General features: G+C 61.1%; 63 protein-coding genes (1 of these 63 only partly in view). 45 read left to right on the top strand and 18 right to left on the bottom strand.

The features are described from left to right. On the top strand, positions 1 to 1,218 hold the 3' portion of the coding sequence (hemN, locus tag J9885_RS14500; RefSeq protein WP_210549870.1) for an oxygen-independent coproporphyrinogen III oxidase. It extends 156 nt beyond the left edge of the window; 1,218 of the gene's 1,374 nt are visible here — the last part of the coding sequence; its start codon lies off the left edge, out of view; the stop codon is at positions 1,216 to 1,218. Between the two features lie 68 nt (positions 1,219 to 1,286). On the opposite strand, the gene add is transcribed toward hemN, so the two are convergent. The 5 genes from add to glnA form a co-directional block, all read right to left on the bottom strand. Beyond that, positions 1,287 to 2,288: an adenosine deaminase gene (gene add, locus J9885_RS14495; RefSeq protein WP_210549869.1), complete on the bottom strand. Its 1,002-nt coding sequence runs from the start codon at positions 2,286 to 2,288 to the stop codon at positions 1,287 to 1,289. Positions 2,289 to 2,429: 141 nt separating this feature from the next. Beyond that, entirely contained in the window at positions 2,430 to 3,848 is a 1,419-nt protein-coding gene (glnG, locus tag J9885_RS14490) for a nitrogen regulation protein NR(I) (protein WP_043763397.1), read from the bottom strand. 9 nt (positions 3,849 to 3,857) lie between these two features. Then, positions 3,858 to 4,913 carry a nitrogen regulation protein NR(II) gene (gene glnL / locus J9885_RS14485; RefSeq protein WP_043763393.1) on the bottom strand — a complete coding sequence of 352 codons (1,056 nt, stop codon included), beginning with the start codon at positions 4,911 to 4,913 and terminating at the stop codon, positions 3,858 to 3,860. An 86-nt stretch (positions 4,914 to 4,999) separates the two neighbouring features. Then, a complete protein-coding gene (locus tag J9885_RS14480; RefSeq protein ID WP_210549868.1) occupies positions 5,000 to 5,569 on the bottom strand; it encodes a DUF4124 domain-containing protein in 570 nt (189 codons plus the stop codon). Positions 5,570 to 5,758: 189 nt separating this feature from the next. Then, the gene (gene glnA, locus J9885_RS14475; protein WP_043763389.1) at positions 5,759 to 7,168 is read right to left on the bottom strand and encodes a glutamate--ammonia ligase; all 1,410 of its coding nucleotides are present in this window, start codon (positions 7,166 to 7,168) and stop codon (positions 5,759 to 5,761) included. Positions 7,169 to 7,518: 350 nt separating this feature from the next. Between glnA and typA the strand changes: the two genes are divergently transcribed. The 3 genes from typA to dtd all read left to right on the top strand — a co-directional run bounded on the left by typA (position 7,519) and on the right by dtd (position 10,943). After that, positions 7,519 to 9,330, top strand: coding sequence for a translational GTPase TypA (gene typA / locus J9885_RS14470; RefSeq protein ID WP_043763388.1), 1,812 nt, complete (start codon positions 7,519 to 7,521; stop codon positions 9,328 to 9,330). A gap of 173 nt (positions 9,331 to 9,503) precedes the next feature. After that, positions 9,504 to 10,376, top strand: a complete 873-nt coding sequence (locus J9885_RS14465) for a virulence factor BrkB family protein (RefSeq protein WP_210549902.1) — start codon at positions 9,504 to 9,506, stop codon at positions 10,374 to 10,376. Between the two features lie 129 nt (positions 10,377 to 10,505). Beyond that, positions 10,506 to 10,943, top strand: coding sequence for a D-aminoacyl-tRNA deacylase (gene dtd / locus J9885_RS14460; RefSeq protein ID WP_043763382.1), 438 nt, complete (start codon positions 10,506 to 10,508; stop codon positions 10,941 to 10,943). A gap of 27 nt (positions 10,944 to 10,970) precedes the next feature. Here dtd and J9885_RS14455 read toward each other — a convergent pair whose 3' ends face one another. After that, positions 10,971 to 11,627: a methyltransferase domain-containing protein gene (locus tag J9885_RS14455; RefSeq protein ID WP_246876966.1), complete on the bottom strand. Its 657-nt coding sequence runs from the start codon at positions 11,625 to 11,627 to the stop codon at positions 10,971 to 10,973. A gap of 173 nt (positions 11,628 to 11,800) precedes the next feature. On the opposite strand from J9885_RS14455, the gene J9885_RS14450 reads away from it, so the two are divergent. Continuing rightward, positions 11,801 to 12,709: a bifunctional GNAT family N-acetyltransferase/hotdog fold thioesterase gene (locus J9885_RS14450; RefSeq protein WP_043763380.1), complete on the top strand. Its 909-nt coding sequence runs from the start codon at positions 11,801 to 11,803 to the stop codon at positions 12,707 to 12,709. Between the two features lie 56 nt (positions 12,710 to 12,765). Here J9885_RS14450 and J9885_RS14445 read toward each other — a convergent pair whose 3' ends face one another. The 4 genes from J9885_RS14445 to J9885_RS14430 all read right to left on the bottom strand — a co-directional run bounded on the left by J9885_RS14445 (position 12,766) and on the right by J9885_RS14430 (position 20,086). Continuing rightward, a complete protein-coding gene (locus tag J9885_RS14445; RefSeq protein WP_210549866.1) occupies positions 12,766 to 14,844 on the bottom strand; it encodes an AsmA-like C-terminal region-containing protein in 2,079 nt (692 codons plus the stop codon). A gap of 58 nt (positions 14,845 to 14,902) precedes the next feature. Continuing rightward, complete coding sequence (gene recG, locus J9885_RS14440; protein WP_210549865.1) at positions 14,903 to 16,972, bottom strand: ATP-dependent DNA helicase RecG; 2,070 nt, start codon at positions 16,970 to 16,972, stop codon at positions 14,903 to 14,905. A 250-nt stretch (positions 16,973 to 17,222) separates the two neighbouring features. Next, a complete protein-coding gene (pssA, locus tag J9885_RS14435; RefSeq protein WP_043763376.1) occupies positions 17,223 to 18,572 on the bottom strand; it encodes a CDP-diacylglycerol--serine O-phosphatidyltransferase in 1,350 nt (449 codons plus the stop codon). A gap of 152 nt (positions 18,573 to 18,724) precedes the next feature. After that, positions 18,725 to 20,086, bottom strand: a complete 1,362-nt coding sequence (locus J9885_RS14430) for a GntP family permease (protein WP_231557827.1) — start codon at positions 20,084 to 20,086, stop codon at positions 18,725 to 18,727. A gap of 165 nt (positions 20,087 to 20,251) precedes the next feature. Here J9885_RS14430 and J9885_RS14425 point away from each other — a divergent pair, with 165 nt between their 5' ends. From J9885_RS14425 to J9885_RS14415, 3 genes are read left to right on the top strand one after another with little or no spacing between them, the layout of a single operon-like run. After that, the gene (locus J9885_RS14425) at positions 20,252 to 20,761 is read left to right on the top strand and encodes a gluconokinase (RefSeq protein WP_043763373.1); all 510 of its coding nucleotides are present in this window, start codon (positions 20,252 to 20,254) and stop codon (positions 20,759 to 20,761) included. A gap of 60 nt (positions 20,762 to 20,821) precedes the next feature. Then, on the top strand, positions 20,822 to 22,618 hold the full coding sequence (gene edd, locus J9885_RS14420) for a phosphogluconate dehydratase (RefSeq protein ID WP_210549864.1): 1,797 nt from the start codon (positions 20,822 to 20,824) through the stop codon (positions 22,616 to 22,618). Positions 22,619 to 22,627: 9 nt separating this feature from the next. Beyond that, a complete protein-coding gene (locus tag J9885_RS14415) occupies positions 22,628 to 23,269 on the top strand; it encodes a bifunctional 4-hydroxy-2-oxoglutarate aldolase/2-dehydro-3-deoxy-phosphogluconate aldolase (protein ID WP_043763368.1) in 642 nt (213 codons plus the stop codon). Positions 23,270 to 23,338: 69 nt separating this feature from the next. Here J9885_RS14415 and J9885_RS14410 read toward each other — a convergent pair whose 3' ends face one another. Next, on the bottom strand, positions 23,339 to 24,346 hold the full coding sequence (locus tag J9885_RS14410; RefSeq protein ID WP_043763365.1) for a substrate-binding domain-containing protein: 1,008 nt from the start codon (positions 24,344 to 24,346) through the stop codon (positions 23,339 to 23,341). Positions 24,347 to 24,431: 85 nt separating this feature from the next. Here J9885_RS14410 and J9885_RS14405 point away from each other — a divergent pair, with 85 nt between their 5' ends. Continuing rightward, complete coding sequence (locus J9885_RS14405) at positions 24,432 to 25,082, top strand: Qnr family pentapeptide repeat protein (protein ID WP_210549863.1); 651 nt, start codon at positions 24,432 to 24,434, stop codon at positions 25,080 to 25,082. Between the two features lie 113 nt (positions 25,083 to 25,195). Here J9885_RS14405 and J9885_RS14400 read toward each other — a convergent pair whose 3' ends face one another. Both J9885_RS14400 and gpmM read right to left on the bottom strand, forming a co-directional pair. After that, a complete protein-coding gene (locus tag J9885_RS14400; RefSeq protein WP_210549862.1) occupies positions 25,196 to 26,590 on the bottom strand; it encodes a peptidoglycan DD-metalloendopeptidase family protein in 1,395 nt (464 codons plus the stop codon). 8 nt (positions 26,591 to 26,598) lie between these two features. Continuing rightward, on the bottom strand, positions 26,599 to 28,128 hold the full coding sequence (gene gpmM / locus J9885_RS14395; protein WP_210549861.1) for a 2,3-bisphosphoglycerate-independent phosphoglycerate mutase: 1,530 nt from the start codon (positions 28,126 to 28,128) through the stop codon (positions 26,599 to 26,601). Positions 28,129 to 28,476: 348 nt separating this feature from the next. Between gpmM and J9885_RS14390 the strand changes: the two genes are divergently transcribed. The 3 genes from J9885_RS14390 to gpsA are packed head-to-tail and all read left to right on the top strand — an operon-like array spanning position 28,477 to position 30,433. Next, positions 28,477 to 28,908 (top strand): rhodanese-like domain-containing protein, encoded by a 432-nt coding sequence (locus J9885_RS14390; protein ID WP_042078414.1) that lies wholly within the window; start codon positions 28,477 to 28,479, stop codon positions 28,906 to 28,908. 47 nt (positions 28,909 to 28,955) lie between these two features. Further along, the gene (gene secB, locus J9885_RS14385; RefSeq protein WP_010672547.1) at positions 28,956 to 29,426 is read left to right on the top strand and encodes a protein-export chaperone SecB; all 471 of its coding nucleotides are present in this window, start codon (positions 28,956 to 28,958) and stop codon (positions 29,424 to 29,426) included. A 2-nt stretch (positions 29,427 to 29,428) separates the two neighbouring features. After that, entirely contained in the window at positions 29,429 to 30,433 is a 1,005-nt protein-coding gene (gene gpsA / locus J9885_RS14380) for an NAD(P)H-dependent glycerol-3-phosphate dehydrogenase (RefSeq protein ID WP_210549860.1), read from the top strand. Between the two features lie 83 nt (positions 30,434 to 30,516). Here gpsA and nfuA read toward each other — a convergent pair whose 3' ends face one another. Together nfuA and J9885_RS14370 are read right to left on the bottom strand one after the other, a co-directional pair. Next, positions 30,517 to 31,095 carry a Fe-S biogenesis protein NfuA gene (gene nfuA / locus J9885_RS14375; RefSeq protein WP_010672549.1) on the bottom strand — a complete coding sequence of 193 codons (579 nt, stop codon included), beginning with the start codon at positions 31,093 to 31,095 and terminating at the stop codon, positions 30,517 to 30,519. A gap of 148 nt (positions 31,096 to 31,243) precedes the next feature. Continuing rightward, positions 31,244 to 31,972 carry a ComF family protein gene (locus tag J9885_RS14370; protein WP_210549859.1) on the bottom strand — a complete coding sequence of 243 codons (729 nt, stop codon included), beginning with the start codon at positions 31,970 to 31,972 and terminating at the stop codon, positions 31,244 to 31,246. Between the two features lie 38 nt (positions 31,973 to 32,010). On the opposite strand from J9885_RS14370, the gene bioH reads away from it, so the two are divergent. From bioH to J9885_RS14355, 3 genes are all read left to right on the top strand, one after another. After that, entirely contained in the window at positions 32,011 to 32,775 is a 765-nt protein-coding gene (gene bioH / locus J9885_RS14365; protein ID WP_210549858.1) for a pimeloyl-ACP methyl ester esterase BioH, read from the top strand. 72 nt (positions 32,776 to 32,847) lie between these two features. Next, positions 32,848 to 33,081, top strand: a complete 234-nt coding sequence (locus tag J9885_RS14360; RefSeq protein ID WP_210549857.1) for a flagellar biosynthesis protein FlgE — start codon at positions 32,848 to 32,850, stop codon at positions 33,079 to 33,081. A 1-nt stretch (position 33,082) separates the two neighbouring features. Continuing rightward, entirely contained in the window at positions 33,083 to 33,850 is a 768-nt protein-coding gene (locus J9885_RS14355; protein WP_210549856.1) for a putative metalloprotease CJM1_0395 family protein, read from the top strand. A 69-nt stretch (positions 33,851 to 33,919) separates the two neighbouring features. Here J9885_RS14355 and J9885_RS14350 read toward each other — a convergent pair whose 3' ends face one another. Together J9885_RS14350 and greB are read right to left on the bottom strand one after the other, a co-directional pair. Further along, entirely contained in the window at positions 33,920 to 36,226 is a 2,307-nt protein-coding gene (locus J9885_RS14350; protein WP_210549855.1) for a Tex family protein, read from the bottom strand. Between the two features lie 276 nt (positions 36,227 to 36,502). Continuing rightward, complete coding sequence (gene greB, locus J9885_RS14345; protein WP_210549854.1) at positions 36,503 to 36,976, bottom strand: transcription elongation factor GreB; 474 nt, start codon at positions 36,974 to 36,976, stop codon at positions 36,503 to 36,505. A 215-nt stretch (positions 36,977 to 37,191) separates the two neighbouring features. Between greB and ompR the strand changes: the two genes are divergently transcribed. Then, complete coding sequence (gene ompR, locus J9885_RS14340; protein WP_210549853.1) at positions 37,192 to 37,911, top strand: two-component system response regulator OmpR; 720 nt, start codon at positions 37,192 to 37,194, stop codon at positions 37,909 to 37,911. Beyond that, positions 37,908 to 39,218: a two-component system sensor histidine kinase EnvZ gene (envZ, locus tag J9885_RS14335; RefSeq protein WP_210549852.1), complete on the top strand. Its 1,311-nt coding sequence runs from the start codon at positions 37,908 to 37,910 to the stop codon at positions 39,216 to 39,218. Before ompR ends, envZ begins: the two co-directional genes overlap by 4 nt. A gap of 34 nt (positions 39,219 to 39,252) precedes the next feature. Here envZ and J9885_RS14330 read toward each other — a convergent pair whose 3' ends face one another. Then, positions 39,253 to 40,167, bottom strand: coding sequence for a DMT family transporter (locus tag J9885_RS14330; protein ID WP_210549851.1), 915 nt, complete (start codon positions 40,165 to 40,167; stop codon positions 39,253 to 39,255). Positions 40,168 to 40,524: 357 nt separating this feature from the next. Here J9885_RS14330 and rpsJ point away from each other — a divergent pair, with 357 nt between their 5' ends. The 28 genes from rpsJ to rplQ all read left to right on the top strand — a co-directional run bounded on the left by rpsJ (position 40,525) and on the right by rplQ (position 54,148). Continuing rightward, entirely contained in the window at positions 40,525 to 40,836 is a 312-nt protein-coding gene (gene rpsJ, locus J9885_RS14325) for a 30S ribosomal protein S10 (RefSeq protein WP_005307944.1), read from the top strand. A 22-nt stretch (positions 40,837 to 40,858) separates the two neighbouring features. Then, entirely contained in the window at positions 40,859 to 41,491 is a 633-nt protein-coding gene (gene rplC, locus J9885_RS14320; protein ID WP_005307947.1) for a 50S ribosomal protein L3, read from the top strand. Positions 41,492 to 41,508: 17 nt separating this feature from the next. Then, positions 41,509 to 42,114 carry a 50S ribosomal protein L4 gene (gene rplD, locus J9885_RS14315; protein WP_025325386.1) on the top strand — a complete coding sequence of 202 codons (606 nt, stop codon included), beginning with the start codon at positions 41,509 to 41,511 and terminating at the stop codon, positions 42,112 to 42,114. Next, a complete protein-coding gene (rplW, locus tag J9885_RS14310) occupies positions 42,114 to 42,413 on the top strand; it encodes a 50S ribosomal protein L23 (protein ID WP_342690021.1) in 300 nt (99 codons plus the stop codon). The genes rplD and rplW overlap by 1 nt, the downstream gene beginning before the upstream one ends. Positions 42,414 to 42,428: 15 nt before the next feature. Further along, positions 42,429 to 43,250, top strand: coding sequence for a 50S ribosomal protein L2 (rplB, locus tag J9885_RS14305; protein ID WP_010672560.1), 822 nt, complete (start codon positions 42,429 to 42,431; stop codon positions 43,248 to 43,250). Positions 43,251 to 43,272: 22 nt separating this feature from the next. After that, entirely contained in the window at positions 43,273 to 43,551 is a 279-nt protein-coding gene (gene rpsS / locus J9885_RS14300) for a 30S ribosomal protein S19 (RefSeq protein WP_005307960.1), read from the top strand. A 10-nt stretch (positions 43,552 to 43,561) separates the two neighbouring features. Next, positions 43,562 to 43,906, top strand: a complete 345-nt coding sequence (rplV, locus tag J9885_RS14295) for a 50S ribosomal protein L22 (protein ID WP_010672561.1) — start codon at positions 43,562 to 43,564, stop codon at positions 43,904 to 43,906. Positions 43,907 to 43,909: 3 nt separating this feature from the next. Beyond that, the gene (gene rpsC / locus J9885_RS14290; protein WP_005331168.1) at positions 43,910 to 44,623 is read left to right on the top strand and encodes a 30S ribosomal protein S3; all 714 of its coding nucleotides are present in this window, start codon (positions 43,910 to 43,912) and stop codon (positions 44,621 to 44,623) included. Positions 44,624 to 44,636: 13 nt separating this feature from the next. Then, positions 44,637 to 45,050 carry a 50S ribosomal protein L16 gene (gene rplP / locus J9885_RS14285; RefSeq protein WP_010672562.1) on the top strand — a complete coding sequence of 138 codons (414 nt, stop codon included), beginning with the start codon at positions 44,637 to 44,639 and terminating at the stop codon, positions 45,048 to 45,050. Further along, positions 45,050 to 45,241, top strand: coding sequence for a 50S ribosomal protein L29 (rpmC, locus tag J9885_RS14280; RefSeq protein ID WP_005307965.1), 192 nt, complete (start codon positions 45,050 to 45,052; stop codon positions 45,239 to 45,241). Before rplP ends, rpmC begins: the two co-directional genes overlap by 1 nt. Then, complete coding sequence (gene rpsQ / locus J9885_RS14275) at positions 45,241 to 45,489, top strand: 30S ribosomal protein S17 (RefSeq protein WP_005307966.1); 249 nt, start codon at positions 45,241 to 45,243, stop codon at positions 45,487 to 45,489. Before rpmC ends, rpsQ begins: the two co-directional genes overlap by 1 nt. Before the next feature lie 148 nt (positions 45,490 to 45,637). Then, positions 45,638 to 46,006, top strand: coding sequence for a 50S ribosomal protein L14 (gene rplN, locus J9885_RS14270; RefSeq protein ID WP_005307975.1), 369 nt, complete (start codon positions 45,638 to 45,640; stop codon positions 46,004 to 46,006). 11 nt (positions 46,007 to 46,017) lie between these two features. Continuing rightward, a complete protein-coding gene (rplX, locus tag J9885_RS14265; RefSeq protein WP_005307977.1) occupies positions 46,018 to 46,335 on the top strand; it encodes a 50S ribosomal protein L24 in 318 nt (105 codons plus the stop codon). A gap of 13 nt (positions 46,336 to 46,348) precedes the next feature. Further along, complete coding sequence (rplE, locus tag J9885_RS14260) at positions 46,349 to 46,888, top strand: 50S ribosomal protein L5 (RefSeq protein WP_005307978.1); 540 nt, start codon at positions 46,349 to 46,351, stop codon at positions 46,886 to 46,888. A gap of 10 nt (positions 46,889 to 46,898) precedes the next feature. Further along, positions 46,899 to 47,204 (top strand): 30S ribosomal protein S14, encoded by a 306-nt coding sequence (rpsN, locus tag J9885_RS14255; RefSeq protein WP_005331161.1) that lies wholly within the window; start codon positions 46,899 to 46,901, stop codon positions 47,202 to 47,204. A 19-nt stretch (positions 47,205 to 47,223) separates the two neighbouring features. Then, entirely contained in the window at positions 47,224 to 47,616 is a 393-nt protein-coding gene (gene rpsH, locus J9885_RS14250) for a 30S ribosomal protein S8 (RefSeq protein ID WP_033115584.1), read from the top strand. Positions 47,617 to 47,629: 13 nt separating this feature from the next. Continuing rightward, positions 47,630 to 48,163, top strand: a complete 534-nt coding sequence (gene rplF / locus J9885_RS14245) for a 50S ribosomal protein L6 (protein ID WP_010672565.1) — start codon at positions 47,630 to 47,632, stop codon at positions 48,161 to 48,163. A 9-nt stretch (positions 48,164 to 48,172) separates the two neighbouring features. Continuing rightward, positions 48,173 to 48,526, top strand: coding sequence for a 50S ribosomal protein L18 (gene rplR, locus J9885_RS14240; RefSeq protein ID WP_010672566.1), 354 nt, complete (start codon positions 48,173 to 48,175; stop codon positions 48,524 to 48,526). A 14-nt stretch (positions 48,527 to 48,540) separates the two neighbouring features. Next, positions 48,541 to 49,041, top strand: a complete 501-nt coding sequence (gene rpsE, locus J9885_RS14235; protein WP_043763317.1) for a 30S ribosomal protein S5 — start codon at positions 48,541 to 48,543, stop codon at positions 49,039 to 49,041. Positions 49,042 to 49,047: 6 nt separating this feature from the next. Next, complete coding sequence (gene rpmD / locus J9885_RS14230) at positions 49,048 to 49,227, top strand: 50S ribosomal protein L30 (RefSeq protein WP_005307985.1); 180 nt, start codon at positions 49,048 to 49,050, stop codon at positions 49,225 to 49,227. Between the two features lie 2 nt (positions 49,228 to 49,229). After that, positions 49,230 to 49,667, top strand: coding sequence for a 50S ribosomal protein L15 (gene rplO / locus J9885_RS14225; RefSeq protein ID WP_005307987.1), 438 nt, complete (start codon positions 49,230 to 49,232; stop codon positions 49,665 to 49,667). A gap of 8 nt (positions 49,668 to 49,675) precedes the next feature. Further along, positions 49,676 to 51,004 carry a preprotein translocase subunit SecY gene (gene secY / locus J9885_RS14220; protein WP_042652867.1) on the top strand — a complete coding sequence of 443 codons (1,329 nt, stop codon included), beginning with the start codon at positions 49,676 to 49,678 and terminating at the stop codon, positions 51,002 to 51,004. Between the two features lie 27 nt (positions 51,005 to 51,031). Further along, a complete protein-coding gene (gene rpmJ, locus J9885_RS14215) occupies positions 51,032 to 51,145 on the top strand; it encodes a 50S ribosomal protein L36 (protein ID WP_005319705.1) in 114 nt (37 codons plus the stop codon). Positions 51,146 to 51,284: 139 nt separating this feature from the next. Next, on the top strand, positions 51,285 to 51,641 hold the full coding sequence (gene rpsM, locus J9885_RS14210) for a 30S ribosomal protein S13 (RefSeq protein ID WP_005307991.1): 357 nt from the start codon (positions 51,285 to 51,287) through the stop codon (positions 51,639 to 51,641). 14 nt (positions 51,642 to 51,655) lie between these two features. Then, complete coding sequence (gene rpsK / locus J9885_RS14205) at positions 51,656 to 52,045, top strand: 30S ribosomal protein S11 (RefSeq protein WP_005319702.1); 390 nt, start codon at positions 51,656 to 51,658, stop codon at positions 52,043 to 52,045. A gap of 40 nt (positions 52,046 to 52,085) precedes the next feature. After that, the gene (gene rpsD / locus J9885_RS14200; RefSeq protein WP_010672568.1) at positions 52,086 to 52,706 is read left to right on the top strand and encodes a 30S ribosomal protein S4; all 621 of its coding nucleotides are present in this window, start codon (positions 52,086 to 52,088) and stop codon (positions 52,704 to 52,706) included. 25 nt (positions 52,707 to 52,731) lie between these two features. Further along, positions 52,732 to 53,721 (top strand): DNA-directed RNA polymerase subunit alpha, encoded by a 990-nt coding sequence (gene rpoA / locus J9885_RS14195; RefSeq protein WP_005307997.1) that lies wholly within the window; start codon positions 52,732 to 52,734, stop codon positions 53,719 to 53,721. Between the two features lie 43 nt (positions 53,722 to 53,764). Next, positions 53,765 to 54,148, top strand: coding sequence for a 50S ribosomal protein L17 (gene rplQ, locus J9885_RS14190; protein ID WP_005307999.1), 384 nt, complete (start codon positions 53,765 to 53,767; stop codon positions 54,146 to 54,148). The last annotated feature ends 50 nt before the right edge of the window (positions 54,149 to 54,198 follow it).

The following is a 54,198-nucleotide window of genomic DNA, read 5'->3' as shown; positions in this document are numbered from 1 at the left end:
CTGTCGCTCTACGTGCACATCCCCTTCTGCCACAAGCTTTGCTACTACTGCGGCTGCAACAAGGTGATCACCCGTCATCAGCACAAGGCCGATCACTATCTCGATTACCTCGAGCGTGAAATCAAGGCCCAGGCTCCCCTGTTCAAGGAGCGTCTGGTGACCCAGTTGCACTGGGGTGGCGGCACGCCCACCTACCTGAACGAACCCCAGACCCGTCGCCTCATGGCCATGCTCCGGGAGCATTTCCACTTCGCTGAGGAGGGGGAGATCAGCATAGAGGTGGATCCGCGCGAGATTGAGCTCTCCATGCTGGATGTGCTGCGTGAGCTTGGCTTCAACCGCATCAGCCTGGGCGTGCAGGATTTCAACAAAGAGGTGCAGGTTGCGGTCAACCGCGAGCAGGACAACGACTTCATCCGCGCCATGCTGGTGAGGGCCCGCGAACTGGGGTTCCGCTCCACCAACCTCGACCTCATCTACGGCTTGCCGCACCAGAACCGGGAGAGCTTCCACCACACCCTGGAAGAAGTGCTCAAGACGGATCCGGCGCGCCTCTCCATCTTCAACTACGCTCACCTGCCGAGCCGCTTCGCCGCCCAGCACAAGCTGAAGGAGGCGGACATGCCGGCCCCCCGGGAGAAGCTGGCCATGTTGCAGGACACCATCGCCTTCCTGACCGGTCGCGGTTATCAGTTCATCGGCATGGATCACTTCGCCAAGCCCGATGACGAACTGGCCGTGGCCCAGCGCGAGGGCAAGCTGCACCGCAACTTCCAGGGCTATACCACCCAGGGAGACTGCGATCTGCTGGGGCTGGGGGTCTCCTCCATCAGCATGATCGGCGACGCCTATTCCCAGAACCATAAAGAGCTCAAGGCTTACTACGCCCAGGTGGAGGCGCTCGGCCACGCCCAGTGGAAGGGGTGCTCCCTCAATCGGGATGACCTGATCCGCCGCGAGGTGATCAAGCGCCTCATCTGCGACTTCTCCCTGAACTTTGCCGCCGTCGAGCAGGCCCACGACCTGGTGTTCAAGGAGTACTTTGCCGAGGATCTCAAGCTGCTGCAGACCTTCATCGACGACGGTCTGGTGCGCATGACGGACGAGGGGCTGGAGGTGGTTTCCACCGGCCAGCTGCTGATCCGCAACATCTGCATGTGCTTCGACGTCTACCTGCGCAGCAAGGCGCGCCAGCAGCAGTTCTCCCGGGTGATCTAAGCCGGTCGCTGCCGTTGGAAAATAAAAAAACCGCCTCTCGGCGGTTTTTTTATTGGGCTTGTTCCTGCTCAGCGCTGAGCCGCGCGGGCACGCAGTTCGGCCTTCTCGGTCTCGCTCAGGAAGGCCAGAGTGAGGCCGTTTTGCTGGGCGGTGCGGATTTCGCCTGCCGTCATGCCGGCGGCCGGTGCGGCCACTTCATACTCGTGGGGCAGGTCGATCCCCTCCACTGCGGGATCGTCGGTGTTGAGACAGGCCAGTACACCGGCGGCCAGGAACTGGCGGATAGGATGCTCGGCCAGGCTCGCCACCGTGGTGGTCTGCAGGTTGGAGGTGAGGCAGGACTCGATGCCGATGCGGTGCTCCGCCAGGTAGGCCATCAGGGCCGGATCCTGAATCGCCTTGACGCCGTGTCCGATGCGTTCGGCTCCGAGATCGCGGATGGCCTGCCACATGCTTGCGGGGCCCGCTGCTTCACCGGCGTGTACGGTCACGCGCATGCCCGCATCCCGCACCCGGCGGAAGTGGTCGGTAAAGAGTTCACCCGGGAAGCCCAGCTCGTCGCCGGCAAGATCGATGGCGACCAGCTTGTCGCGATGGGCCAGGCAGGCCTCCAGCTCGGCCCGGCACTGTTCGGTGCCGAAGGTGCGGCTCATGATGCCGATCAGGTTGGTCTTGACGCCGAAGTCACGGCTGCCGGCGGCCACACCGTCGATGACGGCCTCGACCACGCCCTGCGGGTGCAGCTTGTGGGCCATCGCCATGTAGGCCGGGCTGAAGCGCAGTTCGGCATAGTCGATACCGGCGCGGAGCAGATCTTCCACGTTCTCGTAGGCAACCCGGCGACAGGCGTCATAGTCGGCCAGCACGGCCACGCCCCAGTCCAGTTTCTTCAGGAAGGCCACCAGGCTCGGCTCGTTCTCGACGATCTGCACGTGGGGGCGCAGGGCTTCCAGTTCATCGGCCGGCAGTCGGATGTTGTGCTGACGTCCCAGCTCGAGAATGGTCTGCGGGCGGATGTTGCCATCCAGATGGCGATGCAGGTCGGTCAGGGGGAGGGATCTGTCAATCATGGGGCACCTTCTGCGAGTCGGGTTGGAAAGCCTGTCATTCTAGGCGGGGCGCTCGAAAAAGATACCCCGTTTTAAGGCAAACGGGGTCGGATTGATCAGGCTTTCCCTCAAGGCGTGATGGGAATCGTTTTTCCCGTAGACTCAGGGAATGTCGAGCTCCTTGAGCTTGCGGGTCAGGGTATTGCGGCCCCAGCCGAGCAGGCGGGCAGCCTCCTGCTTGTGACCATGGGTGTGGTCCAGCGCCGTTTCCAGCATGATCCGTTCGAACTGGGGCATGGCATCCGCCAGGATGTCGGTCTCCCCCAGTGCCAGCTTGGCGGCCACCCAGTCTTGCAGCTGCTGCTGCCAGCCGCCGGGCAGTGCGGGCTGGCCGGGCTCTGCCGTGGTGGTGATAGGGGTCAGCAGCTCGGTGGGCAGGTCGCTCACCAGCACCTCCTGACCCGAGGCCATTACGGTGAGCCAGCGACAGACGTTCTCCAGCTGGCGCACGTTGCCCGGCCAGGGCAGGCGGCTGATGTAGGTCTGGGTATCCGGGTGCAGGCTCTTGGCCTCCACGTTGAGCTCCTTGGCGGCCCGGAGCAGGAAGTGGCGGGCCAGCTGGGGGATATCCTCCCGCCGCTCCTTGAGGGCCGGGATGTGAATGCGGATGACGTTGAGGCGATGGAACAGATCCTCGCGAAACTCGCCATCCGAGACCCGTTTCTCCAGATTCTGGTGGGTAGCGGCGATGATCCGCACGTCCACCTGCACCGGTTGATGGCCGCCGACCCGGTAAAACTGGCCGTCCGCCAGCACCCGCAGCAGCCGGGTCTGCACATCCAGCGGCATGTCGCCTATCTCATCGAGAAACAGAGTGCCACCGTCGGCCTGTTCGAAGCGGCCGTGGCGGATGTTGTTGGCACCGGTGAAGGCCCCCTTCTCGTGGCCGAATAGCTCGGATTCGATAAGATCCTTCGGGATGGCCGCCATGTTGAGGGCGATGAAGTTCTTGTGGGCGCGGGGGCTGTGCTTGTGCAGCGCGTGGGCGACTAGCTCCTTGCCGGTGCCGCTCTGGCCGTTGATGAGGACCGAGATGCTGGAGCGCGACAACCGGCCTATGGCGCGGAACACCTCCTGCATGGCGGGGGCCTCACCGATAATCTCGGGCGTGGTGGTAGCCTCCTGCTGGCGCGCCTTGCGCTTGGTGCGCTGCTCCTTGAGGTGATTCTCTGCACGGCGCACCAGGGTGACTGCCTCGTCGATGTCGAACGGTTTGGGCAGGTATTCGAAGGCGCCGCGCTGGTAGGCGTTGACTGCGGAGTCGAGGTCCGAGTGCGCCGTCATGATGATGATGGGCAGGTCGGCCTGGCGGCGATGGATCTGTTCCAGCAGGCTCAGGCCGTCGATGCCCGGCATGCGGATGTCCGAGAGGATCACGTCCGGCGAGCGCATCTCCAGGGAGCTCAGCAGGGCTTCGCCGTCGGCAAAGCTCTCGCATTCGAAGCCTTCGCTGCCAAGGGTGCGCTCCAGGACCCACCGGATGGAGCTGTCGTCATCGACGATCCACACTTTTGCTGTCATGAGGTTCCCTTACTTGCGAAGTGGTAGGTAGATGGTGAATTCGGTGTGGCCGGGCCAGCTGATGCAATCGATGCGCCCCTTGTGCTGATCGATCAGATTCTGGGCGATGGAGAGGCCGAGGCCGGTGCCCCCCTCCTTGCCGGTGATCATGGGGTAGAAGAGGGTGTCGCGAATGGCGTCGGGAATGCCGGGCCCGTTGTCGATGATCTTGATCTCCGCCGCGAGACGATAGCGTTGGCCGTGGATGGTGATCTGGAAAGCGGTACGGGTCTTGATGCGGATGAGTCCGGCCTGATCCCCGAGGGCCTCGGCGGCGTTGCGCACAATGTTGAGAAACGCCTGCTGCAGCTGATCCGATTCCATCTCGAATTCGGGAATGCTGGGGTCGTAATCTCGCTCGATGCGGATCTGGGGGGGCAGTTCCAGATCCACCAGGCGGCGCACCTGCTCCAGTACGGAGTGGACGTTGTGCACCTTGTGCTGGCCGGGGCGCTGGGGGCCGAGCAACCGGTCGACCAGCACCCGCAGACGATCGGCCTGCTCGATGATGATGCCGGTGTATTCCCTCAGAGCCGGGTCGGGCAGCTCCTTTTGCAACAGCTGGGCCGCACCGCGCAGGCCGCCGAGGGGATTCTTGATCTCGTGAGCCAGGCCGCGTACCAGCTCCTTGGCCGCCTGCTGCTGGGCATGTTGCTGCAGCTCCTGGCTGATCTTCTTCTGCTGATCGATCTTGCGCAGCTCCACCACCATCAACCGCTGCTCGTGATCGGCCATGGGGCTGACGCTGATCTCCACGAGTCTGGGCTCCCCTTCCACCACCAGGGTCACCTCGCTGTCGGTGAAGCCCTGCCCCGAAATGAGGCACTGCTTGAAGCGTTGCAGGTCGAGGGAGATGTGTTCCAGCAGATGGGGCAGCTCGATGCCGATGAGCCGTCGCTCGCTGAGGGAAAGCAGTTGTTCTGCCGCCGGGTTGACGAATTGAATGCAGAGCCGCTCATCCATCAGGATGACGGCGGTCAGCAGGTTGTCCAAGAGTGTCTTGGCGTGATCCATGCGGGTTGGCACTGGTTTCTCCCTAAAACGGTGCTGCACACCAATTATGCACCAATATGGTGCATCAAGTTTACCCGCATCGGTGCATCACATCATCCCTAATTGGTCTTGGGAGTGGCCTTGACGGCCTGATTCACCCTCGTTCGATGCAGGTAAAAGGTGGCTGGCTTAGATTTAGCAAGGATCGTACCGTCTTTGGCGAGTAGTTCGAGCTGGGCCTCGTAGGCGCCGCGATCGAGGTTTTCGACCCGGATGGCAAGGCTGTTGTGGGCGAGGGGGGCGGCCTTGCCATTGAGGATCAGACGCATGTCGTATTGCCCCGGCGGCTGGGGAGAGACTTGACCCTGAAAGACGATGTTGCCTGTGTTGTCGCGCAAGGTGCTGCCCGGCTCCGGGGAGAGCAGTTCTATCACCAGGGGGGCTGCTTCCTGGGCTTTCTTGGCATCGGCGCCGGTCAGGTGGTTGAAGTCATCGACCTGGACCGAGTGGGGGGAGGTTCCGACCAGAGGAGAGACCCGCATGTCCACCTCTTTCGCGTTTTTGCCCGGGGGAGGGGCATCGGTGTAATGGGTCACCCCCTGGGGGTCGACCCAGGAGTAGACCTTGGCCGCCTGCGCGGTGCAGGAGGCGATCAGCAGGAGGCTCAGCATCCAGGGTACAGTGTTCATCCATCTCTCCTTGACGGGGTTCACCTTAATCCTATCAGAGAAAAAAGCATCGGGCCGACAGTCGGCGCACTGATCACGCTGCGATCTCAGCCAGGGTGATACCGCGACGTGATCGTGAAAATCCCGATGTTTTTCAGCAGTCTGAATGAAAAAACCCGCCTGATGGCGGGTTTGTCACAATGATGCGGATTAGACGGAGTAGTACAGCTCGAACTCCAGCGGGTGCGGAGTCATGCGGACGCGGTCTACGTCGTGCTGCTTCAGCTCCAGGTAGGAGTTGATGAAGTCGTCGCTGAACACGCCACCACGGGTCAGGAACTCGCGGTCTGCGTCCAGGGCTGCCAGGGCTTCGTCCAGAGAGCCGGCAACGGTCGGCACTTCGGCAGCTTCTTCCGGCGGCAGATCGTACAGGTTCTTGTCCATGGCATCGCCCGGGTGGATCTTGTTGATGATGCCATCCAGGCCGGCCATCAGCTGGGCAGCGAAGGCCAGGTACGGGTTGGCAGCCGGATCCGGGAAGCGTACTTCGATGCGGCGAGCTTTCGGGCTCGGCACCACAGGGATACGGATGGAGGCAGAGCGGTTGCGGGCAGAGTAAGCCAGCATGACCGGTGCTTCATAGCCCGGCACCAGACGCTTGTAGGAGTTGGTGGTCGGGTTGGCGAAGGCGTTGATGGCCTTGGCGTGCTTGATGATGCCGCCGATGTAGTGCAGTGCCATCTCGGACAGACCGCCATACAGGTCGCCTGCGAACAGGTTGACGCCGTCTTTGGCCAGGGACTGGTGGCAGTGCATGCCGGAGCCGTTGTCACCGAACATGGGTTTCGGCATGAAGGTCACGGTCTTGTTGTAGGCGTGGGCCACGTTGTGGATCACGTACTTCAGGACCTGTACTTCGTCAGCCTTCAGGGTGAGGGTGTTGAAGCGGGTAGCGATCTCGTTCTGACCGGCAGTGGCCACTTCGTGGTGGTGAGCCTCGACGACCTGACCCATCTCTTCCAGCACCAGGCACATGGCGGCACGGATGTCCTGGGAGGAGTCAACCGGTGCAACCGGGAAGTAGCCGCCCTTGACGAAGGGACGGTGGCCCTTGTTGCCGTGCTCGTAGTCGGTACCGGAGTTCCAGGCAGCTTCTTCGGATTCGATCTTCACGAAGCTGTGGCCCATGGTGTTGGAGAAGGTGATGTTGTCGAACATGAAGAATTCCGGCTCCGGCCCGAACAGCACGGTGTCAGCGATGCCGCTGGACTTCAGGAAATCTTCGGCACGCTTGGCGATGGAGCGCGGGTCGCGGTCATAGCCTTGCATGGTGGCAGGTTCAAGCACGTCACAGACGATGTTCAGGGTGGTCTCTTCGGTGAACGGGTCCAGTTTGGCGGAGGCCGCATCCGGCATCAGCACCATGTCAGACTCGTTGATGCCCTTCCAGCCGCCGATGGAGGAGCCATCGAACATCTTGCCGTCTTCGAAGAAGTCTTCGTCGACCTGGTGGGCAGGGATGGATACGTGCTGCTCTTTACCCTTGGTGTCGGTAAAACGCAGATCGACAAACTTGACTTCGTGTTCCTGGATCAGGGCCAAAACGTTCTGGGCTGACATGCTAAGTAACCTCCGGTGTTAAAACTCTTTGGGTGAATGCGTCGTCATATTCACATAAGCCAGTATCGTGCCAAGTTTGTGACAGCCTGATTTCAGGGCACTTGCACCGTTTCAGGTTGTCGGGACACCCGCTCTCAAGCCGGTTGCTGCATTAAAGTGGTGCAACCTTGGATCGTTTTGGTGCACCACCATGGTGCGCCAGCGTATCCAGGCCATCTAAGCAGGGTTTTGCGCCGGGGTCCATGATCCCGATCCTCCCTTGTGCGCGAATGTGTTGCAATTCTGCTAGGCAGATCACAAAGGCGAGAGTACAATTAGCGCCCAATTTTACCCGGTGTATTGAGGCGAGAATGTTAGAGAATTTACGCAATATTGCGATTATTGCGCACGTTGACCACGGCAAAACCACGCTGGTGGACAAGCTGCTGCAGCAATCCGGCACTCTGGATCGCACCAGCGAAGGTCAGGAACGGATCATGGACTCCAATGATCTGGAACGGGAACGTGGCATCACCATTCTCGCCAAGAACACTGCGATCCGCTGGAACGACTACCGCATCAACATCGTGGATACCCCGGGTCACGCCGACTTCGGTGGTGAAGTTGAGCGCGTGCTCTCCATGGTTGACTCCGTACTGCTGCTGGTCGACGCCGTTGACGGCCCGATGCCGCAGACCCGTTTCGTGACCCAGAAGGCGTTCGCCCAGGGTCTGAAGCCGATCGTGGTCATCAACAAGATCGACCGTCCGGGTGCTCGTCCTGACTGGGTAATGGATCAGGTCTTCGATCTGTTCGACAACCTGGGCGCCACCGATGAGCAACTGGACTTCAAGGTTGTTTACGCCTCTGCACTGAACGGTTGGGCCACCCTGGATCAGGACGTCCCGTCCGAGAACATGGAACCCCTGTTCCAGGCCATCGTCGACAACGTGGAAGCCCCCAAGGCTGACGTTGACGGTGCCTTCCAGATGCAAATCTCCCAGCTGGACTACAACTCCTACGTGGGCGTCATCGGTATCGGCCGCATCACCCGTGGTCGCGTCAAGACCAACCAGCAGGTCACCATCGTCGGTGCCAACGGCAAGCCCCGTACCGGCAAGGTTGGCCAGGTCCTGGGTTACCTGGGCCTGTCCCGTACCGAAGTGACCGACGCGCAAGCGGGCGACATCATCGCCATCACCGGTCTGGGCGAGCTGAAGATCTCCGACACCATCTGTGACAACAGTGCCGTCGAAGCCCTGCCGCCGCTCTCCGTTGACGAGCCGACCGTGAACATGACCTTCCAGGTCAACACCTCGCCGTTCGCCGGTAAAGAAGGCAAGTTCGTCACCTCCCGCAACATCCTGGAGCGTCTGAACCAGGAGCTGGTCCACAACGTGGCCCTGCGCGTGGAAGAGACCGAAGATCCGGACAAGTTCCGTGTCTCCGGCCGTGGTGAATTGCACCTGTCCATCCTGATCGAAAACATGCGTCGCGAAGGTTACGAACTGGCGGTATCCCGTCCGGAAGTTATCCTGCGTACCGTGAATGGCGAACTGCAAGAACCGTTCGAAACCGTCACTGTGGACGTGGAAGAAGCGCATCAGGGTTCCGTGATGGAGCAGCTCGGCCTGCGTAAGGGCGAGATGACCAACATGACCCCGGATGGCAAGGGTCGCGTCCGTCTGGACTTCATCATCCCGAGCCGCGGTCTGATCGGCTTCCAGACCGAGTTCCTGACCATGACTTCCGGTACCGGTCTGCTGTACCACACCTTCGACCATTACGGTCCGCACAAGGGTGGCAGCATCGGTGAGCGTCAGAACGGCGTGCTGATCTCCAACGCTACCGGCAAGGCCCTGACCTTCGCCCTGTTCGGTCTGCAAGACCGTGGTCGTCTGTTCATCGGTCACGCGACCGAGGTGTACGAAGGCCAGGTGATCGGGATCCACTCCCGCTCCAACGACCTGACCGTCAACTGCCTGAAAGGCAAGCAGCTGACCAACATGCGTGCCTCCGGTACCGACGAAGCCCAGGTGCTGACTCCGCCGATCCGCATGACCCTGGAACAGGCCCTCGAGTTCATCGACAACGACGAGCTGGTGGAGATCACCCCCAAGGCCATCCGTATCCGTAAAAAGCTGCTGACCGAACTGGATCGCAAGCGCGCAGGCCGTGCTTGATATCTGTTCATCGACAGACAGAGAGAGGCCTCAGGGCCTCTTTTTTTATGGCCGCGAGACGGAGGCTAGGTCGTTGCCACACCCAGGCGGGGCGCATCCGGCGGACCGGCGGGTGGTCAAATGGCCACCCTATCTGACACAATGACTGCATGATGACGCTTACGAGAATCAAGATGCAGCAGCAGAACCGCGGCCGTCTGGCCCATTTCCTCTCCTTCTTGCGCCACGACGGCGCCCACTTTGCCCAGTTCGTCTGGGGCCGCTTCCAGCAGGACAGGTTGACGGTCACCGCCGGTTACCTGGCCTATGTCACCCTGCTCTCCCTGGTGCCCATGATCGCCGTGGTGTTCGGCATGATGTCGGCCTTTCCGGTGTTCCAGAGCCTGAAGCAGGGGATCGAGCAGTTCGTCTATCAGAACTTCGTCCCCACGGCGGGCGAGATGCTCAAGGAGTACATCGACGGCTTCGTGGCCAACGCCACCAACACCACGGCGGTCGGCATCGGCGCCCTGATCGTGGTGGCTCTGATGCTGATCTCGGCCATCGACAAGAACCTCAACTACATCTGGCGCTCCACCCAGAGCCGGCCGCTGGCCCAGGCGTTCGCCATGTACTGGATGATCCTGACCCTGGGGCCCGTGCTCATCGGGGCCAGCCTTGCCATCTCCTCCTATATCCTCTCCCTCAGGCTGTTCGCCGCGGACAGCCTGTTCGGCATCGGTTACCTGCTGCTGCGCAGCCTGCCATTCCTGTTTTCTGTGCTCACCTTCCTGCTGATCTATACCGTGGTGCCCAACTGCCGGGTACGGCTGACCCACGCCTTCATCGGCGCCCTGGTGGCCGCCACCCTGTTCGAGCTGGCCAAGCGTGGCTTCGCCATCTACATCACCAACTTCCCCTCCTACCAGGCCATCTATGGCGCCCTGGCAACCATCCCTATCCTGTTTGTCTGGGTTTACCTGAGCTGGCTGGTGGTGCTGCTGGGTGCGGAGACCACCGCCTGTCTGGGTGAATATGAGAAGCCGGGCACCGAGGAGCTGGCCTGACGCCGGTCTTTCATCGCCCCTGCCCCCTGTCGGGAAAGACTTGGCCTGAGCAGGGCATTTATTGGTAGCATCGACGACCGCCCCGTCTTGTGACGGCGGCGGTCGTGTCGTTTATGAGAGGAGAGAGGCGTGATTGCATTGATTCAGCGGGTGTCCGAGGCCAGCGTGACCGTCGAGGGCGAAGTGACCGGGGCCATAGATCAGGGTCTGCTGGTGCTGCTCGGGGTGGAACAGGGGGACGACGAGGCCAAGGCGGACAAGCTGCTGCACAAGGTGAGTGGTTACCGCATCTTCTCCGACGAGAACGGCAAGATGAACCTCAACGTGGGACAGGTCGGGGGCAGCCTGCTGGTGGTTTCCCAGTTCACCCTGGCGGCGGACACCCAGAAGGGGATGAGGCCCAGCTTCTCCGGCGGGGCGCACCCGAGCGAGGCCGAGCGGCTCTACGACTACTTCGTGGCCCGCGCCAGGGAGAGCGGCATGCCGACCGAGACCGGCCGCTTTGCCGCCGACATGAAGGTCAGGCTGCTCAACGACGGCCCGGTGACGTTCTGGCTGCAGGTCTAGCCCCGCTCTGACGAGAGAGGGTGGCGGCTAGGTCGGCCGGCTGGTGGCGTGCAGGATGACGTTGCGATAGCCGGGCACCTGGTGGGTCTGGGTGGGACCAATCCACTCCTCCGCCAGTCGCAGTGCCTGGGCTTGCTCCAGGTGGGTACGTGGCAGCAGGTTGATGATGAGGGTGCCACTGAGGCGAAGGGCCAGCGCCTGATAGAGCGGAGCCTGAAACAGCAGCAGGGGGTTGCCGTCCTGGCTGAACAAATCCAGCAGCACCAGATCGTACTGCTCCTGGCTCTGCTGCAGGAAGTGCAGTGCATCCGCATGGTGCAGGCGTGGAGCGCCTCCCGCCCGGGGTAGGAAGAACTGCTGGAACAGGGTGAGGATCTCCCCATCCAGATCCACGCAGTCGTGGTGGGCGTCGGGCCAGCGCGCCGCCAGATGGCGGGTGAGATCCCCCCCGCCCAGCCCGAGCTCCAGGATCCGGTTTGCCTGCTCTGGCAGGCGATCGGCGATGCACCTCTGATGGGGCAGGCAGAGGCTGGCCGGGTGGCTGAGGCTCATGGCGGATTGCACCACGCCGTCCATTTCCAGCCAGCGGTGGCAGGTATTTTCCAGGATAGAGAGGCGGCGCGCGGGCTTGGCGCTGAGGTGCAACAAGTGGTCGGCTTGGTACGCTTGCAGATTGAAGTCCATGAATTTGCACGGCAAGATGGCTTTCGACCAGTGTAACTCAAGGATGTTGTTATGTACCGGGTGGTTACTCCCCAAACGCCAGCGGAGCTGGATGCCCATTATCAATTGAGCTGCGAGGCATGGGTGCGCAAGCCTTTCAGTCTGTCCGTTGGCGCCAACTCAAGGATCGCTTTATGTACCGGGTAGTCACTCCTGAAACCGCAGCCGAACTGGATGCCTACTACCAGTTGCGCTGGGAACTGCTGCGCAAACCCTTCAACCTGCCGATTGGCTCCGAACGTGACGAATACGATACGGTCGCCGTCCACCGGCTGATGCTGACCGAGGACGGTACCCCCATCGCCGTGGGCCGCCTCTTTGTCGGCGGCGACGAGGCCCAGATCCGCTTTATGGCGCTGCGCCCCGAGTACCGTGGTCAGGGGCTGGGGGCCCGCATGGTGGAGGATCTCGAACAGCTGGCTCGCGACGAGAAGGTGAAGCGGCTGGTGATGAACGCCCGCCAGGAGGCGGTGGAGTTCTATCGCCGCTGCGGCTTCCTCGAGGTGGGTGAGGGGCCCGTCTCTTTCGGCCGCATTCCCCACCGCCAGATGATCAAGTCCCTGAGCCCGTTGCAGACGATCCAGTACCGCCCCGAGTGGTGCCAGGATCTCACCACCCGCTGGTCGCGCGGGATCCCCATCAGCGAGAAGATGGGGGTGCACATCACCCACTACGACGGCCAGACCTTCCACCTCAAGGCGAACCTGGCGGCCAACCTCAACGTTCACGACACCATGTTCGCCGGCAGCATCTACAGCCAGTGCGTGCTGGCGGGTTGGGGCCTCATCTGGTTGCAGCTCAAGGAGACTGGCCTTGGGGGAGACATAGTGCTGGCCGAGGGCAACATCAAATACTACAGACCGGTGAGCGAGGAACCGGAGGCGCGGGTGGCCCGGGAGGGAATGCCCGCCGTGCTGGAACCGCTCAGGGAAGGGGAGTCTGCCAAGTTCAGCCTGCGGGTGCAGTTGTTCAGCGCTCGCAAGCTGGCGGTGGAGTTTGTCGGCCAGTACGTGGTGCTACCCATCAAACGCGGCGGTCGCTGATCCCGGCCGCGCTCCACCCCTCTCGACAACAAGGCCTCATTGCGTGGCCTTGTTCGTTATTGGGAGGCGGTGGCGGGAGCCGGCGCTTGCGCCTGCGGTCGCCAGAGCGGGCCGCTGCGCCCCTGTGCCGGGTAGCGTACGCCAGCCTCCCAGCCGCAGGCCTCCTGCCCGGTGGGGAACTGCCACTCCAGGCCGGGATCCGTGAGGGGGCCACGCCAGCGGGCCAGCAGTTCGGCGCAGCGCCCCTTGTTCAGGATGCCGAGATCCAGCTGCCACTGGTCGGCGGCGAGATCGACGCCACCCTGCAGCGCCAGCAGGTGGGTGATGGTGGAGGCTCCCCCCTGCTCGACCCGCACCTTGCCCTGCTCGGCCCTGGCGTTCAGCTTGATCTGGTAGAAGGGCGTGTCTCCTTGCTGCATCGCCTGCCACAGCGCCTGTGGCGTCAGGGTCGGCGGTGTCTGCTCCTTGAACCAGGCATCCAGCAGGGGATCGATGGCAACCCTGTCCCAGAAGGGATCCTGGCTCTCCAGGCTCAGGCTGCCCTGCAGGGTGCGGCGCCAGCTGGCCGTCTCCTCGCCGGGCTGGCCGTTGAGGTCGGCCCGCAGATCCGCCGTCAGATCCAGCTTGCCCGCGAGCGACACCGGGGCGTGCAGCAGCCTGCCCCACTGATCCAGGTCCAGCTGCTTGCCCTGTACCTGCACGCGGCTCTCCTGCCCCTGCACCTTGCCCCACTGGCCGCTGAGGCTGAGGGAACCCTCATCCGGCAACGTGCTGGCCAGCTTGTTGAGTTGCCAGGCCTCCGGGGTCAGCTCGCCGTCCAGCGCCCCGTTGCGGGCACTGAGGCCGTCCCACACCAGCTCGAACCACTTGCTCTCGATGCGGGCACGGCCCAGCAGCGGGGAGGGCTGGTTGCCCCGCAATGCGAGGTCGCTCAGGTAGAGCTGCCAGCCCGTCAGGGAGAGGGGGATGGCGTCGTCAAACGAGAGCACCTTGAGGCGGTCGAACGCCAGCTTGCGGATCTCGATCTGTTGCGGGCGCCAGCCCTGCCAATCCTGCCACCACCCCGGCGGCAGGCTGATGTCCATGCCGCTCAGGGCCATGTCTTTCAACGTCAGCCTCTGCTGCTGGGGGTCGAGGGCCAGATCCAGGCTGAACTCCCCCTCATAGGCCTTGCCCTGCAGCTCGGCATCGAGCTGTCGGGGCGAGAAGGCGAGCTTGCCCGCGATGGCGTCCAGCTGGAACAGGCCGCGCCCGAGATCTCCCAGGGTGCCGGCGAGGTAACCGCTCGGCTGGGTGCCCGCCTGCCAGTCGAAGGCGGTGAGCTGGCCGTTGAAGTTGTTGAGGGAGAGCTCCTGCTCGATGGCATTGATGCTGATCTGGGCAAGCTGGCCCCTATCCAGGGTGATGCGGTTCAGGGGGAACTCGCCCGGCGGGATGTCACCGAGCTCGACTCGCATGGCGCTTGCCTTGAGATCGTGCAGTTGCAGGCTGCGCTCTGGCCAGTTCAGCACCATGCCGGTCTCGAGCAGGCCGTCGAACAGGTTGGCGCTCAGCCTGTCTGTGCTCAGCACCTGCCCCTCCAGCCGCCCCTTGAGGCTGAGACGGGCCAGGGTGAACCTGGGCGTCTCCAGCTGGTTGATGCCCAGGGTCAGGTTGACCTGGGGCTGGCGTCTCGGGTCGATCAGCTCCCAGTCGCTCAGGGTGGCGCTCAGGCCGCGCAGGGTCAGGGCCTCGCTCTGCAGGCTCAGGTTGTCTATGGTGCTGTCGCTGATGGAGAGGGAGTTGACCGGCAGGGTCGGCAACTGGTTGGGCAGCGGCAGCTTGATGACGGGGCGGATGAGATCCAGGTGAGCGATGCGCACGTCCCGGTTCAGCCAGTCTATCTGGTCTATCTCCAGGTACACCTTGTCCAGCTGCACGGCGTCACCGTAGCGCACCTGCTCCGCCAGCAGGGTATAGGGGTGCAGGGGGTTGAACACCAGCCGCCCTATGGTGACGGGCACCCCGGTCTGCTGGCTGAGCCAGTTGGCGATGGGGCCCTTGGCCCGCTCGGCGTCGAACAGGCCGAGGCCGACCCAGACGAACAGCAACAGGAAGGCGAGGGTGTAGAGCAGGCCGCGTAGCCAGGAATTCATGAGTGCTTTCCTCCTGTGTCTGTTGGTCTCTCAGGGGTTGGGGTAGTGATTCCGCAGGTCAGGCGTTGGAGTAATGGTCCCGCAGCCCCATCCATCGGCGGATCAGCGGGTCCACATGACCAGGATGCCTGTCCATCAGGAAGCGCGCCATCTTCTGCACCTGGGGGATGAGCGGCTGGTCGCGCACCAGGTCGGCGATCTTGAGGTCGGCGAGCCCGGTCTGGCGGGTGCCGAGCAGTTCCCCCGGGCCGCGCAGCTCCAGATCCCGCTGGGCGATGAGGAAGCCGTCGTTGGTCTCCCGCAGTACCCCGAGCCGGCTCTGGGCCGTCTTGGAGAGCGGGGCGTGATAGAGCAGCACGCAATGGGAGGCCACGGACCCTCGCCCGACCCGGCCGCGCAACTGGTGCAGCTGGGCCAGCCCCAGTCGCTCCGGGTTCTCGATGATCATCAGGCTGGCGTTGGGCACATCGACCCCCACCTCGATGACGGTGGTGGCGACCAGCAGTTGCAGTATGCCTGCCTTGAACTCCTCCATCACCCGCTGTTTCTCGACGGGGCGCATCCGGCCGTGCACCAGGCCGATGTGCAGGCCGGGCAGCAAGTTTTGCAGTTCGGCGGCGGTGTCCTCGGCGGCCTGGCACTCCAGCACCTCGGACTCCTCGATCAGGGTACAGACCCAGTAGGCCTGCTTGCCCTCCTCGCAGGCGAGCCTGACCCGCTCGATCACGTCACCCCGCCGGCTGTCCGGCAGAGCGACCGTAGTGATGGGGGTGCGGCCGGGCGGCAGCTCGTCGATGACGGAGGTGTCGAGATCCGCATAGGCGGTCATCGCCAGGGTACGGGGAATGGGGGTGGCGGTCATGATCAGCTGGTGGGGATGCACCCCCTCCCGCTCGCCCTTCTCACGCAGGGCGAGGCGCTGGTGCACTCCGAACCTGTGCTGCTCGTCGATGATGACCAGGGCGAGGCGCTGGAAGACCACCTGCTCCTGGAAGATGGCGTGGGTCCCCACCACCATCTTGACGCTGCCATCGGCGATGGCAGCCAGCGCCTCTTCCCGTGCCTTGCCCTTCTGCTTGCCCGCCAGCCAGCCGACCTGGATGCCGAGCGGCTCCAGCCACTTGGCGAAGTTGATGGCGTGCTGCTCGGCCAGGAGCTCGGTCGGCGCCATCAATCCCACCTGACAGCCGTTGCCGATGGCCTGCAGGGCGGCCAGCGCCGCGACCAGCGTCTTGCCGGAGCCTACATCCCCCTGCACCAGCCGCATCATGGGGTGGCTGCGTTGCAGATCCTGGCTTATCTGTGCCACCACCCGGCTCTGGGCGCCGGTGGGGGTGAACGGCAGGGCGCCGAGCAGCTGCTCCACCAGGGCCGGTGCCGGCTTGAGGGCGCGGGAGAGCTGGGTCTGCGCCTGGGCGCGAACCTTGAGCACCGAGAGGTTGTGGGCCAGCAGCTCTTCCAGCACCAACCGCTGCTGGGCTGGATGCTGGCCGCTCTCGAGCAGGGCCAGCGCCACCGAGGGGGGCGGACGGTGCAGCAGCTTCAGGGCCGCGGCCAGATCGATCTGCTGGGGATAGAGGCCGGCGGGCAGCAGCTCTTCCACCCCGTAGAGGTCGAGCTGGGCCAGGGCCTGGTCGGTGAGGCTGCGCAGGGTGAGCTGGCGCAGCCCCTCTGTGGTCGGATAGACGGGGGTGAGGGCCTCTTCGGTCTGGCCGGCCTGCTCCTCGCCGAGCAGCTTGTACTCGGGGTGGGCCATCTCCAGACCGTACTTGCCGGGGCGGGTCTCGCCGAAACAGCGGATCAGGCGTCCGGCCGCCAGGCTGTTCTTCTGGGCGGCGGTGAAATTGAAGAAACGCAGGGTCAGGCTGCCGGTGCCGTCGCTGATGCGGCACACCAGCATGCGGCGGCGGCCCATGACCAGCTGGGTGTCCTGGATCTCGCCCTCGACGGCGCCGTGCAGGCCGGGGGGCAGATCGCCGATAGGCCACACCTGGGTGCGGTCCTCGTAGCGCAGGGGGAGGTGGAACAGGAGATCCTGCACCGTGGCCAGCCCCAGCCGCTCGAGTTTCTCCAGCATCTTGCTGCCGACGCCCTTGAGGCTGTCGAGAGGGATTTTATCCAATTTCATCAATTAGATGCCCGAAAACACTGTAAATATGTCCAGATGATAGGGGTTGTTGAGGCCAGGATGCAAGCCGCGTTGCAGCCGGCGCTGGCCGGATGTGACAAGGGCCTGCCGAAAGACGACGGGCCCTTGTGATGGATTGGGCGAGCAGCGATGCCCGGGTCGGCACTTGTGCCTCAGATGATGCGCTTGCGCAGGAGATGGTCTTGACCCTGTGGCATACCAGCCAGCAGCAAGAGTGCTGGCCTGCGCCTCAGATGATGCGCTTGAGCAGCAGGTGGGCCTTGACCCTGTGGATCCGGGCCAGCAGCTTGCGCACCTGATCCGGGTAGTCCTTGATCTGCTCGATCTGGTCGAAGTGGCTGATGCGACGGGTGTGGGTCAGGATGCAGTCACGCTCCTCACGGAAACGCGCGCGCAGGTGGTGGTGCTCATCGTGCACCAGCAGGCCGTTCTCCAGATCCAGCGCCCAGGCGCGGGGATTGAGATTGTTGCCGGTGAGCAGGGCCCACTCCTCGTCCACGAAGATCCCCTTGAGGTGATAGGAGTTCTTCTCGCAGCACCAGAGCATCAGGTTGAGACGGCCGCTGTCGATGTGGTGCTGGTTGCGCTCGGCAAACTTGCGCAGGTTGGTCTCGTAGAGGTAGGGGAGGCCGCCTATGGTGGAGAACTTCTCCTCCGGCGGTATGAAGAAGTCGTTGGCGGTCTTGTCGCCCACCACGATCGTCACCTTGCAGCCGCGCCTGAGCAGCGCCTCCACGTCCTTGTTCAGCTCCTTGGGCGGGTTGAAATAGGGGGTGCAGACGAAGATCTCCCGTTCGGTGGCGCGCACCAGGTTGCGGATCATCCGGTTGAGCAGGTTGCCCCGCTTGCCCAGGCCCACCATGGGGGTCACGGCGATCTCACGGTCGTTGGCCGGGATGCTCTCGAAGCGATACTGGCTGGTGCGCAGGCGCTGCTTGAAGCGGCGGATCTGGCCCTTGAGCTGTTTGGCACCGGGGATGCCGGTGCGATCCAGCCGCTGGACGGCCTCGCTGCCGAGGAAGACGTCGTCCACATAGTTGACCATGCTGCGGGTCAGGGCCGGGCTGGTGATCTGGTGGTAGCGATCGAAGCGGTAGCGCTCCTGCTGGTGCAGGTAGATATCGTTGAGGCTGGCGCCGGAGTAGAGCAGGGTGTCGTCGAAGATGAAGCCCTTGAGGTGCAGCACCCCGAGCAGCTCGCGGCCCTTGACCGGCACGCCGTAGATCTCTATCTGGTGCTGGTGGCTGGCGGCCATGGCCTGGTACATCAGGTGGTTGCCCCCCTGCTTGCCCTTGCCGATCAGGCCGCGCTGGGCGCGGTGGAAGTCGACGAAGACCTTGATGTCGAGGGCGGGATTGCGCTGCTTGGCGGCATAGAGGGCGGTGAGGATCTCCCGTCCAGCTTCGTCATCCTGCAGATAGAGCGCGATCAGGTAGATGCGCTGGGTCGCATGGGCGATGAGCGACAGGATCCGGCTCTTGAAGTCCTTGGCGCTGCTGAGTACCTGAAACTGATCCGCGGCAACCGCGATCTGGGGTAAGCGGGTCAGCAACTGTCGATAATGTGCCGATGAATGCATAGAGAAGCCTGAAATCACGGGATGAAGCGTTCCACTCGGGGCGAAGAATAGGCAATTCTAACAATCTGTGGCGATGGGCCCAAGCAAGAATCCGTAAAAAGTCGATGCAGAGTCACATCGGGGCCGGCAGAGGCGGCCCCGATGTCGGCGGGTTAGAAGATGGCGCTGGCCGTGGCCACGATGAGGAAGGCGATGGTGCCGAGCAGCGTCTCCATCACGGTCCAGGTCTTGAGGGTGGTCTTCTCGTCCATGTTGAGGAAGCGGCTGACCAGCCAGAAACCGGAGTCGTTGAAGTGGGAGAGCACGGTCGCGCCCCCGGCGATGGCGATGACGATGAAGGTCAGATCCAGCTCGCTCAGGCCTGTGGTGGCGGCCACGGTCGGCGCCATCAGGGCGGCGGTGGTGGTCAGGGCCACGGTGGCGGAACCCTGGGCGACCCGCAGCGCGGCGGAGACCAGGAAAGCCGCCAGGATCACCGGCATGCCGGTGTCGGAGAGGACGTCGGCCAGGGCCGCGCCGATGCCGCTGGCACGCAGCACGCCGCCGAACATGCCGCCGGCACCGGTCACCAGGATGACGGCACAGACCGGGGCCAGGGCGTCGTTACAGAATTTCTCGAGCTGCACCTTGCCCTGGCTCTGGCGGAACATCCAGAGGGCGTAGAGCACGGTGATGAGCAGGGCGACCGGCGTCTTGCCGACCATGCGCAGCACGTTGACCCAGTCCGCACTCTTGTCGATGACGCCCATGACGCTCAGGGTGTTGAGGCCGGTATCCATGAAGATGAGCACCAGCGGCAGCAGCAGGATGGAGAGTACCTGGCCGAAGCTCGGCGCCTTGTCAGCGATCTGCTCGGCACTGGCGGTGAAGCTCGGGGGCAGGGGCAGTTCAAACTTCTTGCCGGACCAGAGGCCGAACAGGTAGGCACCCAGATACCAGGTGGGCAGCGCGACCAGCAGACCCACGACGGTGAGCAGGCCGATGTTGGCACCCAGCAGCTCGCTGGCGGCCACCGGGCCCGGGTGGGGCGGCAGGAAGGCGTGCATCACCGCGAAGGCGCCGGCGGAGGGCAGGGCATATTTGAGGACAGAGCCGCCAAACTGCTTTGCCACGCTGAAGATGATGGGCAGCATGACGATGAGGCCGGCGTCGAAGAAGATCGGGAAGCCGAACAGCAGGGAGGCGATCCCGAGCGCGAAGGGCGCGCGGTGGGAGCCGAAGCGGTTGATCAGGGTATCGGCCAGTACCTTGGCGCCCCCCGTCATCTCCAGGATCCGGCCTATCATGGCGCCGAGGCCGACCAGCAGGGCGACCGAGGCCAGGGTGCCGCCGAAACCGGTCAGCATGGTGGGGATCACCTGGTCATAGGTGACCCCGGTGGCCAGGGCTGTCAGCATGCTGACCAGGGTCAATGCCACGAAGGCATGCACCTTGAATCGCATGATCAGCACCAGCAACATGACAATGGCTCCGCCCGCTACCGAGAGCAGATAGGTGACATCGGGTGTGTTCATTGCTCCGTCCATAAAGTTGTCCTCAAATGGTTCTAGTTGTTGTTCTGCACAATTCTGTGCTGCACTTCACATTGCGAAACGTTACCGGTAACATGTTACCGGTAACGTGGTAGCTTAGAACCCATCAGGCGAACGTTTTTTGAAAAGTGAGAGAGAGGTCAAATAATGGCGGGCAAGTGCATTATCGTGATGGGTGTGTGTGGCAGCGGCAAGTCCAGCATCGGCCTCAAGGTGGCCAATGCCCTGGGCGCCAAGTTCATCGACGGCGATGATCTGCACCCTCGCGCGAACATCCAGAAGATGGCGGCGGGCAACCCGCTCAACGACGAAGACAGGGCCCCCTGGCTGGAACGGATCCGCGATGCGGCCTACAGCCTGGAGCGCAAGAACGAGCTCGGCGTCATCGTCTGCTCGGCCCTCAAGAAGCAGTACCGCGATCAGATCCGCGAGGGCAACGACTCGGTACACTTCCTCTTTCTGGATGGCAGCCAGTCCCTCATTCTCGAGCGGATGCGGGCACGGCAGGGTCACTTCATGCGCGAAGCCATGGTACAGAGCCAGTTTGATACCCTGGAGCGGCCGGATGGCGAGGCCGGCGTCTTCCGCATCGATATCGACGGGACCTTCGAGCAGGTCGTCGACCGTGCCGTCACCGCGCTGCAGCAGGCGCAATGAGCCATGTCGCGCGCCCGGTCACTGCCGAACGCGCCCGTATATAGAGTTGGAGAGATAGCTATGACCCATCCCGTGATCACCCTGGTGACCGACCGCATCCGCGAGCGCAGCACCGCCCGCCGCGCCCGCTTCCTGGCCCGCATCCAGCGCCAGGCCGAGCAGGGCAAGACCCGCGCCTCCCTCTCCTGCGGCAACCTGGCCCACGCCGTGGCCGCCTCGAGCTGTGACGAGAAGGGGCGCATCCTCGACATGACCCGTGCCAACGTCGGCATCGTCAGCGCCTACAACGACATGCTGAGCGCCCATCAGCCCTATCAGGGCTACCCGGACATCATCAAGGGCGCGCTGGCCGAGCTGGGTCACAGCGCCCAGGTCGCCGGCGGCGTCCCCGCCATGTGCGACGGCGTGACCCAGGGCCAACCGGGGATGGACATGTCCCTCTTCTCCCGGGATCTCATCGCCCAGGCCACCGCGGTCTCCCTTTCCCACAACACCTTCGACGCCACCCTGCTGCTCGGCATCTGCGACAAGATAGCCCCGGGCCAGATCATGGGGGCGCTCTCCCACGCCCATCTGCCCACCGCCTTCGTCCCCGCCGGCCCCATGGCCAGCGGCATCAGCAACGACGAGAAGGTGAAGGTGCGCCAGCAGTACGCTGCCGGTGAAGTGGGCCGCGATGCCCTGCTGAAGATGGAGTGCGGCGCCTACCACGCGGCGGGCACCTGTACCTTCTACGGCACCGCCAACACCAACCAGCTGGTGTTCGAGGCCATGGGCCTGATGCTGCCGGGCTCCGCCTTCGTTCACCCCCACAGCGAACTGCGCCACGCCCTGACGGAAGAGGCGGCTCGTCGCATCAGCGCCATGATCCCGGGCTCCCCGGCCTATCGCCCCCTGAGCGAGGTGGTGGACGAGCGCGCCCTGGTCAACGGCCTGGTGGCCCTGCTCGCCTCCGGCGGCAGCACTAACCACAGTATCCACATGGTGGCGCTGGCCCGCGCCGCCGGCCTGGAACTGACCTGGGATGACCTGAGCGATCTCTCCGACGTGGTGCCGCTCCTGGTGCGCATGTACCCGAACGGCCCGGCCGACGTGAACGCCTTCGAGCAGGCGGGTGGCGTGCCCGGCCTGATGCGCCGTCTGGCGGAGGCGGACCTGATCCACCTGGACGCCACCCCTGTCTTCGGCGAGATGGCGGACTACCTTACTCGTCCTGCGCTGGTGGATGGCAAGCTGGTGTGGCAGCCGGTGGGCGAGAGCCAGGATCCGACCGTGCTCTCCCCCTCCGGCAGCGAGTTCCAGGCGACCGGCGGCACCAAGCTGCTCTCCGGCAACCTGGGCCGCGCCGTGGTCAAGGTCTCTGCGGTCGCCCCGGAATACCGTGTCATCGAGGCACCGGCCCGGGTCTTCTCCTCCCAGCACGCGGTGGAGGCAGCCTACAAGGCGGGAGATCTCAATCAGGATGCCGTCATCGTCGTGCGCCACAATGGCCCGGCGGCCAACGGCATGCCAGAGCTGCACAAACTGATGCCGGTACTCGGCAACCTGCAGAAGGCGGGTCACAAGGTGGCCCTGGTCACCGACGGCCGCCTCTCCGGCGCTTCCGGCAAGATCCCGGCCGCCATCCACGTCACCCCGGAAGCACTGCACGGCGGGGCCATCGGCCTGTTGCAGGATGGCGATCTGCTGCGGGTGGATGCGGTGACCGGCAGCCTCGACTGCCTGACCGATTTGAGCGGCCGCACCCAGGCCGAGATCGACCTCACCCTGGAACAAGAGGGGTGGGGCCGTGAACTGTTCAGCGTGATGCGTCGCGCGGTATCGAGCGCCGAGTGTGGCGCCACCATCTTTGACTAAGGAAGAGCTATGCAGAACTGGAAAGTGACCCCTGCCGAGGTGTTTGCCGCCTCCCCCCTGGTACCCGTGATGGTCATCAACGACCTGGATCAGGCCCTGCCGATGGCGAAGGCCCTGCTGGCCGGCGGCATCTCGGTGTTCGAGATCACCCTGCGTACCCCGGTGGCGCTGGACGCCATCGCCCTCATCGCCAAGGCGATGCCGGAAGCCATGGTCGGGGCCGGTACCGTGCTCAACTGCGCGCAGTTTGACGCCGCCGTCGCCGCCGGTGCCCGCTTCGTCATCTCCCCGGGCATGACCCCGGCCCTGCTGGCCCACGCGGCCAAGAGCACGGCTCCGCTGATCCCGGGCGTGGCCACCCCGTCCGAGGTGATGCAGGCGCTGGAAGCGGGCTACGACCACCTGAAGTTCTTCCCGGCCGAGGCGAACGGCGGCACCAAGGCGCTCTCCGCCATCGCAGCGCCGCTGCCCCAGGTACGGTTCTGCCCCACCGGCGGGATCGGTCCGAAGAACGTGGCGGACTACCTGGCGCTGAAATGCGTGGCCACCGTGGGCGGCTCCTGGATGCTGCCAGCAGAGGCCGTCAAGAGCGGCAACTGGGAGGAGGTGACCCGCCTCTCCCGCGAAGCGGTTGAACTGGTCAAGCGCTAAGCGCGAGGCGTCGTTCGCAATGCAACAGGCCACCCCAGGGTGGCCTGTTTCATATCTGGCGGCGGGAGATCAGCCCAGACTCTCCCCCTCGTAAAGGGAAAAGCCCATGTCCTTGCACCGCTCGGGTAGCGCAGCCCCGCCGAGGCGGGCCAGCAGCATGATGGCGGCTTCGCGGCCGATGGCCTCGCGGGGGGTGACGATGCTCGCGAGCTTGGGGGTCATGGCGTGGCCGATGTCGAGGGCATTGCTGCCGGCGATGGCCACCTGCTGGGGGACCGGGATCCACCTGGCCTGGCACTGTAACAGGGCTCCCACCGCCAGGTCGTCGTTGGTGCAGAACAGGCCGTCGAGATCGGGGAAGCGCGCCATGGCCTGGGCCAGCAACTCTCCCCCCAGGGTGAAGCTGGAGGACTGCTCGGTCAGCAGGTGCTGGCCGGTCAGGCCGAAATCGGCCATCGCCTGGTAGTAGCCCTCCATCCGCAGCTGGGTCCGCACGTCGAGCCGGGCGCCGAGGTAGATCACCTTGCGCCGTCCTCGCCGCAGCATCTCTGTTACCATGGCCCGGGCAGCTGCCCGGTGATCCATGCCCACCACCATGTCGATGGGGGAGAGGGGCAGATCCATGGTCTCCACGACCGGAATGCCGGCGGTGGCGATCATCTTGCGGGTGCGCTCGGTATGCTGGGTGTCGGAGAGGATGAGACCGTCCACGTTGTAGGAGAGGAGCGAGGCGACCTGCTCCTCCTCCCGCTCCGGGCTGTAGCCGTAGTGGGCGAGCAGGGTCTGGTAGCCGGCGGGCCGGGTCACCGCCTCGATACCGTGGATCACCGCCGAGAAGACCTGGTTGGAGAGGGAGGGGATCAGGATGCCGATCGCCTTGCTGGTGGCGTTGGAGAGCATGTCCGGCGCCCGGTTCGGGATGTAGCCAAGCTCCTCCACCGCCGCGGCGATGCGCTCACGGGTCCCCTCGGCCACGGCAGACGGATCGCGCAGGTAGCGGCTGACGGTCATCTTGGTGACGCCGGTCAGGTCGGCGATGTCCTGCAGGGTGGGGCGGCGCTTGCGGGTGTCGTTCATCTGGGGATCCGGCAGTAAATGTTACAGGTAACATTACCGTTTTTGCACAACAATGTCAGCATATGACGCCACCGGGAGGGTCGGGATGATCAGGGACAAGTGCTTCGCGGACGTGCGCTTCGAGCAGCAGGAGGTGGAGGGGGAGCAGTTTGAGGGGTGCCGCTTCCTCGGTTGCCACTTCTCCTGGCTGGATCTGGCCGAGAGCCGCTTCGTCGACTGCAGCTTCTATGACAGGGAGCGGGAGCTGGGCTGCCTGTTCCAGGGCTGCGATTTGCGGGAAGCGAGCTTTCTGCGCTGCGATCTGACCCTGGCGGATTTCGGCCGCAGCCAGTGTCTGGGGCTGGAGATGCGGGACTGCCAGGCCATGGGGATCAACTTCGCCCACGCCAGCTTTGCAAACCGGATCACCGCCAAAAGCTACTTCTGCGAGGCCCATCTCACCGGGAACAACTTCAGCTACGCGAACTTCGAGCACTGCCTGCTGGAGCGGTGCGAGCTGAGTGGCAATCGCTGGCAGGGGGCCAGCCTGCTGGGGGCGTCCCTGGCGGGTTCGGATCTCAGTGGCTCCGAGTTCGGCCAGCTGGAGTGGACCAGCTTCAACCTGCAGGGCTGCGATCTGCGCCAGTGTGATCTGCCCGGGCTGGATCTGCGTCGGGTCGACCTCACCGGAGTGCAAATCAATGAAGAGCAGCAGCAGGGGTTGCTGGAGCAGATCGGGCTTGTCGTCTTCCCCTGAGGGGATGGAAAAAGAGGTAATTTTTCATCAAAGGACGTTGTCCGTGGCGGCAGTGCCCTTCACCATGAAAAAAGCCTGCGCAAGGCAGGCTTTTCGTTGTGAGGATCCGGGGGTCAGCGTCTGGCCAGCCACTTGGTCGGGTTGATGGCCTCGCCCTGGTAGCGAATTTCGAAGTAGAGGCCGGCGCGCTCCTGGCCCCCGCTGTCGCCGACCAGGGCCACGGGCTCACCCTGTTCCACGTTCTGCCCCACCTGGCGCAGCAGCGATTGATTGTGGCCATAGAGGCTCATGTAGCCCTTGCCATGGTCGATGACCAGCAGCATGCCGAAGCCGTCCAGCCAGTCGGCATAGACCACCTGACCCGGCGCGACCGCCTTGACCTGGGTCCCTTCGCTGGCACCGATCAGGGTGCCCTTCCACTTCAGCTCGGCGGTGCGCGGTGACCCATAGGAGATGAGGATGGGGCCCTGGACCGGCCAGCGCAGGTTGCCACCCGTGCTGAGTCCGCCGTAGCCGCTGCTCGCCTTGGCGCTCTTGCGGGCGGCCGCCTGCTGCTCCGCCACCCTGTCCTGCTGTGCTGTGACTCTGCGCTGTTCGGCGGCGAGTCGTTGCTGCTCGCCGACCTGACGCTGCTGGGCGGCGATCCGCTGCTGCTCCGCGAGGCGCTTCTGTTCGGCGGCCAGACGCTGCGCCTCGAGGCGGCGCTGGCGCTCCTGCTCGGCCTTGATCTTGGCCAGACGCTCCCGCTCGGCCCGCTCGCGGCGCTCCTGCTCTTCCCGCTGGCGACGCAGCTCTTCCAGCCGCGCCTTCAGCGCCTTCTCCGCCTTGACCAGCCTGGTCAGTTTCAGCTCATCGTTTTGCACCGACTGCTGCAACTGGTTGCGCACCTTGGCGCGGCTCTGCTGGCTGGCCAGCAGGCTCTGGTGATGTTGTTGCTGCTCGCCGAGCAGGGTCTGGAGACGGTTCTCGGTCTCCTTGGTGGCCTGCTGATTCTTGGCCAGCTTGTCGCGGGTGGCACGCAGGGCGTCGATGGCCTCGATGCGGGCCTTGTTGAGGTAGTCGAAATAATCGAGGGCACGGCTCAGTTTGGCCGGATCCTGCTGGTTGAGCAGCAGTTTGAGGTAATCGTGGTTGCCCGCCTGGAAGGCGCTTTCCGCCTGCTTGGCCAGCAACTGCTTCTGATGTTTCGCCTGTTGCTCCAGCGCCAGCTTGTCCTGCTGCAGGCCGACCAGCTTCTGCTGGTTCTGCCTGAGCTGCAGTCTGGTCTGATCGAGCTTGGCGGCGGCGGCCGAGATAGCCTGCTCATCGGCCTTGAGCTGGGTGTTGAGCTTGGCCAGCTCCTGCTTGCTGAGCTTGAGAGTCTGCTGTTGTTCCTTGATCTGGGACTGCATGGCGCCAAGCTGCTGGTTGGCAGCCTGGGCCTGAGTACCGATCAGGCAAAAAAACAGCGCGCCGGCCAACAGGCCGACGCGACTGGTTTTCTGTGAAATAGCTTCGCATCCCCGCATGGGGCGGATTATTTCAGAATCATCAGGGGCTTGCCAGTCATTTCCGGCGGCACGGGAAGACCCATGAGAGTCAGCATGGTGGGGGCCAGATCGGACAGTTTGCCGCCTTCCACCACCTCGGCCTTGCGACCGAAGTAGATGAGGGGAACCGGGAGATTGGTGTGGGCGGTGTGAGCCTGACCGGTCTCTTCGTCCATCATCTTCTCGGCGTTGCCGTGGTCGGCGGTGATGAGGCACTCGCCACCCACTTCCGCCAGGGCGTCGGTGACGCGACCGATGCAGTGGTCGACGGCCTCACAGGCCTTGACCGCAGCATCGAATACGCCGGTGTGGCCGACCATGTCGCCGTTCGGGTAGTTGCAGATGATGACGTCGTACTTGCCGCTCTTGATGGCGCCGACCAGCTTGTCGGTCAGCTCTTCGGAGCTCATCTCCGGCTGCAGGTCATAGGTGGCCACTTTCGGGCTGGCGACGATCTCGCGATCCTCACCGGTGAAGCAGGCCTCTTCGCCGCCGTTGAAGAAGAAGGTGACGTGGGCGTACTTCTCGGTCTCGGAGATGCGCAGCTGGGTCTTGCCCTGCTTGGCCAGCCATTCACCCAGGGTGTTCACCAGGGCGGTGGGCGGGTAGGCACAGGCGGTCTTGATGTCGGCCGCGTACTCGGTCAGCATCACGAAGTTCAGGGCCGGGGTGGTGGTGCGGACGAAGCCGGTGAAGTCGGTGTCGACGAAGGCGCGGGTGATCTCGCGGGCGCGGTCAGCACGGAAGTTCATGAAGATCAGCGCATCGCCATCTTCCATCGGTGCAGCGTCGCCGATACGGGTGGCCTTGACGAACTCGTCGTTCTCGTCGCGGGCGTAGGCGGCAGCCAGGGCTTCGGTGGCGGACGCGGCGGTGAACTCGCCCTTGCCCTGGGTCATCAGGTCATAGGCCTGCTGTACGCGGTCCCAGCGGTTGTCGCGGTCCATGGCGTAGTAACGACCGATCATGGAGGCGAAGCGACCCTTGCCCAGGCGGGCAAACAGGGCGTCGAACAGCTCGATGGAAGACTGGGCGGAGCGCGGCGGCACGTCGCGGCCATCCAGGAAGGCGTGGAAGTAGATCTTCTCGGCGCCACGCTTGGCGGCCATCTCGATCATGCCCATGATGTGCTCTTCGTGGCTGTGGACGCCACCCGGGGACATCAGCCCCATGATGTGCACGGCCTTGCCCTTGGTCACGGCGGCGTCAACGGCCTTGGCCAGCTCGACATTCTGGAAGAAGGGGCCGTCCTGGATGTCCTTGGAGATACGGGTCAGCTCCTGATAGACGATGCGACCGGCGCCGATGTTGACGTGGCCCACTTCGGAGTTGCCCATCTGGCCGTCCGGCAGACCCACGTCCAGGCCGGAGCCGGAGATCAGGGTGCTGGTGTAGTCACGGGCCAGGCGGTCCAGGTTCGGGGTCTTGGCGGCAGCGACGGCATTGTGCTCTTGCTTGGTGCTGTAGCCCCAACCGTCCATGATGACCAGAACCAGCGGTTTCTTAGCTGTTGACATAAGGCTATGTCCTCTCGGATAGGAATGAATTGCGGGAAGTGAAACTAGCGTAATATTACTACATCTGCCGAAATAGTCACCTGATAGCCAAGTCCCTCTCCAGCCTCGGTTTTTAACTGTTATCCCGCTGTTTTCGGCATGTTGCCGGCTTGTCTGCCGCGGCGGCTTTTCCTCTTTTGCTCCCCTCTTTTCGGCAGTGCGCATCCTTTCGTTTGGCCCGGACGGAGGAGGAAGAATCGGCAGCAATCCCTGATGGGAGCTTGCTCTCGCTTTGCCGCCAAGATGGCTGATCTTATGCAGGCCCCCATGTATACTCGGGCCCTTGTCTTGGTCCCTGGATAGTAGAAGATGCAAGAGTATTTGGATTTCGCGGCCCGTAACCCGCTGCTGACCGCAGCCTGGCTGGGCCTGGCAGGCACTCTGGTGTATACCACTGTGCGTGCTCGTTTTTCTCCGGTGAAGGCAGTCAACAACCACGCCGCCACCCTGCTGATCAACCGTGAAAATGCCACCGTCGTGGATATTCGCAGTCAGGATGAATTTGCCAAGGGCCATCTGGCCGGGGCCCATCACCTGCCGCTCACCCAGATCCAGGCGAATAATCTGGGCCCGGTTGAAAAGCACAAGGATGCCCCCATCATAGTGGTGTGCGAGTCGGGGATGACAGCTGGTGGCGCGGGTCGCCAACTGAGCAAGGCCGGTTTCAAGCAGGTATATGTGCTCAGCGGTGGCATGGCCCAATGGCGTGCAGACAATCTGCCGGTGACCAAAAAACGCTGATTTAAGGGCCTGCGCCCACTCATTATCTTAAAAAGGAATCAAACGAAATGGCTGACGAAATCAACAATCAGGAAGTGCAACCGGAATTCCACATCCAGCGTGTCTACACCAAGGATGTCTCCTTCGAAGCCCCGAATACTCCGCACATCTTCCAGAAAGAGTGGCAGCCGGACGTCAAGCTGGACATGGACACCAAGACCAATGTCCTGGCCGACAGCGTCTATGAAGTGGTGCTGACCCTGACCGTCACCTGCAAGCTGGAAACCGAAACTGCCTTCCTGTGCGAAGTGCAGCAGGCCGGCATCTTCACCATCGGCAACCTGCCGGAGCCGCAACTGGCCCACTGCCTGGCGGCCTTCTGCCCGAACATCCTGTTCCCTTATGCCCGCGAAGCGGTGTCCAACCTGGTGAGCAAGGGTTCCTTCCCGCAGCTGAACCTGGCACCGGTCAACTTCGACGCCCTGTTCGCCCAGCATATGGCGCAGGTACAGGCCCAGCAGGCGACTGCGGAAGCCTGATAATGGCCGACCAGATCGCTATCTCGGTCCTGGGGGCGGGGTCTTATGGCTCCGCCCTTGCCATTTCTCTGGCGCGCAACGGTCATCCGACCCTGCTGTGGGGTCACGACCCCGCCCACGTCGCCGAGCTGGAGCAGGATCGTTGCAACAAGGCCTTCCTGCCGGATGTCCCCTTCCCGGCCGATCTGAAACTGACGGCGGATCTGCAGGCGGCGGTGCAGGCCGCGCCCGTGCTGCTGCTGGTGGTGCCGAGCCATGTGTTCGGCCAGGTGCTGGCACGGATCAAGCCGTTCCTGCGCCCGGATACCCGGATCGCCTGGGCGACCAAGGGGCTTGAGCCGGACAGCGGCCGTCTGCTGCAAGATGTTGCGCGGGAGGTGCTGGGGGATGCCATCCCGCTGGCGGTCATCTCGGGTCCGACCTTCGCCCGCGAGCTGGCTGCCGGCCTGCCGACCGCCATCTCGGTGGCCTCCACCCACGATGACTTTGCCGACGATCTCTCCCACCTGCTGCACTGCGGCCGCTCGTTCCGGGTCTATACCAATCCGGACTTCATCGGTCTGCAGCTCGGTGGTGCGGTGAAGAACGTCATCGCCATCGGGGCGGGTCTCTCCGACGGGCTCGGCTTTGGCGCCAACGCCAGAACCGCGCTCATCACCCGTGGCCTGGTTGAGATGCAGCGCCTCGGCGCCGCCCTCGGGGCCGATGCCAAGACCTTCATGGGGATGGCGGGGCTCGGGGATCTGGTGCTGACCTGCACCGACAACCAGTCGCGCAACCGCCGTTTCGGCCTGGCCCTGGGGGCCGGCAAGTCGGTTGACACCGCCATGACCGAGATAGGCCAGGTGGTGGAAGGCTATCGCAACACCAAGGAGGTGCATCTGCTGGCGGCCCGCTGCGGCGTCGAGATGCCCATCTGCGAGCAGATCTTCAAGGTGCTGTACGAGGGCAAGAACCCGAAAGAGGCTGCCATCGCCCTGCTGTCGCGAGACAAGAAGGACGAGTAATCTGCCCGCCGCAGCATGCAAAAGGCCCCGCCAGTTGACGGGGCCTTTTCTTTGCCGCGAGTCTAAGCCACAAGGGCGACAAATCAGTAGTAGGAGTGATCGCCGCGCTGGTGCTCGGTGGCATCTTTCACGCCGTTGAGCTCGCCCGGGAATTTCTCCAGCAGCTGCTTCTCGATCCCCTCTTTCAGGGTGTAATCGACCATGGAGCAACCGTTGCAACCGCCGCCGAACTGCAGGATGGCCAGCTTGTCGTCGGTCAGCTCGACCAGGGTGACCTTGCCGCCGTGACCGGCCAGCATGGGGTTCACCTCGGACATCAGCACGTATTCGATGCGATCGATCAGGGGGGCGTCGTCGGCCACCTTGCGCATCTTGGCATTCGGCGCCTTCAGGGTGAGCTGGGAGCCCATCTGATCGGTGACGAAGTCGATGGTGGCGTCCACCAGGAAGGGGGCGCTCAGGGGATCGACCAGGCAGTCGAAGCCGCTGAAAGGCAGGTGCTGATCTTCCGGATCGACCGCGTCGGGTGGGCAGTAGGATACGCCGCACTCGGCATTCTGGGTTCCCGGATTGACCACAAACACCCGGATGTTGGTGCCATCAGGCTGTTTTTCCAGCAACTTGCGGAAGTGGGCCTGGGCGGTGTCGGAAATGCTGATCATCACTATCCTCATAAACCTGAGTGTACGACTAGGGTATTCATGATAACTCGCTTGGCTGGGCTTGGGTAGCGTGCCGATGGCGAGCTTGTGAGCTCGAGCGTATCAAGATAATGCCGCCATCGGTCTCGTTGGCCGGATCCCTGCCCGGTTATGTGGGGTGCCTGAGCGTGCGGCAGATGGCCCACACTTCCACCGTGGTGACGCCGCTCTCATGGAGCAACCGGGTGAGCTGGCTGGCGGTGGCCCCCGTGGTCACCACATCGTCGAGCAGGGCCACGTGCCGGTAGTGATGGGGCGCTATCTGGAAGGCACCGCGCAGATTGCGCCGCCGCTGGCCGACACTGAGCCGGGTCTGCTGTGGGGTCGCCCTGACCCGGCGCAACAAGCGGCCGTCGCAGGGAATGCCGGTGAGCTCGCCGAGGGCGAGCGCTATCTCCTCCGCCTGATTGAAACCGCGCCACCACTGGCGCCACCAGTGCAGGGGGACCGGAATGATGGCTTCCGGCGGATCGTTTATATCCAGATGGTCTGCCAGCAGCCGGGCGAGTAGAGGGGCCAGGAGGATCTGGCCCGAATATTTCAGCCCGGGGACGAGCAGGGAGTAGGGGGTCTGATAGTCGCCGATCACCTGCAATCGCTCCCAGGGCGGCGGCCTGCGTTGGCAGCGTCCGCACAGCAGTTCGCTCTCTCTATGCTGATCCGGCAGTGGCGCCGCGCACAGCCGGCACAGCCTGCCGCCCTGATGCAAGGCCTGGCGGCACCAGGAGCATAGCAGGGGAGTTTCGTCGCAGGGCTGGCGGCAGAGCAGGCACAGACCCAGCCAGTCTGCCCGGCTGCCGAGGATCGGGCTTGCTTTGCCGAGCAGCCGCTTTAACATGCAGGCTCCAAGCAGATAAACAGGGATCTTGAGTCTAGATGAGCGTATCGGTTGAGCGGTTTGGCCAGGGCCCGGACCTGGTGTTGTTGCATGGCTGGGGCATGAACGGGGCTGTCTGGCACGGCATTGCCAGCGAGCTGGCAGCCCACTACCGGTTGCATCTGGTGGATCTGCCCGGCTTTGGCAACAGCCCCCTGCAAGCAGGATGCGAGTACTCTCTGCCCTGGCTGGCAGAGCAGGTGGCGGCCGTCCTGCCGGAGAAGTGCCATCTGCTCGGCTGGTCCCTCGGCGGCCTGGTGGCGAGCCAGCTGGCCCTGACGCGGCCTGAGCGCCTTCATTCGCTCATCACGGTGGCCAGCTCCCCCTGTTTCATGGCACGGGATGAATGGCCCGGGATCGCCCCCAAGGTGCTGGCAGGCTTCAACCAGATGCTGGCGGGTGACTTCATGCAGACCATAGAGCGCTTCCTGGCTATTCAGGCCATGGGCAGCGAGCACGCCAGGAACGACATTCGCCAGTTGCGTAACTGGCTGGCGGAGCGCCCGGCCCCCCAGCTTGCCGCGCTGGAGGGGGGGCTCGCTCTGCTGGCAGAGGTCGACCTCCGGGAAGCGCTGGTCAACCTGGATCTGCCCTGGCTGCGACTCTACGGCAGGCTGGATACCCTGGTGCCCAAGGCGGCCATCCCGCTGCTGGACGAACGTTATCCCGCCAGTCGCAGCCGGGTGCTGGACAAGGCGTCTCACGCCCCTTTCATCTCCCATCCCGAGCAATTCATCACCCTGCTGCGGCAGTTCATTGGCTGAGATTTGAGCGGCAGGCTTCAATAACTCCTCAGGTTGGTGGATAATTAGCCAACCCCATAGAGGAGTGTGCCAATGCGTATCGAATCAGCCATGACGACGGGCGTGCAGGGATTCCAGCGGGCCGAGCAACTGGCCGGCCAGGCCTCCAGCCAGATCGCCCGTCTCAATACGCCGACGGGTGACCAGGTGCAGTTGCCGGACGAGCTGGTCAATCTCAAGGTGGCCGAAGTGCAGGCCGGGGCTTCTGCCAAGGTGATCCAGACCGCCAGCGACATGCTGGGCACCCTGATCGACATCCGGGTGTGAGATGAATATCAACGTCAGCCTGCCGTCGCTCATTCCCAACCAGCTGCAGCCGCAGACGGAATCGGCTCAGACTGACAACCGCCGCGCAGAGCTGGTGCCCCCCAGCCGTCAGGGCGAGGCATCCAGCGCCGAGTCCGGCGTCGGCTCCCAGAAAGAGAGAACCCGCACCGCCCAGGCCAATCCCGCCGCCCCATCCTCGTCCACGAAAGAGAACGGCCAGACCGGCTCCGTGATGGTGGCACACCGCTTTGTCGAGGCAACGGGGGAGGAGGGAGAGCGTCGCCAACGGCAGGATGCCGATCAGCAGGAACAGCAACAGCAGAAACAGCAGCGCCAGGTAGCTGCGCTGGTCGAGCGGGATCTCGAAGTCCGCAAGCATGAGCAGGCGCACCAAGCGGCCGGCGGCGAGCATGCGGGCAGCCCCAGCTACCAGTTTTCCCGGGGGCCGGACGGCAAGCGTTACGCCACCGGGGGAGAGGTCGCCATCGACATCGGCGCCATCCCTGGGGAGCCGGCAGCGACCATTGCCAAGATGCAGCAGGTGCGAGCCGCCGCGCTCGCCCCGGAACAGCCATCGTCACAGGACCTGAGTGTGGCCCATACCGCCTCCGCCAAGGAAGCCCAGGCCCGCAAGGAGCTGATGGTGCTCAGGCAGGACGCCATCGGCCCGCTCGGTGTCTATATGGATAGGCGCAATCAGGTGATCGCCCAGCACTACCAGCAGTCCGTGCGGCCGGCTGCTCCTCACCACTTCAGTCAGGACGTGTGATAAAACCCGCCCGGATGGCAGAGCAGAGATGAAAAAGCCCCTTTCGGGGCTTTTTGCATTTTCAGGGGCTTATTTCTTCAGCTTGGAGAGGGCGGCGGCGAAGGCATTGCCCATGGCGCCATCGGTCGGAGCGCTCTGACGGGGGACCGGTCTCGGTTTGGTGTTGCCAGTGTGACGCGGCTCGGACGGTTTGCGCGTCGGCTGACCGGCCTTCTCATCCAGACGCATGGTCAGGCTGATGCGTTTGCGCGGTGCGTCCACCTCCAGCACCTTGACCCGGACGATGTCGCCGGCCTTGACCACCTCGCGGGGATCCTTGACGAAGCGATCGGTCAGGGAGGAGATGTGCACCAGGCCATCCTGATGCACGCCGATGTCGACGAAGGCGCCAAAGTTGGTGACGTTGGTGACCACCCCCTCCAGCACCATCTCTGGCACCAGATCGCTGATTTTCTCCACCCCTTCCTTGAAAGTGGCGGTCTTGAACTCGGGGCGCGGGTCGCGGCCCGGTTTGTCCAGCTCGACGATGATGTCGGTGACAGTGGGGACGCCAAACTGCTCGTCCGTGTAGTCGGAAGGCTTGAGGGTGCGCAGCAGGCTGCTGTTGCCGAGCAGGCTGTCGACGGTCTGCTCCAGTTTGGCCAGGATCCGCTCCACCACAGGGTAGGACTCCGGGTGCACCGCCGAGCCGTCCAGCGGGTTGCTGCCGCCGCGAATGCGCAGGAAGCCGGCACACTGCTCGAACGCCTTGGGGCCGAGCCGGCTCACTTTGAGTAACTGCTGGCGGCTCTTGAAGGCGCCGTGCTCGTCCCGGTAGGCGACGATGTTCTGGGCCAGGGTCTGGGAGAGGCCGGAGACTCGGTTCAGCAGGGCGACCGAGGCGGTGTTCACATCCACACCCACCGCGTTCACACAATCCTCGACCACGGCATCGAGCCGGCGGGCCAGCTGGCTCTGACCGACGTCGTGCTGATACTGGCCGACGCCGATGCTCTTGGGATCGATCTTGACCAGCTCGGCCAGAGGATCCTGCAGACGGCGGGCGATGGAGACGGCGCCGCGCAGGGAGACGTCCAGATCCGGGAACTCCAGGGACGCGAGCTCGGAGGCGGAGTAGACAGACGCCCCGGCCTCGCTCACCACGATTTTCTGGGCCTTGGCGGCCGGGTAGCGCTCGAACAGGTCGCTCACCAGGCGGTCGGTCTCCCGCGAGGCGGTGCCGTTGCCGATGCTGATGAGCTCGACCCTGTGTTTCTGGCACAGCTCGCTCAGGGTCTTGAGACTCTGGTCCACCTGGCGCTTGGGTTCGAACGGATAGATGGTCGCGGTATCGACCAGCTTGCCGGTGGCATCCACCACGGCCACCTTGACCCCGGTACGGATGCCGGGATCCAGCCCCATGGTGCAGCGCATGCCGGCCGGTGCCGCCATCAGCAGATCCTTGAGGTTCATGGCGAACACCTTGATCGCCTCCTCTTCTGCGGATTCGCGGATGCGGCCGATGAGCTCGGTCTCCATCTGGAGCGACAGCTTGATCTTCCAGGTCCAGCTCACCACCCCCTGCAGCCACTTGTCGGCCGGGCGGCTCTGCAGATTGAGCTTGAGATGATGGGCGATGATCCCCTCACAGGGGCTGGTAGCCTCATCGTCGCCAGCGACCAGCGCCAGGTTGAGCATCCCTTCGTTGCGGCCGCGCAGCATGGCCAGCACCCGGTGGGAGGGGGCCTTGTGCAGGGGCTCGTCGTGCTCGAAGTAGTCCTTGAACTTAGCCCCTTCCTGCTCCTTGCCTGCCACCACGCGGGCGCGCAGGGTGGCGTTTTGCCACAGATAGCCCCGCAGCTTCTCAAGGAGATCCGCCTGCTCGGCGAAGCGCTCCATCAATATGTAACGAGCACCGTCGAGGGCGGCCTTGCTGTCGGTGATCCCCTGCTCGGCATTGAGGAAGCGGACTGCCTCCTGCTCGGGATCTTTCATCGGGTCGCTCAGCAGCAGGTTGGCCAGCGGCTCTAGCCCCGCCTCGATGGCCATCTGTCCCTTGGTGCGGCGTTTGGGCTTGTAGGGGAGGTAGAGATCTTCGAGCCGGGTCTTGCTGTCGGCCTCGTTCAGTTCGCGCATCAGTTCGGGGGTGAGCTTGCCCTGTTCCTCAATGGAGCGGAGGATCACCTGGCGGCGATCCGCCAGTTCACGCAGGTAGCCGAGGCGGCTCTCCAGGGTACGCAGCTGGCTGTCGTCCAGGCCACCGGTCACCTCTTTGCGGTAACGGGCGATGAAGGGAACGGTGGCGCCTTCGTCCAGCAGGCGAACGGCGGCCTGCACCTGTTCCGGGCGGGCATTCAGCTCACCGGCAATCTGATGTTCTATTACGTGACTTTGCATCGAAGATCTCTTGGTCGGGTCCTGTCTAACTGGCCAGTGCGGGGCTATGTCGCCGAACAGGGGGTCTGTCCTGGCGATACTGTAGATACCTGCCAGGCCACTGCCGCGCGGGCCGGTTGGCGCCGCAAGGCGCCGGGTGTGAGCACTATATGGGCTCAGGTAACGGGATGCCACCCCGGCAGAGAGGGCAGTGAGCCTCCCCGGCTGGCAGGGGTGGCTGGCCCATGCCGACAGAAGGGAGCACGTCAGCGGTTCTGGTGATGGCGTGAAGCCGGCTTATTTGGGGTAGCTGATCTCATTGACGTACCAGCAGGCGTCACCCACTGGCGTGCGAACCATGGCTTCGTCGCCGATCTCTTTCTTGAGCAGGGCGCGGGCCATGGGGGAGTCGATGGAGATGTAGTCCTTGCGGCCGAAGATCTCGTCATAGCCGACGATGCGAAAGCGCTTGGTCTCGCCCTCGTCGTTTTCCACCTCGACCCAGGCACCGAAGAAAACCTTGCCTTCCTGGGAAGGGGAGTAGTCGACTATGGTGAGCTCCTCCAGGCACTTGCGCAGGTAACGAACCCGGCGGTCTATCTCCCGCAGACGCTTCTTGTTGTACTGATAATCCGCATTCTCGCTGCGATCGCCGAGGCTGGCCGCCCAGGCCACCTTCTTGGTGACTTCTGGCCTCTCCTCCCGCCAGAGCTGGTCGTGCTCCTGCCTGAGCCGGTTGTAGCCTTCACGGGTAATGAGTCTGGTTTTCATGGGGTTGTCACTCCCTGGCACGTTGCATCGTTGTGCTCGGGATCTTAGTCATTGCCGCTTTCCTGTCGAGCAAAAAGCGCAGAGGAGGTACACCCGTCAAGGAGGACATCTCCCCGTCGGACAACGATGGAGGGTAATAACCGGTAACATATTTATGCTTTGTGGTTGCAGGGGGGACCCCTAGTATTGAGGAGCAACAGAGAGGAGAGGTGGCAATGAGTCAGCAATACAAGGTTCTGGTGGTCGACGACGATCTGAAATTACGTTCCCTGCTGGAGCGTTACCTCACCGAGCAGGGATTTGTGGTGCGGGGCGTCGCCAACGGTGAACAGGCGGATCGTCTGCTGACTCGCGAGAACTTCAGCCTGATGGTGCTCGACCTGATGTTGCCGGGAGAAGATGGCCTCTCCATCTGTCGCCGCCTGCGCGAGGCCGGGAACCAGATCCCGGTGCTGATGCTCACCGCCAAGGGGGATGAGGTGGATCGCATCGTCGGCCTGGAGATGGGCGCCGACGACTACCTGCCCAAGCCGTTCAACCCGCGGGAGCTGCTGGCCAGGATCCGCGCCGTGTTGCGGCGGCATACCGTCGAGCTGCCCGGGGCGCCCTCGGCGGCCGAGAAGGTGGTGAGCTTCGGCGGCTATCAGCTCAATCTGGCGACCCGTGAGCTCAGCCGCGATGGGGAACCGGTCTCGCTGACCAGCGGCGAGTTCGCCGTGCTCAAGGTGCTGGTGAGCCATCCGCGCGAACCCCTCTCCCGCGACAAGCTGATGAACCTGGCGAGGGGACGTGAATATACCGCGACCGAACGCAGCATCGACGTCCAGGTCTCCCGCTTGCGCCGCCTGCTGGAGCAGGACCCGGCCCAGCCCCGCTATCTGCAGACCGTCTGGGGCCTCGGTTACGTCTTCGTGCCGGACGGTGAGAACGAATGAAGAAAGTGAGCAGCATGTTCTCTCGCATGCTCTGGTTTCTGGCCGCCGTGCTGGTGGTTTATCAGTTCGTCTCCTACGCCACCTTCTACAACTATCTGCTGGCACCCACGGTCAAGCAGATCAGCCACCTGCTGGCCAATCAGGTCAAGCTCATCTTCCCGGTCGACAGCAACCAGCTGGCCCTGAGCGAGGATGCCGAGGCCTTGGTCTATGTGGCGACCGGCAGCGACATCTATACCCAGAGCGAGGCGGAGCAGCACGGGCTCAATGACGCCAAGCCCTACCCCTATCTGGAGGAGAGCATCAGCCGCGAGCTGAAGGGGGAGACCCGGGTCAGGGTGGAGATCCAGGATCACTACATCATCTGGATCCAGCCGCCCCAGGCCAGCCAGATGTGGGTGCGCATACCCCTGACCGAGATCGAGGATGACGATATCGAGCCGCTCATCCTCTACATGAGCGTCCTGCTGGTGCTGACCCTGTTCGCGGCCTGGCGTTTTGCCCGCCAGCTGGTGCGGCCGCTGGAGGATCTGGAGGCGGGCGCCGTGGCGGTGGCGCGCGGCAACTTCCCCGATGCGCTGGGGGAGCAGGGCTCCCGGGAGGTGCGCAGGCTGACCCGCACCTTCAACCACATGTCCAGCTCCATCAAGGGGTTGATCGAGGAGCGCAACCTGATGATGGCCGGCGTCTCCCACGATCTGCGCACGCCGCTCACCCGTATCCGGCTGGCCACCGAGATGATGTCTTCCGAGGATGAGTACCTCAAGGAGAGCATCAATGCGGATATCGACGAGTCTAATGGCATCATCGATCAGTTCATCGACTACATCCGGCCGAACGAGGGGCTGGATGCCAGGCCCGTCGACCTGACCCAACTCGTCCACGATGCGCTCCTGATGCAGACCGATCAGGGACTGGAAGTGGAGCTGCTGTTGCCGGAGGAGGCGGTACGGGTCGCCTGCCATCCCATCAGCATGCGCCGCATCCTCAACAACCTGTCGGGCAATGCGTTGCGTTACGGGGCAACCCGGCTGCAGGCCGAGCTCAGGGATGACGGTCATTGGGTAAGGCTGCGCCTGTCTGACAATGGTCCCGGGATCGCGGAGCAGGACTATTCCCGGGTGCTCAAGCCCTTCACTCAGGGCAATGTGGCGCGCACCGGCGGTGGCAGCGGCCTGGGGCTGGCCATTGTCGCCAAGATAGTCTCCCAGCATCACGGCACCATCAGGCTGGGACGCTCCGAGCTTGGGGGCTTGCTGGTCGAGATGCGGCTGCCAAAAAATCAGCCGCTGGAGTGGATGGATTGAGAGAAGGGCGTATCCGTGGATACGCCCTTCTCATTCAGGCCCCTGTCTCGCTCGCCTTGCGGTAGCGCTTGCCGTATTTCAGTTGCTGGATCAGCAGGGCGGCGACGATCAGCACCAGCCCGATGGGGGTGGCGGGATGAATGGCCTCTCCGATCAACAGGTTGAGCAGTACCAGTGAGGCGAAGGGCGAAATGAAGATGAGGTTGCTGATGGGGGCCGTGTTGGTGGCGTGGCGCAGCGCCATCAACCAGAGCACGAAGCCGAAGCCCATCTCGAACAGCCCTACATAGATGGCCCCGGCCCAGCCTTGCCAGGCGGTCATGGCAAAGTCGGCGAGTAGCCAGGTCGCCACGACAATGAACGGCAGGCTGATGAGGAAGCCGAGTAGCAGGCTGACGATGGGATCCCCCTGGTTGCGGGTGTTGAGGATCCAGTAGCCCGCCCAGATCAGGGTCGACACCAGGGCCAGCGTCACCCCGAGCGGGCTGTCGAACTGCAGGCCGAACACATCCCCCCTGGTGGCAATCACCAGAGCGCCGAAGTAGCCGAGCACGATGGCGACGCCGTCGCGACGGCGCAGCTTCTGCCCGAGGAAGGGAACCGCCAGCAGGCTGAGGGTGATGGCCCAGGTGTAGTTGAGGGTCTGGGCCTGCTGGGCTGGCAGCAGGTCATAGGCCTTGAACAGCAGCAAATAATAAAGGAAGGGGTTCAGCACCCCAAGGGAGAGGTAATAGAAGCGACGGGCCTTGAGATAGGAGAGCAGCAGCGGCAGCTTGCCCTGACAGGCCACGATGCAGCCCAGAGTCAGGGTTGAGGTGCAGGCGGCGACCAGCAGCAGCTGTACCGGCTCGAAGTAGGCGAGGGAGATCTTGAAGGCGCTGGCGACCGTCGACCAGAGGGCGACCGCACAGAGCCCGTATTGATAGGCTTTCTTCTGATTCTTGAGCATCCACATCGTTCCGCTGACAGGGGGCGAGGGCGCAGTCTATCAGCCCATTTGCAACATTGTCGTTACCAGCGTGCGGGGAAGGGCGAGGGGGGGCTTTGCGAGATCCATCTGCCACACAAATATTGCGCACAATCTGTCCGCCTTCGCTTGCGTGAATTGAAAAAATCCGTATAATTCCCTCCGCTTGCCCATGAGGCAGCCAGACGATATGTCTGCTTGCTGAGCTTCCCGTTTACGTGTCGCCAGCCATACAGTCTCCCCGATATGGGGAGAAACGTGAAAAATCGCACCTCTGGCGGGAGTAATCTCGGTCGGGCGGTGTTGATTTATGTTCTTTTATCTGTTGGAGCTCTGTCAATGCAGAACCAAAGAATCCGTATCCGCCTGAAGGCTTTTGATCATCGCCTGATCGATCAATCCACTGCGGAAATCGTTGAAACTGCTAAGCGCACTGGCGCGCAGGTTCGCGGTCCTATTCCGCTGCCGACTCGCAAAGAGCGTTTCACCGTTCTGATCTCCCCGCACGTCAACAAGGACGCGCGTGATCAGTACGAGATCCGCACTCACAAGCGTCTGGTAGACATCGTTGAGCCGACTGACAAGACCGTAGACGCACTGATGCGTCTGGATCTGGCAGCTGGTGTAGACGTCCAGATCAGCCTGGGTTAATTACGGAAAGAGGTTGATAACAATGACAATCGGTCTTGTAGGTCGCAAAGTGGGTATGACTCGCATCTTCACTGAAGATGGCGTTTCTATCCCGGTGACTGTTATCGAAGTTGAAGCTAACCGTGTAACTCAGGTCAAATCTGTAGAAACCGACGGCTACAACGCTATTCAGGTTACCACTGGCTCCAAGAAAGCCAGCCGCGTAACCAAGCCGGAAGCTGGCCACTTTGCCAAAGCTGGTGTAGAAGCCGGTCGCGGTCTGTGGGAATTCCGCCTGAACAACGGTGAAACTTTCACTGTTGGTAGCGAGCTGAAAGTAGATCTTCTCGCTGACGTTAAGCTGGTAGACGTTACCGGCACATCCAAGGGTAAAGGTTTTGCCGGTACTGTTAAGCGCTGGAACTTCCGTACCCAGGATATGACCCACGGTAACTCCCTGTCCCACCGTGTACCTGGCTCCATCGGTCAAAACCAGACCCCGGGCCGCGTATTCAAGGGCAAGAAGATGGCTGGTCACATGGGTGCTGAGCGTGTAACGACTCAGAACCTGGAACTGGTTCGTGTTGACGCTGAACGCAACCTGCTGCTCATCAAAGGCGCAGTACCGGGTGCAACCAACGGCAACGTGATCGTCAAACCTGCCGTCAAAGCGTAACGTCTGAGGAGATAGTAATGGAATTGGTAATGAAAGACGCCAAGAGCGCTCTTGAAGTTTCCGAGACTACCTTCGGGCGCGAATTCAACGAAGCTCTGGTTCACCAGGTTGTCGTTGCATATGCCGCTGGTGCCCGTCAGGGTACTCGTGCGCAGCTGACTCGCTCTGAAGTGTCTGGTGGCGGCAAAAAGCCGTGGCGTCAGAAGGGTACTGGTCGTGCCCGTGCTGGCTCCATCCGTTCGCCCATCTGGCGTTCCGGTGGTGTGACCTTTGCTGCTAAGCCGCAAGATCACAGCCAGAAAGTAAACAAGAAGATGTACCGCGGCGCTATCCGTAGCATCCTGTCCGAGCTGGTACGTCAAGAGCGCCTGATCGTTGTCGAGAAATTCGGCATCGAAGCGCCGAAGACCAAAGAACTGATCGCCAAGCTGAAAGAGATGGAACTGACTGACGTTCTGATCGTGACTGCTGAAGTCGATGAGAACCTGTTCCTGGCTGCTCGCAACCTGTACAAGGTCGACGTGCGTGATGTTGCCGGTATCGACCCGGTCAGCCTGATCGCTTTCGACAAGATTCTGATGACTGCAGACGCAGTTAAGCAAATCGAGGAGATGCTGGCATGATCCGCGAAGAACGTCTGTTGAAAGTTCTGAAGGCTCCGCACATCTCTGAAAAGAGCACCATGGTCGCAGAAAAGCAGAACACTATCGTGTTCAAAGTTGCTGTTGATGCCACCAAGGCGGAAGTCAAAGCTGCAGTTGCGAAACTGTTCGAGGTCGAAGTTGAGACCGTCCGTACCCTGAACATGAAGGGTAAGACCAAGCGCGCAGGTGCACGCGTAGGCCGTCGTTCCGATTGGAAAAAGGCTTATGTGACCCTGAAAGCTGGTCAGGACATCGACTTCATGGGCGCAGCCGAGTAAGAGGAGTTCTGAAAAATGGCAATCGTTAAGTGCAAGCCTACTTCTCCGGGCCGCCGTCACGTCGTCAAGATCGTCAACCAAGAGCTGTACAAGGGCAAGCCCTTCGCCGCTCTGCTGGACAGCAAAAGCAAGTCCGGTGGCCGTAACAACAACGGCCGCATCACCACCCGTCACATCGGTGGTGGTCACAAGCAACACTACCGTCTGATCGACTTCAAGCGCGACAAAGACGGCATTCCGGCCAAAGTTGAGCGTCTGGAATACGATCCTAACCGTACCGCAAACATCGCCCTGGTGCTGTATGCAGACGGTGAGCGTCGTTACATCCTGGCTCCGAAAGGCCTGAAAGCTGGTGATGCAATCGCCTCTGGTGCTGATGCTGCCATCAAGGTGGGTAACACCCTGCCGATGCGCAACATCCCGGTCGGTTCTACCGTTCACGCCGTTGAGATGAAGCCTGGTAAAGGTGCCCAGCTGGCTCGTTCCGCTGGTACTTTCATCCAGATCCTGGCTCGTGAAGGTAACTATGTAACTCTGCGTCTGCGTTCCGGCGAAGTACGTAAAGTTCTGGCCGAGTGCCGCGCTACCATCGGTGAAGTGGGTAACTCCGAGCACATGCTGCGTCAACTGGGTAAAGCCGGTGCAAACCGCTGGCGTGGTATTCGTCCGACCGTTCGCGGTATGGCGATGAACCCGGTTGATCACCCGCACGGTGGTGGTGAGGGTCGTAACAAGGGCATGCAGCCTGTGTCCCCATGGGGCCAGAAGGCTAAGGGCTTCAAGACCCGTAAGAACAAGCGTACCGACAAGTACATCGTACGTCGTCGTAACAAGTAATTGTTAACATAGAGGAATCACCATGCCACGTTCTCTCAAGAAGGGTCCATTTATCGACCTGCACTTGCTGAAGAAGGTAGAGAAAGCGGTGGAAAGCGGGGATAAAAAGCCGGTTAAGACCTGGTCCCGTCGTTCAATGATCATCCCGAACATGATCGGTTTGACCATCGCTGTCCATAATGGTCGTCAGCACGTTCCGGTTTTCGTTACCGAAGAAATGATCGGTCACAAACTGGGTGAATTCGCACCGACTCGTACTTATCGCGGCCATGCTGCTGATAAGAAGGCTAAGAAGCGCTAAGGGATAAATGATGGAAGCTATCGCTAAACACCGTTATGCCCGTACTTCTGCCCAGAAAGCTCGTCTGGTAGCCGATCAAGTACGTGGTCTGTCCGTAGACAAGGCTCTGAACATCCTGACCTTCAGCCCGAAAAAGGCTGCAGTTCTGGTGAAGAAAGTGCTGGAATCTGCCATTGCCAACGCTGAGCACAACGAAGGTGCCGATATCGACACCCTGCGTGTTGCCACCATCATGGTAGACGAAGGTCCCTCCATGAAGCGCATCCGCCCGCGTGCCAAAGGTCGCGCGGATCGTATCCTCAAGCGTACCGCTCACATCACTGTAGTGGTATCCGACGCTAAGGCTGGGAGATAAGCAATGGGTCAGAAAGTACATCCTAATGGCATTCGCCTGGGTATTACCAAGCCTTGGAATTCTACCTGGTTCGCGAACACCAAAGACTTCGCTGACAACCTGTACAGCGATTTCCAAGTACGCCAGTTCCTGACCAAGGAGCTGAAAAACGCTTCCTTGTCCAAGATCACCATCGAGCGTCCGGCCAAGAGCATCCGTGTGACCATTCACACCGCTCGTCCGGGTGTCGTGATCGGCAAGAAAGGCGAAGACGTTGAAAAACTGCGCAAAGCTGTAGCCGCTATTGCTGGCGTGCCTGCTCAGATCAACATTTCCGAAGTCCGCAAGCCGGAGCTGGATGGCAAACTGGTTGCCGACAGCATTACTTCTCAGCTGGAACGTCGCGTTATGTTCCGCCGCGCTATGAAGCGTGCCGTACAGAACGCCATGCGTCTGGGTGCCAAGGGCATCAAGGTAGAAGTATCCGGTCGTCTGGGCGGCGCTGAAATCGCGCGTACCGAATGGTACCGTGAAGGTCGTGTGCCCCTGCACACCCTGCGTGCCGATATCGACTACGCAACTTCTGAAGCCCACACCACTTACGGTGTGATCGGCGTTAAAGTTTGGATCTTCAAGGGCGAAGTTCTGGGCGGTCTGGCTGCAGTCAATGCTGCCGCTGCTCAAGAGCAAGCTCCTGCAAAGCCCAAGCGTGACAACAAGCGCCGCGCTGCTAAGTAAGGAGATTCGGTAAATGTTGCAACCTAAGCGTACTAAATTCCGCAAGACCCACAAGGGTCGTAACCGCGGTCTGGCCAATGCCGGTAACGAAGTATCCTTCGGTACCTTTGGCCTGAAGGCGACATCTCGTGGTCAACTGACTGCTCGTCAAATCGAAGCAGCCCGTCGTGCCATGACCCGTCACGTTAAGCGTCAAGGCAAGATCTGGATCCGTGTGTTCCCGGACAAGCCCATTACCGAAAAGCCCCTCGAAGTTCGTATGGGTAAAGGTAAGGGTAACGTGGAATACTGGGTTTGCCCGATCCAGCCTGGCAAGGTTCTGTACGAGATGGATGGTGTACCTGAGGCTCTGGCGCGTGAAGCGTTTGCCCTGGCCGCAGCTAAGCTGTCCGTTCAGACCACTTTCGTAATTAAGACGGTGATGTGATGAAAGCCCAAGATCTGCGTCAAAAGAGCGTCGAAGAACTGAACCAGGAGCTGCTGGGTCTGCTGCGTGAGCAATTCAACATGCGCATGCAAGCTTCCACCGGCCAACTGGCTCAGACTCACACTCTGAAACAAGTGCGTCGTGACGTCGCACGTATCAAGACTGTACTGACTGAGAAGGCAGGTGCGTAATGACTGACAAGATCCGTACTCTGCAAGGTCGTGTAATCAGCGACAAGATGGACAAGTCCATCACTGTTGCTATCGAGCGCAAGGTAAAGCACCCGATCTACGGTAAGATCATCAAGCGTACTACCAAGCTGCACGTGCATGACGAGAACAACGAGTGCAAGGCTGGCGACCTCGTGGAAATCCGCGAGTGCCGCCCGCTGTCCAAGACCAAGTCCTGGACCCTGGTTGCTGTCGTAGAAAAGGCCTAATTCGGTACTTTATAACCCAAACGGCCCCCCATCGGGGCCGTTTGTTTTTTAGGCTACCTTTTCAAAAATAGCTGTGTTATAGTTTCGCGCCTTTTGAAGGCAGCCAGATCCCGAGAGGGATAAGAAGTAAACAAAGCGGAGCACTAAGATGATCCAGATGCAAAGTATGCTGGGTGTTGCCGACAACTCCGGCGCTCGCAGTGTAATGTGTATTAAGGTTCTGGGTGGTTCGCACCGCCGTTACGCCGGCATCGGCGACATCATCAAGGTTTCTATCAAGGAAGCCATTCCTCGCGGTAAAGTGAAGAAAGGTGATGTGTATAACGCGGTGGTCGTACGCACCCGTAAAGGCGTTCGTCGTCCGGACGGCTCTGTCATCCGTTTCGACAACAATGCGGCTGTGTTGCTTAACAACAACCAGCAGCCGATCGGTACTCGTATTTTTGGCCCGGTGACCCGTGAACTCCGTAATGAGAAGTTCATGAAGATTGTGTCCCTGGCACCCGAAGTACTGTAAGGAGTCGAACGATGGCAGCTAAAATCCGTCGCGAAGACGAAGTAATTGTTCTTACCGGCAAAGACAAGGGCAAGCGTGGCAAAGTCACTCAAGTTCTGATTGCCAAAGGTAAGGTAATCGTGGAAGGCATCAACCAGGTGAAGAAACACCAGAAGCCGGTACCCGCACTGGGTCAGGCTGGCGGTATCGTCACCAAAGAAGCCCCCATCGATGTATCTAACGTAGCGCTGTTCAACTCTGCCACTGGCAAGGCTGACCGCGTTGGTTTCCGGATTGAAGACGGCAAGAAAGTTCGTTTCTTCAAATCCACCGGCGAACTTGTGAAGTAATTGGAGTTTAACGATGGCGAAACTGCATGATTACTACAAATCCGATGTAGTAAATGAACTGACCAAGCAGTTCGGTTACAAGACTATCATGCAAGTCCCTCGGATCGAGAAAATCACCCTGAACATGGGTGTTGGTGAAGCGATCTCTGACAAGAAGTTGCTGGAAAATGCTGCTGCCGATATGGCTGCCATTTCCGGTCAGAAGCCGCTGATCACCAAAGCACGCAAATCTGTTGCGGGCTTCAAGATTCGTGAAGGCTACCCGATAGGTTGTAAAGTAACCCTGCGTGGCGAGCGTATGTGGGAGTTCCTGGAACGGCTGATTTGCATCTCCGTACCGCGTATCCGTGACTTCCGTGGTCTGAACGCCAAGGCGTTCGATGGCCGTGGTAACTACTCCATGGGCGTGCGTGAGCAAATCATCTTCCCGGAAATCGACTATGACAAGGTCGATCGCGTCCGTGGTCTGGATATCACCATCACCACTTCCGCGAATACCGACGAAGAAGGCCGTGCTCTGCTGGCTGCCTTTAACTTCCCATTCCGCAAGTAAGGTTAGGGTTATGGCTAAAACATCCATGAAAGCACGTGAAGCAAAGCGTGCGAAGCTGGCAGCCAAGTTCGCGACCAAGCGTACCGAGCTGAAAGCTATCATCGTTGATATGAACGCTTCTGAAGAAGCGCGTTGGGATGCTGTCTTGCAACTGCAACAGCTGCCCCGTGATTCCAGTCCGTCCCGCCAGCGTAACCGTTGCAACATCACTGGTCGTCCGCACGGTTTCCTGCGGAAGTTTGGCCTCTCTCGCATCAAGGTGCGTGAGCATGCCATGAAGGGCGAAATTCCGGGCCTCAAAAAGGCCTCTTGGTAAGAATCTCGGGAGTTAGACTATGAGCATGCAAGATCCGATCGCGGATATGCTGACCCGCATCCGTAACGGTCAGGCGGCGAGCAAAGTTGCGGTTTCCATGCCTTCTTCCAAGCTGAAAGTGGCTATCGCCAAAGTGCTGAAAGAAGAAGGTTACATCGCTGGCTACACCGTAGCTGGTGACGTGAAACCGGAACTGGAAATTGAACTGAAATATTTCCAGGGCAAGCCGGTTGTAGAACTGATCCAACGCGTGAGCCGTCCCGGCCTGCGTATTTACAAGCGCACTACTGATCTGCCGAAAGTCATGGGCGGTCTCGGTGTTGCAATCGTGTCCACGTCTAAAGGTGTGATGACCGACCGTGCTGCTCGCAAGGCAAGCATGGGTGGTGAGATCATCTGCTACGTCGCCTAATAGGAGGTCGGAAATGTCTCGCGTTGCTAAGGCACCCGTCACTATTCCTGCTGGCGTAGAGGTGACTCTGAACGGTCAGGAACTGTCCATCAAAGGTGGTAAAGGTTCCCTGGTTCGTTCCATCCACGCCGGTGTAGAAGTGACCAAAGAAGACAATGTACTGAAGTTCGCCCCGCGCGACGGCATCGCTGGTGCTGACGCTCAGGCCGGTACTGCCCGTGCATTGGTCAACAACATGGTAGTCGGTGTTACCCAAGGCTTCGAGCGCAAGCTGCAGCTGGTTGGTGTAGGTTACAAAGCCTCCATCAAGGGCAATGCTGTTGCGCTGGCACTGGGCTTCTCTCACCCGGTAGAGCATGCGCTGCCGGCTGGTGTCACCGCTGAATGTCCGTCCGCCACCGAAATCGTTCTGCGTGGTGTGGACAAGCAGCTGGTTGGCCAAGTCGCCGCCGATATCCGTGCTTACCGCGCTCCGGAGCCCTACAAGGGCAAGGGTGTACGCTATGCCAACGAGCAAGTGCGTACTAAAGAAGCTAAGAAGAAGTAAGGTAACACTATGGACAAGAAAGCAGCTCGTCTCCGTCGTGCTACTCGTGCTCGGAAAAAGATGCAGGAACTGGGAGCTACCCGTCTGGTTGTTCACCGTACCCCGCGTCATATCTATGCGCAGGTTATTGCAGCCAACGGTTCCGAAGTTCTGGCCTCTGCTTCCACAGTAGAGAAGGCCATCAGTGAAGCTCTGAAATACACCGGTAACGCAGACGCTGCTACCGCTGTAGGCAAGGCTATCGCTGAGCGTGCCATTGCCAAAGGCGTTCAGAACGTATCTTTCGATCGTTCCGGTTTCAAGTATCACGGTCGTGTAGCCGCTCTGGCTGCCGCTGCTCGTGACGCTGGTCTTCAGTTCTAAGCTAGGAGTCGAAGATGGCTAAAGTCGAATCTCAAGCCGGCGAACTGCAAGAAAAGCTGATTGCAGTAAACCGTGTTTCGAAAACTGTTAAAGGTGGTCGTATCATGTCCTTCACCGCGTTGACCGTGGTGGGCGATGGTAACGGCCGTGTAGGTTACGGTTACGGTAAGGCCCGTGAAGTTCCGGCCGCCATTCAAAAGGCGATGGAACAGGCTAAGCGTAACCTGAGCAAGGTAGAACTGAACAACGGCACCCTGCACCACCCGGTGAAAGGTGTTCACTCCGGTTCCACCGTGTTCATGAAGCCGGCCTCCCAAGGTACTGGTATCATCGCAGGCGGCGCTATGCGTGCCGTTCTGGAAGTTGCCGGTATCCACAACGTGCTGGCCAAGACCTACGGTTCCACCAACCCGATCAACGTTGTTCGCGCAACTGTAGACGCTCTGGTTCACGGTCAATCACCGGAACAGATCGCTGCCAAGCGTGGTCTGCGCGTTGAAGAAATTCTGGGGTAATGCGACATGGCTAACACTGTAAAAGTAACTCAAACTCGCAGCTCTATCGGCCGTCTGCCAAAGCACAAGGCGACTCTGCGTGGTCTGGGTCTGCGTCGCATTGGTCACACCGTTGAGCTGGAAGATACTCCCTGCGTACGCGGCATGATCAACCAGGTTTATTACATGGTTAAGGTGGAGGGCTAAGCATGCGTCTGAATACTCTGTCTCCGGCCGCTGGCTCCAAGCGCGTTAAGCACCGTCCGGGCCGTGGTATCGGTTCTGGTCTGGGCAAGACCGGTGGTCGTGGTGTTAAAGGTCAAACCTCTCGTTCCGGTGGCGGCAAGGTCCGCAACGGTTTCGAAGGTGGCCAGATGCCTTTGAAAATCCGTCTGCCGAAGTTCGGTTTCTTCTCTCGCAAATCTTTGGTTTCTGCCGAAGTGCGCCTGAACGAAATCGCCCTGGTAGAAGGTGATGTGGTCGACGTGAGCACTCTGAAGCAAGCCGGTGTTATTACCAAGAACATCGTGTTCGCTAAAGTTGTTCTGTCTGGCAACATTGACCGTGCTGTGACCGTTCGTGGTCTGTCCGTCACCAAGGGTGCACGTGCAGCCATCGAGGCCGCTGGCGGTAAAATCGAGGAATAATCAGTACAATGGCTAAGAAACCAGGATTGGATGTTAAAGCACAAGGTGGTCTGAGCGAACTGAAGAGCCGTCTGCTCTTCGTTCTCGGGGCAATTATCGTGTTCCGTGCAGGCTCTTATGTGCCGATCCCTGGTATTGACGCCGCCGTACTGGCCGAGTTGTTCCAACAACAGAAGGGCACCATCATTGAGATGTTCAACATGTTCAGTGGTGGTGCACTCTCGCGTGCTTCTATTCTTGCGCTGGGGATCATGCCGTACATTTCGGCGTCGATCATTATCCAGCTGCTGACTGTGGTTCATCCTGCTCTTGCTGAACTCAAGAAAGAGGGTGAATCCGGCCGTCGCAAGATTAGCCAATATACCCGTTGGGGCACGCTGGTTTTGGGAACGTTCCAGGCCATTGGTATTGCAACCGGTCTGCCGAATATGATGCAAGGACTCGTGACTCATCCGGGTTTGGGCTTCTATTTCACAGCCGTTGTGAGTCTGGTCACCGGTACCATGTTCTTGATGTGGTTGGGTGAACAGATTACCGAGCGTGGGATTGGTAATGGTATCTCGTTGATTATCTTCACAGGTATCGTTGCCGGTCTGCCTCATGCCATTGGCGCTACGGCCGAACAGGCACGTCAAGGGGAATTGCACATCCTGCTGTTGTTGTTGCTGGGCTTGATTGTTTTCGCAGTGACTTACTTTGTGGTGTTCGTGGAGCGTGGTCAGCGTCGTATCGTCGTGAACTATGCCAAGCGTCAACAGGGCCGCCAGGTATTCGCCGCGCAAAGCACACACCTGCCGTTGAAAGTGAATATGGCCGGTGTGATTCCTGCGATTTTCGCATCCAGCATCATCCTCTTCCCGGGGACCATTACCTCCTGGTTTGGTCAGGGTGAGGGCAAGGTCGCTGATGTTCTGCAACAGGTCTCTATGGTCCTGCAGCCGGGTCAGCCCTTGTACGAGATGCTCTATGCAGCAGCCATTATCTTCTTCTGCTTCTTCTATACCGCGCTGGTCTTCAATCCACGCGAGACAGCAGATAACCTGAAGAAGAGTGGAGCCTTTATCCCGGGGATCCGCCCGGGCGAGCAGACAGCACGTTACATCGATAAGGTTATGACTCGCCTGACATTGGCAGGTGCGCTCTATATTACCTTTATCTGTCTGGTACCCCAGTTCCTGATGACTGCTTGGAACGTACAGTTCTACTTCGGCGGCACCTCGCTGCTGATTATTGTGGTAGTTATCATGGACTTCATGGCTCAGGTTCAGACCCATATGATGTCTCATCAATATGGCGACGTCCTGAGGAAGGCCAACCTGAAGGGCTACGGCCGCTAAAGGTCGGCGTAGTTACGGAGTTAAGCAATGAAAGTTCGTGCTTCCGTTAAGGCAATCTGCCGTAACTGCAAAATCATCAAGCGTCACGGTGTGGTGCGTGTGATTTGCAGCGAGCCAAAGCATAAACAGCGCCAAGGCTAATTTTTTACGGTTAGTACTTGCAACAAATAGTTGTGCTGGCTAATATAGCCAGCCAACTTTTGTTGTGTATTGGTTGACCGCCACGTATCCGCTCACGGGCTTTGTGGTGGTCGTAATCTACTATATGTAGGAGTGAATAGTGGCCCGTATCGCTGGCATTAACATTCCTGACCATAAGCATGCAGTCATCGCGTTGACTGCTATTTATGGCGTCGGTCGTACCCGCTCCAAGGCCATCTGTGCCGCAGCCGGTATCGCTGAGAATGTGAAAATTAAAGACCTGGACGAAGCTCAGATCGAGAGTCTGCGTGAACAAGTAGGTAAATTCACCGTTGAAGGTGACCTGCGTCGTCAGATTTCCATGAACATCAAGCGTTTGATGGATCTGGGTTGCTACCGTGGTTTGCGTCACCGTCGTAGCCTGCCTGTTCGTGGTCAACGTACCAAGACCAACGCTCGTACCCGTAAGGGTCCGCGCAAGGCTATCAAGAAGTAACGGGAAGGTAGAAAATGGCTAAAACTCCGACTCGTGCTCGCAAGCGCGTTAAAAAGCAAGTGAGCGACGGTATTGCGCACGTTCATGCATCTTTCAACAACACAATCGTGACCATTACTGACCGTCAGGGCAACGCTCTGTCTTGGGCTACCTCTGGTGGTTCCGGTTTCCGTGGTTCCCGTAAGTCCACTCCGTTTGCTGCCCAGGTAGCTGCTGAGCGTGCTGGTGAGATCGCCAAAGAATACGGCGTGAAGAACCTGGAAGTCATGGTCAAAGGTCCGGGTCCCGGTCGTGAGTCCTCCATCCGCGCTCTGAACGCGGCTGGTTTCCGCATCACTAACATTACTGATGTGACTCCGATCCCGCACAACGGTTGTCGTCCTCCCAAGAAGCGCCGCGTGTAACGCGTTTAGCTACTTGGTCTAGGATTGTTGGAGAAAGAAGATGGCAAGATATATCGGTCCTAAGCTTAAGCTTAGCCGTCGTGAGGGCACCGACCTCTTCCTGAAGTCTGGTGTTCGTGCGATTGATTCTAAGTGCAAGATTGACACTGTTCCGGGTCAACACGGTGCGCGTAAAGCGCGTCTGTCCGACTACGGCGTGCAACTGCGCGAGAAACAAAAAGTACGTCGTATCTACGGCGTATTGGAAAAACAGTTCCGCAACTACTACCGCGACGCTGCCCGTCAAAAGGGTAACACCGGTGAAAACCTGTTGCAGCTGCTGGAAGGTCGTCTGGACAACGTCGTCTACCGCATGGGCTTCGGCGCCACTCGTGCTGAGTCTCGTCAGCTGGTGAGCCACAAAGCCATCATGGTAAACGGCCGCGTTGTGAATGTTCCTTCTTTCCAGGTATCCCCTGAGGACGTGATCTGCGTTCGCGAGAAGGCTAAGAAGCAAGCGCGTATCAAAGCTTCCCTGGAAGTTGCTGGTCAGCGCGAGAAGCCGACTTGGGTAGAGGTTGACGCTGCTAAGATGGAAGGTGCCTTCAAGCGCCTGCCGGAGCGTTCCGACCTGTCTGCCGACATTAACGAACAGCTGATCGTCGAGCTTTACTCCAAGTAAAGCTAGCTTCTAAAGAGAGGACACAATGCTGGGTTCTGTAACAGATTTTCTTAAACCGCGGCTAGTTGACATCGAGCAAGTTAGCCCGACTCACGCGAAAGTGACTCTCGAGCCGCTTGAGCGTGGCTTTGGTCACACGCTGGGCAACGCCCTGCGTCGTATTTTGCTGTCATCTATGCCCGGTTGTGCAGTTACTGAAGTCGAGATCGACGGAGTACTGCACGAGTACAGCAGCAAAGAAGGTGTGCAGGAAGACATTCTTGAAATTCTGCTCAACCTGAAAGGTATCGCTGTGAAACTGGAAGGCAAGGACGAGGTAACTCTGTCCCTGACCAAGTCTGGAACAGGCCCCGTTACCGCTGGTGATATCACTCACGGTGATGAAGTCGAGATCGTAAACCCGGAGCACGTAATCTGCCACCTGACTGGCGCCAATGCTGAGATCAGCATGCGTCTGAAAGTTCAGCGCGGTCGTGGTTATGTGCCTGCTTCTGCTCGTGTTCACAACGATGACGAAGAGCGTCCTATTGGTCGCCTGCTGCTGGACTCCGCGTTCAGTCCCATCGTTCGCATCGCCTACAATGTAGAGGCGGCACGTGTGGAACAGCGCACCGACTTGGACAAGCTGGTCATCGACATGGAGACCAATGGTACTCTGGATCCGGAAGAAGCGATCCGCCGTTCTGCCACTATCCTGGCCGAACAGCTGGAAGCCTTCGTGGATCTGCGCGATGTCAGCGTGCCCGAGAAGAAAGAAGAGAAACCCGAGTTTGATCCGATTCTGCTGCGTCCTGTCGATGATTTGGAGCTGACAGTTCGTTCCGCGAACTGTCTGAAGGCAGAAGCTATCCACTATATTGGTGATCTGGTACAGCGTACCGAAGTTGAGTTGCTTAAGACTCCTAACCTCGGTAAGAAGTCCCTGACTGAGATCAAGGACGTGTTGGCCTCCCGTGGTCTGTCTCTTGGCATGCGCCTTGAGAACTGGCCGCCCGCCAGCATCGCTGACGAGTAATCCAGATTACGGGTTTCACAGATTTAGTTAGAAGGATAAGGTCATGCGCCATCGTTTGAGTGGTCGTCAACTGAACCGGAACAGCAGCCATCGTCAGGCTATGTTCCGCAACATGGCCAGCTCCCTGGTTCGTCATGAGATCATCAAGACGACTCTGCCTAAGGCAAAAGAGCTGCGTCGTGTAGTTGAACCGCTGATCACCCTTGCCAAGACTGATAGCGTTGCTAATCGTCGCCTGGCATTTGCCCGTACTCGCGATAACGCGATCGTGGCTAAGCTGTTCAATGAACTGGGCCCGCGCTACCTGGAGCGCGCCGGCGGTTATACTCGCATTCTGAAATGCGGTTTCCGTGCTGGCGACAACGCCCCTATGGCTTACATTGAGCTGGTAGACCGCCCGGCCGCTGCTGAAGCAGCTGCTGAGTGATAAAAGAAAAAGCCGGGCTTGTCCCGGCTTTTCTTTTAATTGATTCTGAT

It is taken from the genome of Aeromonas sp. SrichE-2G (genome assembly GCF_017939565.1).
Taxonomy (GTDB): Bacteria; Pseudomonadota; Gammaproteobacteria; order Enterobacterales; family Aeromonadaceae; genus Aeromonas; species Aeromonas taiwanensis.
The sequence above is the reverse complement of the archived record's forward strand: the minus strand, read 5'-3'. Positions and strand labels throughout refer to the sequence as shown.

Coding starts and splice junctions, on each gene's coding strand:
- add (WP_210549869.1), bottom strand. CDS start 2,288: ATGATTGACAGATCCCTCCCCCTGACCGACCTGCATCGCCATCTGGAT.
- glnG (WP_043763397.1), bottom strand. CDS start 3,848: ATGACAGCAAAAGTGTGGATCGTCGATGACGACAGCTCCATCCGGTGG.
- J9885_RS14480 (WP_210549868.1), bottom strand. CDS start 5,569: ATGAACACTGTACCCTGGATGCTGAGCCTCCTGCTGATCGCCTCCTGC.
- glnA (WP_043763389.1), bottom strand. CDS start 7,168: ATGTCAGCCCAGAACGTTTTGGCCCTGATCCAGGAACACGAAGTCAAG.
- typA (WP_043763388.1), top strand. CDS start 7,519: ATGTTAGAGAATTTACGCAATATTGCGATTATTGCGCACGTTGACCAC.
- J9885_RS14465 (WP_210549902.1), top strand. CDS start 9,504: ATGCAGCAGCAGAACCGCGGCCGTCTGGCCCATTTCCTCTCCTTCTTG.
- J9885_RS14455 (WP_246876966.1), bottom strand. CDS start 11,627: ATGGACTTCAATCTGCAAGCGTACCAAGCCGACCACTTGTTGCACCTC.
- J9885_RS14450 (WP_043763380.1), top strand. CDS start 11,801: ATGTACCGGGTAGTCACTCCTGAAACCGCAGCCGAACTGGATGCCTAC.
- J9885_RS14445 (WP_210549866.1), bottom strand. CDS start 14,844: ATGAATTCCTGGCTACGCGGCCTGCTCTACACCCTCGCCTTCCTGTTG.
- recG (WP_210549865.1), bottom strand. CDS start 16,972: ATGAAATTGGATAAAATCCCTCTCGACAGCCTCAAGGGCGTCGGCAGC.
- pssA (WP_043763376.1), bottom strand. CDS start 18,572: ATGCATTCATCGGCACATTATCGACAGTTGCTGACCCGCTTACCCCAG.
- J9885_RS14430 (WP_231557827.1), bottom strand. CDS start 20,086: ATGAACACACCCGATGTCACCTATCTGCTCTCGGTAGCGGGCGGAGCC.
- J9885_RS14425 (WP_043763373.1), top strand. CDS start 20,252: ATGGCGGGCAAGTGCATTATCGTGATGGGTGTGTGTGGCAGCGGCAAG.
- edd (WP_210549864.1), top strand. CDS start 20,822: ATGACCCATCCCGTGATCACCCTGGTGACCGACCGCATCCGCGAGCGC.
- J9885_RS14415 (WP_043763368.1), top strand. CDS start 22,628: ATGCAGAACTGGAAAGTGACCCCTGCCGAGGTGTTTGCCGCCTCCCCC.
- J9885_RS14410 (WP_043763365.1), bottom strand. CDS start 24,346: ATGAACGACACCCGCAAGCGCCGCCCCACCCTGCAGGACATCGCCGAC.
- J9885_RS14405 (WP_210549863.1), top strand. CDS start 24,432: ATGATCAGGGACAAGTGCTTCGCGGACGTGCGCTTCGAGCAGCAGGAG.
- J9885_RS14400 (WP_210549862.1), bottom strand. CDS start 26,590: ATGCGGGGATGCGAAGCTATTTCACAGAAAACCAGTCGCGTCGGCCTG.
- gpmM (WP_210549861.1), bottom strand. CDS start 28,128: ATGTCAACAGCTAAGAAACCGCTGGTTCTGGTCATCATGGACGGTTGG.
- J9885_RS14390 (WP_042078414.1), top strand. CDS start 28,477: ATGCAAGAGTATTTGGATTTCGCGGCCCGTAACCCGCTGCTGACCGCA.
- secB (WP_010672547.1), top strand. CDS start 28,956: ATGGCTGACGAAATCAACAATCAGGAAGTGCAACCGGAATTCCACATC.
- gpsA (WP_210549860.1), top strand. CDS start 29,429: ATGGCCGACCAGATCGCTATCTCGGTCCTGGGGGCGGGGTCTTATGGC.
- nfuA (WP_010672549.1), bottom strand. CDS start 31,095: ATGATCAGCATTTCCGACACCGCCCAGGCCCACTTCCGCAAGTTGCTG.
- J9885_RS14370 (WP_210549859.1), bottom strand. CDS start 31,972: ATGTTAAAGCGGCTGCTCGGCAAAGCAAGCCCGATCCTCGGCAGCCGG.
- bioH (WP_210549858.1), top strand. CDS start 32,011: ATGAGCGTATCGGTTGAGCGGTTTGGCCAGGGCCCGGACCTGGTGTTG.
- J9885_RS14360 (WP_210549857.1), top strand. CDS start 32,848: ATGCGTATCGAATCAGCCATGACGACGGGCGTGCAGGGATTCCAGCGG.
- J9885_RS14355 (WP_210549856.1), top strand. CDS start 33,083: ATGAATATCAACGTCAGCCTGCCGTCGCTCATTCCCAACCAGCTGCAG.
- J9885_RS14350 (WP_210549855.1), bottom strand. CDS start 36,226: ATGCAAAGTCACGTAATAGAACATCAGATTGCCGGTGAGCTGAATGCC.
- greB (WP_210549854.1), bottom strand. CDS start 36,976: ATGAAAACCAGACTCATTACCCGTGAAGGCTACAACCGGCTCAGGCAG.
- ompR (WP_210549853.1), top strand. CDS start 37,192: ATGAGTCAGCAATACAAGGTTCTGGTGGTCGACGACGATCTGAAATTA.
- envZ (WP_210549852.1), top strand. CDS start 37,908: ATGAAGAAAGTGAGCAGCATGTTCTCTCGCATGCTCTGGTTTCTGGCC.
- J9885_RS14330 (WP_210549851.1), bottom strand. CDS start 40,167: ATGCTCAAGAATCAGAAGAAAGCCTATCAATACGGGCTCTGTGCGGTC.
- rpsJ (WP_005307944.1), top strand. CDS start 40,525: ATGCAGAACCAAAGAATCCGTATCCGCCTGAAGGCTTTTGATCATCGC.
- rplC (WP_005307947.1), top strand. CDS start 40,859: ATGACAATCGGTCTTGTAGGTCGCAAAGTGGGTATGACTCGCATCTTC.
- rplD (WP_025325386.1), top strand. CDS start 41,509: ATGGAATTGGTAATGAAAGACGCCAAGAGCGCTCTTGAAGTTTCCGAG.
- rplB (WP_010672560.1), top strand. CDS start 42,429: ATGGCAATCGTTAAGTGCAAGCCTACTTCTCCGGGCCGCCGTCACGTC.
- rpsS (WP_005307960.1), top strand. CDS start 43,273: ATGCCACGTTCTCTCAAGAAGGGTCCATTTATCGACCTGCACTTGCTG.
- rplV (WP_010672561.1), top strand. CDS start 43,562: ATGGAAGCTATCGCTAAACACCGTTATGCCCGTACTTCTGCCCAGAAA.
- rpsC (WP_005331168.1), top strand. CDS start 43,910: ATGGGTCAGAAAGTACATCCTAATGGCATTCGCCTGGGTATTACCAAG.
- rplP (WP_010672562.1), top strand. CDS start 44,637: ATGTTGCAACCTAAGCGTACTAAATTCCGCAAGACCCACAAGGGTCGT.
- rpmC (WP_005307965.1), top strand. CDS start 45,050: ATGAAAGCCCAAGATCTGCGTCAAAAGAGCGTCGAAGAACTGAACCAG.
- rpsQ (WP_005307966.1), top strand. CDS start 45,241: ATGACTGACAAGATCCGTACTCTGCAAGGTCGTGTAATCAGCGACAAG.
- rplN (WP_005307975.1), top strand. CDS start 45,638: ATGATCCAGATGCAAAGTATGCTGGGTGTTGCCGACAACTCCGGCGCT.
- rplX (WP_005307977.1), top strand. CDS start 46,018: ATGGCAGCTAAAATCCGTCGCGAAGACGAAGTAATTGTTCTTACCGGC.
- rplE (WP_005307978.1), top strand. CDS start 46,349: ATGGCGAAACTGCATGATTACTACAAATCCGATGTAGTAAATGAACTG.
- rpsN (WP_005331161.1), top strand. CDS start 46,899: ATGGCTAAAACATCCATGAAAGCACGTGAAGCAAAGCGTGCGAAGCTG.
- rpsH (WP_033115584.1), top strand. CDS start 47,224: ATGAGCATGCAAGATCCGATCGCGGATATGCTGACCCGCATCCGTAAC.
- rplF (WP_010672565.1), top strand. CDS start 47,630: ATGTCTCGCGTTGCTAAGGCACCCGTCACTATTCCTGCTGGCGTAGAG.
- rplR (WP_010672566.1), top strand. CDS start 48,173: ATGGACAAGAAAGCAGCTCGTCTCCGTCGTGCTACTCGTGCTCGGAAA.
- rpsE (WP_043763317.1), top strand. CDS start 48,541: ATGGCTAAAGTCGAATCTCAAGCCGGCGAACTGCAAGAAAAGCTGATT.
- rpmD (WP_005307985.1), top strand. CDS start 49,048: ATGGCTAACACTGTAAAAGTAACTCAAACTCGCAGCTCTATCGGCCGT.
- rplO (WP_005307987.1), top strand. CDS start 49,230: ATGCGTCTGAATACTCTGTCTCCGGCCGCTGGCTCCAAGCGCGTTAAG.
- secY (WP_042652867.1), top strand. CDS start 49,676: ATGGCTAAGAAACCAGGATTGGATGTTAAAGCACAAGGTGGTCTGAGC.
- rpmJ (WP_005319705.1), top strand. CDS start 51,032: ATGAAAGTTCGTGCTTCCGTTAAGGCAATCTGCCGTAACTGCAAAATC.
- rpsK (WP_005319702.1), top strand. CDS start 51,656: ATGGCTAAAACTCCGACTCGTGCTCGCAAGCGCGTTAAAAAGCAAGTG.
- rpsD (WP_010672568.1), top strand. CDS start 52,086: ATGGCAAGATATATCGGTCCTAAGCTTAAGCTTAGCCGTCGTGAGGGC.
- rpoA (WP_005307997.1), top strand. CDS start 52,732: ATGCTGGGTTCTGTAACAGATTTTCTTAAACCGCGGCTAGTTGACATC.
- rplQ (WP_005307999.1), top strand. CDS start 53,765: ATGCGCCATCGTTTGAGTGGTCGTCAACTGAACCGGAACAGCAGCCAT.